The sequence below is a fragment of the Bacteroides cutis genome, assembly GCF_900241005.1.
Lineage (GTDB): Bacteria > Bacteroidota > Bacteroidia > Bacteroidales > Bacteroidaceae > Bacteroides > Bacteroides cutis.
Genome location: NZ_OEST01000006.1, coordinates 115,343 through 173,013, shown reverse-complemented (window position 1 = coordinate 173,013; position 57,671 = coordinate 115,343). Strand labels below are relative to the sequence as shown.

38 protein-coding genes, 1 tRNA gene and 2 pseudogenes (2 of these 41 running past the window's edge) are annotated in these 57,671 nt (G+C 40.3%); 4 read left to right on the top strand and 37 right to left on the bottom strand.

Annotated elements, in window-relative coordinates:
* From C1A09_RS13550 to C1A09_RS13435, 23 genes are all read right to left on the bottom strand, one after another.
* Positions 1–88 carry the beginning of an SUMF1/EgtB/PvdO family nonheme iron enzyme gene (locus C1A09_RS13550; protein WP_101545086.1) on the bottom strand. 3,899 nt of this gene lie to the left of the window's left edge, so the window shows 88 of its 3,987 coding nt (coding positions 1–88); it begins with the start codon at positions 86–88; its stop codon lies beyond the left edge, outside the window.
* 24 nt (positions 89–112) lie between these two features.
* Complete coding sequence (locus C1A09_RS13545; protein WP_101545150.1) at positions 113–1,009, bottom strand: beta-propeller domain-containing protein; 897 nt, start codon at positions 1,007–1,009, stop codon at positions 113–115.
* A 23-nt stretch (positions 1,010–1,032) separates the two neighbouring features.
* A complete protein-coding gene (gene lsrF, locus C1A09_RS13540; protein WP_101545084.1) occupies positions 1,033–1,908 on the bottom strand; it encodes a 3-hydroxy-5-phosphonooxypentane-2,4-dione thiolase in 876 nt (291 codons plus the stop codon).
* Between the two features lie 34 nt (positions 1,909–1,942).
* The gene (locus C1A09_RS13535; RefSeq protein ID WP_101545082.1) at positions 1,943–2,557 is read right to left on the bottom strand and encodes a DAK2 domain-containing protein; all 615 of its coding nucleotides are present in this window, start codon (positions 2,555–2,557) and stop codon (positions 1,943–1,945) included.
* A gap of 2 nt (positions 2,558–2,559) precedes the next feature.
* Entirely contained in the window at positions 2,560–3,567 is a 1,008-nt protein-coding gene (locus C1A09_RS13530) for a dihydroxyacetone kinase subunit DhaK (protein ID WP_101545081.1), read from the bottom strand.
* A gap of 11 nt (positions 3,568–3,578) precedes the next feature.
* Positions 3,579–3,893, bottom strand: a complete 315-nt coding sequence (locus C1A09_RS13525) for a VOC family protein (protein WP_101545079.1) — start codon at positions 3,891–3,893, stop codon at positions 3,579–3,581.
* Positions 3,894–3,911: 18 nt separating this feature from the next.
* Positions 3,912–4,592 (bottom strand): cupin domain-containing protein, encoded by a 681-nt coding sequence (locus tag C1A09_RS13520; RefSeq protein ID WP_101545077.1) that lies wholly within the window; start codon positions 4,590–4,592, stop codon positions 3,912–3,914.
* A gap of 25 nt (positions 4,593–4,617) precedes the next feature.
* Positions 4,618–5,772, bottom strand: coding sequence for a chorismate transformation FkbO/Hyg5 family protein (locus C1A09_RS13515; protein WP_245875036.1), 1,155 nt, complete (start codon positions 5,770–5,772; stop codon positions 4,618–4,620).
* Positions 5,773–5,801: 29 nt separating this feature from the next.
* Positions 5,802–7,511 (bottom strand): YVTN family beta-propeller repeat-containing protein, encoded by a 1,710-nt coding sequence (locus tag C1A09_RS13510; protein WP_233519909.1) that lies wholly within the window; start codon positions 7,509–7,511, stop codon positions 5,802–5,804.
* Positions 7,512–7,748: 237 nt separating this feature from the next.
* The gene (locus C1A09_RS13505) at positions 7,749–11,834 is read right to left on the bottom strand and encodes a hybrid sensor histidine kinase/response regulator transcription factor (RefSeq protein WP_101545073.1); all 4,086 of its coding nucleotides are present in this window, start codon (positions 11,832–11,834) and stop codon (positions 7,749–7,751) included.
* Positions 11,835–11,975: 141 nt separating this feature from the next.
* Complete coding sequence (locus C1A09_RS13500; RefSeq protein WP_101545071.1) at positions 11,976–14,009, bottom strand: glucosidase family protein; 2,034 nt, start codon at positions 14,007–14,009, stop codon at positions 11,976–11,978.
* 11 nt (positions 14,010–14,020) lie between these two features.
* The gene (locus C1A09_RS13495) at positions 14,021–16,186 is read right to left on the bottom strand and encodes an alpha-galactosidase (RefSeq protein ID WP_101545068.1); all 2,166 of its coding nucleotides are present in this window, start codon (positions 16,184–16,186) and stop codon (positions 14,021–14,023) included.
* A 136-nt stretch (positions 16,187–16,322) separates the two neighbouring features.
* Positions 16,323–18,467, bottom strand: coding sequence for a glycoside hydrolase family 31 protein (locus C1A09_RS13490; RefSeq protein ID WP_101545066.1), 2,145 nt, complete (start codon positions 18,465–18,467; stop codon positions 16,323–16,325).
* A gap of 391 nt (positions 18,468–18,858) precedes the next feature.
* Entirely contained in the window at positions 18,859–20,805 is a 1,947-nt protein-coding gene (locus C1A09_RS13480) for a glycoside hydrolase family 97 protein (protein WP_101545146.1), read from the bottom strand.
* 23 nt (positions 20,806–20,828) lie between these two features.
* Positions 20,829–22,718, bottom strand: coding sequence for a glycoside hydrolase family 97 protein (locus C1A09_RS13475; RefSeq protein WP_101545064.1), 1,890 nt, complete (start codon positions 22,716–22,718; stop codon positions 20,829–20,831).
* Between the two features lie 6 nt (positions 22,719–22,724).
* Positions 22,725–24,044 (bottom strand): glycoside hydrolase family 28 protein, encoded by a 1,320-nt coding sequence (locus tag C1A09_RS13470; protein WP_370448214.1) that lies wholly within the window; start codon positions 24,042–24,044, stop codon positions 22,725–22,727.
* Positions 24,045–24,128: 84 nt separating this feature from the next.
* Positions 24,129–26,309 carry a DUF362 domain-containing protein gene (locus C1A09_RS13465; protein WP_101545062.1) on the bottom strand — a complete coding sequence of 727 codons (2,181 nt, stop codon included), beginning with the start codon at positions 26,307–26,309 and terminating at the stop codon, positions 24,129–24,131.
* Between the two features lie 112 nt (positions 26,310–26,421).
* A complete protein-coding gene (locus C1A09_RS13460; RefSeq protein WP_101545061.1) occupies positions 26,422–27,996 on the bottom strand; it encodes a DUF362 domain-containing protein in 1,575 nt (524 codons plus the stop codon).
* Between the two features lie 7 nt (positions 27,997–28,003).
* On the bottom strand, positions 28,004–29,671 hold the full coding sequence (locus C1A09_RS13455) for a putative Ig domain-containing protein (protein WP_101545059.1): 1,668 nt from the start codon (positions 29,669–29,671) through the stop codon (positions 28,004–28,006).
* 11 nt (positions 29,672–29,682) lie between these two features.
* Positions 29,683–32,502: a glycosyl hydrolase family 28-related protein gene (locus C1A09_RS13450; protein WP_101545058.1), complete on the bottom strand. Its 2,820-nt coding sequence runs from the start codon at positions 32,500–32,502 to the stop codon at positions 29,683–29,685.
* A 23-nt stretch (positions 32,503–32,525) separates the two neighbouring features.
* Complete coding sequence (locus C1A09_RS13445; protein ID WP_101545055.1) at positions 32,526–33,923, bottom strand: polysaccharide lyase 6 family protein; 1,398 nt, start codon at positions 33,921–33,923, stop codon at positions 32,526–32,528.
* A 204-nt stretch (positions 33,924–34,127) separates the two neighbouring features.
* Positions 34,128–34,730, bottom strand: a complete 603-nt coding sequence (locus C1A09_RS13440) for an OmpH/Skp family outer membrane protein (RefSeq protein WP_101545053.1) — start codon at positions 34,728–34,730, stop codon at positions 34,128–34,130.
* A 30-nt stretch (positions 34,731–34,760) separates the two neighbouring features.
* On the bottom strand, positions 34,761–34,994 hold the full coding sequence (locus C1A09_RS13435; protein WP_101545144.1) for a hypothetical protein: 234 nt from the start codon (positions 34,992–34,994) through the stop codon (positions 34,761–34,763).
* 277 nt (positions 34,995–35,271) lie between these two features.
* Here C1A09_RS13435 and C1A09_RS13430 point away from each other — a divergent pair, with 277 nt between their 5' ends.
* Complete coding sequence (locus C1A09_RS13430) at positions 35,272–36,732, top strand: aminoacyl-histidine dipeptidase (RefSeq protein ID WP_101545142.1); 1,461 nt, start codon at positions 35,272–35,274, stop codon at positions 36,730–36,732.
* A 65-nt stretch (positions 36,733–36,797) separates the two neighbouring features.
* A complete protein-coding gene (locus C1A09_RS13425; RefSeq protein WP_101545051.1) occupies positions 36,798–37,802 on the top strand; it encodes an endonuclease/exonuclease/phosphatase family protein in 1,005 nt (334 codons plus the stop codon).
* Here C1A09_RS13425 and C1A09_RS13420 read toward each other — a convergent pair.
* From C1A09_RS13420 to C1A09_RS13385, 8 genes are all read right to left on the bottom strand, one after another.
* A complete protein-coding gene (locus C1A09_RS13420; RefSeq protein WP_101545049.1) occupies positions 37,799–38,968 on the bottom strand; it encodes a mechanosensitive ion channel family protein in 1,170 nt (389 codons plus the stop codon). The two genes, C1A09_RS13425 and C1A09_RS13420, sit on opposite strands and share 4 nt — an antisense overlap.
* 57 nt (positions 38,969–39,025) lie before the next feature.
* A complete protein-coding gene (locus C1A09_RS13415) occupies positions 39,026–39,700 on the bottom strand; it encodes a phosphatase PAP2 family protein (RefSeq protein WP_101545046.1) in 675 nt (224 codons plus the stop codon).
* A gap of 43 nt (positions 39,701–39,743) precedes the next feature.
* Complete coding sequence (locus C1A09_RS13410; RefSeq protein ID WP_101545043.1) at positions 39,744–41,645, bottom strand: LTA synthase family protein; 1,902 nt, start codon at positions 41,643–41,645, stop codon at positions 39,744–39,746.
* A gap of 115 nt (positions 41,646–41,760) precedes the next feature.
* The gene (gene fsa, locus C1A09_RS13405; protein ID WP_101545041.1) at positions 41,761–42,417 is read right to left on the bottom strand and encodes a fructose-6-phosphate aldolase; all 657 of its coding nucleotides are present in this window, start codon (positions 42,415–42,417) and stop codon (positions 41,761–41,763) included.
* A 78-nt stretch (positions 42,418–42,495) separates the two neighbouring features.
* Positions 42,496–43,950, bottom strand: a complete 1,455-nt coding sequence (locus tag C1A09_RS13400; RefSeq protein WP_101545140.1) for an ATP-binding cassette domain-containing protein — start codon at positions 43,948–43,950, stop codon at positions 42,496–42,498.
* Complete coding sequence (pulA, locus tag C1A09_RS13395) at positions 43,950–45,947, bottom strand: type I pullulanase (protein ID WP_101545039.1); 1,998 nt, start codon at positions 45,945–45,947, stop codon at positions 43,950–43,952. The genes C1A09_RS13400 and pulA overlap by 1 nt, the downstream gene beginning before the upstream one ends.
* A gap of 42 nt (positions 45,948–45,989) precedes the next feature.
* A complete protein-coding gene (gene ruvC, locus C1A09_RS13390) occupies positions 45,990–46,559 on the bottom strand; it encodes a crossover junction endodeoxyribonuclease RuvC (RefSeq protein WP_101545037.1) in 570 nt (189 codons plus the stop codon).
* Positions 46,556–46,858, bottom strand: coding sequence for a DUF4286 family protein (locus C1A09_RS13385; RefSeq protein ID WP_101545035.1), 303 nt, complete (start codon positions 46,856–46,858; stop codon positions 46,556–46,558). Before C1A09_RS13385 ends, ruvC begins: the two co-directional genes overlap by 4 nt.
* A 103-nt stretch (positions 46,859–46,961) precedes the next feature.
* Here C1A09_RS13385 and C1A09_RS13380 point away from each other — a divergent pair.
* Positions 46,962–47,035: transfer RNA gene (locus tag C1A09_RS13380), tRNA-Ala, on the top strand.
* Positions 47,036–47,270: 235 nt separating this feature from the next.
* Positions 47,271–47,489: pseudogene (locus tag C1A09_RS16585) on the top strand (hypothetical protein); the annotation flags it as partial.
* Positions 47,490–47,585: 96 nt separating this feature from the next.
* Here C1A09_RS16585 and C1A09_RS13365 read toward each other — a convergent pair.
* From C1A09_RS13365 to C1A09_RS13335, 6 genes and pseudogenes are all read right to left on the bottom strand, one after another.
* Positions 47,586–48,101: an outer membrane protein gene (locus C1A09_RS13365; RefSeq protein WP_101545030.1), complete on the bottom strand. Its 516-nt coding sequence runs from the start codon at positions 48,099–48,101 to the stop codon at positions 47,586–47,588.
* A 141-nt stretch (positions 48,102–48,242) separates the two neighbouring features.
* The gene (locus tag C1A09_RS13360) at positions 48,243–48,881 is read right to left on the bottom strand and encodes a porin family protein (RefSeq protein WP_101545028.1); all 639 of its coding nucleotides are present in this window, start codon (positions 48,879–48,881) and stop codon (positions 48,243–48,245) included.
* Between the two features lie 98 nt (positions 48,882–48,979).
* Positions 48,980–51,937 carry an AsmA family protein gene (locus tag C1A09_RS13355; RefSeq protein ID WP_101545025.1) on the bottom strand — a complete coding sequence of 986 codons (2,958 nt, stop codon included), beginning with the start codon at positions 51,935–51,937 and terminating at the stop codon, positions 48,980–48,982.
* 370 nt (positions 51,938–52,307) lie between these two features.
* Positions 52,308–52,942 (bottom strand): annotated as a pseudogene (locus C1A09_RS13350) (mechanosensitive ion channel family protein).
* Between the two features lie 757 nt (positions 52,943–53,699).
* Positions 53,700–55,037, bottom strand: a complete 1,338-nt coding sequence (locus C1A09_RS13340) for a RagB/SusD family nutrient uptake outer membrane protein (RefSeq protein ID WP_101545022.1) — start codon at positions 55,035–55,037, stop codon at positions 53,700–53,702.
* Positions 55,038–55,055: 18 nt separating this feature from the next.
* Positions 55,056–57,671, bottom strand: the 3' portion of a protein-coding gene (locus tag C1A09_RS13335; RefSeq protein ID WP_101545020.1) for a SusC/RagA family TonB-linked outer membrane protein. It continues 678 nt past the right edge of the window; only the last 2,616 of its 3,294 coding nucleotides appear in the window; its start codon lies beyond the right edge, outside the window — the gene reads right to left on this strand; it ends in the stop codon at positions 55,056–55,058.

Below are 57,671 nucleotides of genomic sequence, written 5' to 3'. Positions count from 1 at the left end.
CAGGCGCATTTACTTTTGCTTTCCGCTGTGCCATAGTCGGAAATACTAAAGCAATGCATACAGACATTACTATCAGTTTTTTACTCATACTACCTTTTTAAAGTTAATATCTCTATTTCAAATCCGGTAACCGAAAATTCTTCAGATAACAGGCTGCAGAAACCAAACCAATATTCTGCTTGTCATTCAAAGTCCATACGGCTTTACCTTCTCTATCTAGCTCAATTAATTGTGGTACGTCTACAACTGTTCCTCTCGTATGTCCGCACCAATTACAAATCAACAAATTTTTATTACTCAACTCCAAAATTTGGGCTACAAACCATAAAGCGGCCCCTTTTACTTCTTGAGAAGTTACTCGTTTTAGTTCCTTACCTGTATTGCGATCTATAACAATATAATAGTGAACATCTCCACAAGGTAACAACAAATTACCATCCGACAGTTCCAGTGAAGAAAAAGCTCCTCCATCTATCTTATGTTCAGCAATCAATTTACCTTTCCGGCTTATTTCTATAACCTTACGTTTAGCCATAACCGGTATCAAATAATTTTTATTTTTCAACTGAAATACCTGCCTAAATTGACTATGAGGCTTTTCTATACCCAAATCAAATGTAGTCTCATTCACCTTTCTCCCCTTTTTATCCAGCTCAATAAAACGTGCAGGATTTCCACAGATTCCCAATAAAAATCCACCATTACGCAATATAGTGGCTGACTGGAGTTCTGTCTTATCCGGTGCAGGAAAATCCCATACTACTTGATGATCCCATGTCACCACCTTTGCACCTTTCTTATAAGAATATAAAACGTTACCATCTTTAGTCAAAGCTACCGTATTACATTCTTCCCCTTTCTCTAATGAATGTTTCCATTCTACCTTTCCAGTCTGTTTATCTACAAGCAGGATAAATGGATTCCCGGAACCGGCAACCAGGATCTTATCCTGTGCTGCCGCCCGAAAACCACATAAAAAAATAGTTATAACAAATATATAAAACCTCATCATGTTTTATTTTGCAGTCGTTGTTACTTATTTTTCAATTCATTGAACAGTTCTAATGCCTGTGTTGGTTTCATATTGTCATGTACTACTGCACTAACTGCCTGTATCATTGCTGCAGGAGCTTCTGACTGGAATACATTACGTCCCATATCAACACCGGCCGCACCTTCATTAATAGCTTTATAGCATAGTTCAAGTGCTTCCAACTCAGGTAACTTCTTACCACCTGCAATCACTACAGGTACCGGACATGCAGCAACCACCTTTTCAAAGCCATCACAATAATAAGTCTTCACGATATTCGCGCCATTTTCGGCTGCAATACGAGAAGCCAAACCAAAATAACGAGCATCGCGTGCCATATCTTTACCAACAGCCGTTACTCCCATTACCGGTATACCATAACGAGTACCCTTATCCACCGCCTTATACAAGTTTGCCACCGTTGTAGCCTCATGTTCTGCATCTCCAATAGACAACATCACTGCCATTGCAGATACATTCATACGAATAGCATCTTCAACATCAATCAATACATTATCATTCAATGATGTCAGAATAGAAGTACCAGCATCAGAACGCAAACAAATAGGTTTATTGGTAGTAGGTGGTATTACAGAACGAAGAATACCACGAGTACACATCAAGCAATCAGCATATTCAATCAGCGGAACAATATTCAAATCAATACGTTCCAAACCGGAAGTAGGTCCCATGATAAAACCATGATCACAAGCAAGCATCACCGTCTTACCAGTTCTAGGGTTAAATATACGAGACAAACGGTCTTTCATTCCCCATGGAAGATTTTCCGCCCCTTTTACATGAAAGCTCTGATTGGCAGAAGCAACTCCTAAACCAAAATTACAGCCTTCTCTCAAATCATCTAAATCAGCCATATCTTAATTTCTTTCTATCTATCTTTAAGTTTACTTATAACGCTTTTGCAAACGCATCAAACATACAAGACCACGAAGAAGCACCCGAATCAGCATAACCAATAGAACGTTCGCCATAGTTACGGGCACGTCCAAAGTTTGCTTTCATGTTTTTAGTTGCTTCAGCTCCCTGTAAAGCTGCTGCTGCACCAGCTTCCAAAATTGTTTTAATATCACTTGAATCAATACTCTGCATTGCTTCTACAGCCGGGATCAAGGCATCCATCATAGTTTTATCACCACGTTGCGCCTTCGTCTGTTTTTTTACGCCGGCAAGCCCACCAGCAAACATTGCTTTCACAGCTATTGCATCCAGCTCCATACCTTCCACGTGATCGCTCATTCCCAGGAAAAAGCCTCCTAACAAGGTACTGGTAGAACCACTAATCTGCAACATCACGTTAAATCCCATATCGTTCAGCATCGTCTTGAATTCTGTCCCTTTTTCAGCAGTATCCACAATGGCAGTCATCGCTTGTACAATAGCTGTACCATGATCACCGTCACCCAACACCGCATCTAATTTGGAGAACTCATCAGCACGCTCCGTAATGCAAGCCAATGCATTACGGAGCATTTTTTTAAAATCTTCTACTGTCAGTTTATTCATGTTTACTTTCCAATAGTCGTCCAATATGGAGCATTCGACATTTTATTATTCAGATAATCAACATGATCGGCATCCAACAAACCAAGGATCATCTGGAAACCTGCTTGTTCCTGAACTGTCAGCAATTCACCGATACGGCTTGCTGCTACCTCAAGACCGGCATTCTCCAAAACCTGATGTGCCTTGCGATATACGATATTCATTTCCATGTGAGTAGTAGCACCTACACCATTGATTATCAACAATGCTTTGTCACCAGCTTTAGGCTGCAATTTCTTCATCAACAGACCAATCATTTCTTCTGCTGTTTCATTCGCTGAAACCAATTTTTTACGTCCGCCGCCACCTTCACCATGTTGCCCCATACCGATTTCTATCTCCCCGTCAGGAAGTTCTGAAATCATCATTCCATTTTGTGGATGTGTACAAGACTTCATAGCAACTGCTAAAGTTGCAACCTTTTTGTTGAAACGCTCGCCAATCTCAATAATCTCATCCAAAGATTTTCCTTCTTCTGCAGCAGCTCCCACAATCTTAATCAAAGGAACACAACCCGCCAATCCACGACGATCGTCATCGGGAGCATCAAGTCCGGCACTGATATCATCATGGGTAAGAATTGTCTTCACCTTGATACCTACACGTTCCGCCAACTGACATGCCATATTTGCACTCATCACGTCACCTGAGTGGTTCAATACCACTAACAAAATACCAGCCTCACGCTTGAATAACTGTAAAGCCTGAAAAACACGTTGGGCACCCGGAGCAGCAAAAATATCTCCCACTACCGAACAATCCAACATACCTTCTCCTACAAAACCACTTAATGCAGGTTCGTGTCCCGAACCACCCAAAGTAATAACAGCCACTTTATCTTCTGACTTGGCATGTGCACGTACAATGATATTTTCTCCTCCAATAGCTACTTGATCACTATATGCCATCACATAACCTTCCAATAATTCAGAAGTCAGATTATCCGGGTCATTTATAAATTTATGTATCATATTTTTTTTATTTAATTAAACTGCATCAATTCCAAAGCAATACCCTCTTCTTCAATGAATGCAATGGTCAAACTTTCATTAACAACTGTCTTGGGAAGTAAAACTTTCGCATTTTCCAACTCTTTATCTAGATCGTCAACTTCGTATGCAATATGAGCCAATTTCTGAATTTTTTCAGGCATCCAGCTATCTTTATCAAAACGAAGAAATTCTATCTTATTTGGACTTTGGGCAAAATCAGTCAGGTAAACCTTCATTCCTTCATTATAAACTTCACCCGGTACCGGTTGTTGAACAGGTATTCCAATATGATTTATCTTTCTCATGGTATTATGTTTTATAAATTACAATGCAGCTTTTGTATTTGTAAAGCGTAAGCCATCATTGTCATGGTAGCATGCCCATTCTTCAACAATAGCACCCTCAGGACCTGCCATCATGAAATGATAAGTTTCCAATTGCTTCAGACGGAGAACATCTCCCACTTTCTGAACAACAAAATTCTTACTCTTGATAGGACCATGACCTACAGGGATTTCAGGAGCATTCGGGGTTTCATCACCTATCTCAGAGAAATTATAAACCCAACCATGATTTACCATCCAAGATTCATGCTTCGCCGGGAATTTCGTTTTTACGTGCGCATGTTCCGGTATCATTTGTCCAGGTAACAAATAGATATTATGAGCAAAATATCCATATTCAGGATCATTAATCCAGAAAATACCACCCATACCTACATGTTCAAAATCACCCAAACCAAAATCTGTAAACCAGATATCTTTTTCCATCAATGGAGTGAAAGGATATCCATAGAAATCAAACATATCAAGAAAAGCTTTTTTAGCAGCTTCTTGATCAAACTTACCATCTTTGTAGAAGTCAGCATTCGTGTACTTCTTCTGATACGTAGCTTTTTCCTGTGTCATAACTTGTTCTGTTTTTTTAGTTTCTGCCGTACAAGCAACCATTCCCATACCGCAAACGGCAATTAATGCCAACGTTAATACTTTCTTTACTTTCATATTATTTTTATTTATATTGGTTTTTCTATTGAAGTATTCCCATTCCTTCTATTTCTATCAGCAACTCCGAACGGCATACATCTGTTAATGTATAGATAACAGGTAAATTAGGATATCTCATTTCCACTACTTTTCTGGCTTTTTCCAAATCCTCCCAATGTTTTACATATACACGAAAATTTATCAACTCACTATCCATAGTAACCGGAACACCAGTATGTTTCAAATTCTCTGCAGAAACCAGGTATTCGATATTTTCCAAAGTTGTCAATGTTTGTTCTTCTATACCAACCCCATCCAAGCTAAGTTCTCCACGGATGGCTGCTGTTCCTGATATATAGATAAAACCATGATCCTCTTTCCATACAGCTTTAGCACGTTCAAACTTAGGAGTTGTCTTCTGTTGCAATACCGTTTCTCCCAATAACACATTCTGAGAATAAGCATGTGCAGCTACCTGTAATGGATTATCCACTCCTACTACCAGTACTGTTTCATCCTCACAAAGAAGCACATCCATATCTATCATAATACCTCCCCATTGAGTACCTATCCCCGTTGCTGCTGGGTAACCTGTTTTCCATTCTACATTTTCATAGAACAAAGAACGCGCATCATTGAAATCTTGATAATGCTGATGCCCAGAAACATCATATTCCGTAATCTTCTCAATATAATTCCATTGACGAACAATAGCAGAAACCGGCATTTGTTCCTTTTGTAACACCCGGTTAATATGTGCAAAGACATCATCGGACTGCTCACGAATACTTTGATGCAGCACATCAGCTATCACTCCACCCAGAAACAAGCGTTTACAGCCTTCACGTTCTACTATTATATAAGGTATATCAGTATAATTCCGATAAGAAACCACATCCAGTCCAGTCAACACCACTTCATGCACTTCCATAGCGATACCTTCCGTATCGACAGGTTGGGCAACATAACTTACCAAAGGTCTTTCTGTAGGGAATACTCTTGCTACAGCCTCCTTCAAAAAAGCAAATTGGGAAACATACTCTTCATTGTCCGTAGATGCCCCAAAGAAGACCATACGTACAGGCAAATAAATTGCGACATACTGTTCCAACAACTTAGCTACCATTTCACCCAAAGGTGCTTTTTCCGTCTGAAAAAAACGATGTATTATCTCTATATTTTCTTCTTTAGCAATCATAGTTTTCTTTCTGTATACAGTACATATCATCAGAGTGAATTCACATATTCAGCAAGTTCATCAGCTTCTTTCGATGATATTTTCTTGTCTATACCATGTTTGTATACTTCAAAAACTTCTTTCATCGTAGCCGCTCTTCCATCAAATAAGTAAGGAGCAGTGCGCCACACTTCTCTTAAAGTAGGAGTATCCCAACCTTGCTCAAACTCAACATCCTCACCTATACGATGCATCTTCATATCCGTATAATAAGGTCCGGAATGACATTCGTCACATTTAAATTTTTCAAAGACCTTACGTCCCCGTTTTGCTTTCTCTGATAATTCCCCATTCACTAAATAAGGACTTGGGAGCGGCTTTAAGGACAAAAGATATTCATCTACGCAAGTGGCATATTCTTCAGGCAAATCTATAAACTGAATAAATTTATACCCAGTACGTACAGCTACATAAGAAGAAGCGCGTATTCCAGAAATCATAGCCGGAGGAGTAACATGAGAAAGTAGTAAACTCTTGCAATTCTTTGAATTACCGATACCATCATTCATCAAATCCCAATTCATAGCATCCATACGGGCATCACCGGGATGACAACCATTACAAGATTGCCAATTCTGAAAACAATATTCAGCATCATTAAAATACTTTTCTCCTTTATGTATACGGCTTTCCACTCTATTCTTCACCATAGCAATCGGTTGAACAGAAGCAGAATTCAAATTTACTACATTCAAAGTATCAGAAAAATAAGTAGGCACCACAGCATTCCCATCCTTAATCATAAAACATCTTGGACCGTTACCGACCAATGCAATTCTTTGACGCATACCATACAAAAAACGTAAATCATAAGCCAAAGCATCTTTCTGTGGATACTGCTCAAATTTTTGTACGAATGCCGGATAATCTATCACACTAATTTCATGTGTTCCCGAATGGCTGACTACAATTTTGTCATCCGTACATTTCACATCCCAGATACCGGCAGCACCACGTTCGGGTTCGTCCAGCAATACAGGACCTTCAAAATTCAGTGTCTCCAAATTCACAACACTCATAGCACTCGTATTCATCCATCCTTGCTGTAACTGCGAAGTAGGTACTTGAAAACGTCCCAAATTATGAGTAATCAACAAATAACGTCCGTCAGGCGAAATAGTCATTCCCCGCAGAGCATTACTTCCATTCGCCAATTGTATATCTTTTATCTTTTGAAAATTATCCTTATCGATTACCGATACACAAGCCGCTACAGTATCTACATCCGCACGCTGTGCCGGAAGAAAATTCGCGACAAACAAATGCTTACCTTTAGCATCTGAAACTATAGATTTAGGCTCACGCAGGACATGTACCGTTCTCAATATCTTCTTTTCATTTTTATCTATCTCAGAAACTGTTCCTGCAAACTGATTACAGACATACAAATTTCCTGTTTGCGCATCCAACAACGGTGCACATGCACCTGAGGCTGTCGCTATAAAACTTTTATCCAACGGATCAGAAGTTGAAAGGAAATAAACCCCATTTTTATTTTCACCCGCCACCGTTACGATAATCCGTTCACCATCTATAGCAACACCTGTAGGTATTTCATCCAAACTCCATTCCTGCAAACGTTCCTTATAATCAGACGAGTAAATCGTCACTTTCTTATTACCCTTTTGTGTAACAACCATTCCTGATTTATATGGAACTATACTTGTTATAAACAATGGATCACCTTCAGGCTGTTCCATTGTATGAGTAGTAAAAGCAAACGCAACTACCACTAAAACGATAGGCAAAACAATTTTTGTTAATTTACAGTTTCTATATTTCATAGTTATCAAATTAAGCTTTTTAATCACACGCAAAAATAACACAAAACAGTATACAGAGCTTATAATAACGTCTCATCGACTTGCAATAATGTACAAAAAACTTCTTCCTTATTCATTTAAGACAATGAATATAGTTTTTTGAGACAGGTCATTTTATTTTTTCGACTTGATATTAGTCTGCATAAATTCTGATGGCGACATACCATATAAAGCTTTGAAAGAATTAGAAAAATAAGAATGGCTACTAAATCCCAAAGCAGCAGCGATGTCCGAGATAGTCATATCCGTTTCTTTCAAATATTTCATCGCCACTTCCAATCGTTTATTACGTATCAGTTCGGTCGGTGACAATTCAGATATCGCCTTTATCTTACGATACAGGTTTGCACGACTGATACCTATTTCCTGACAAAGTATCTCAATGGATAGTTCAGGATCAGAAATATGTTTCTCTATCACCTCATACAATTTCTGTGAAAAACGTTCATCAGCAGAGACCATTGCGGTACCTACAACCTCAGGAGAGAAGTGTCGCCCATAAAGCTTCTTCAGTTGCTGGCGTGACTGCAACAAACTATGTATACGAATACGAAGTATATCCATACTGAAAGGTTTGATGATATAATCGTCAGCGCCTGCTTGAAAACCTTCTTTGATATGTACCACCATAGAACGTGCCGTCATTAGTATCACAGGAATATGTCCAATTCTTACATCTTCTTTCACCATTGCACAGAGTTCCAGACCGTTTCGCTTAGGCATCATTATATCGCTCAATATCAGGTCAGGAAAATCCTGAACTGCACGTTCATACCCCTTCAGACCATTAGAAGCCTCCAATATCTCATAATCAGCTTCCAAAGACTGATGCAAATAATCACGTACACCCTTATCATCTTCTACTATAAGGATAACAGGCTTTTTTTGGATATCTCCCGGTAATCGCGGTGCAGGTTTCACCTCTACCGGTTGTGCCAAGGCCGTATCACCAATCGTTTCCATCGGCATCACATCCTTTTCCTTTTCAGTAAAGGCATCTGCCGTAGCTGGCAATTCCACAATAAACACCGTACCATCCTCACCATTTGCACGATCTTCAATCTTAATACTTCCTTTATGAAGTTCTACAATAGAATACACCAGACTCAATCCGATACCCGTTCCGGAAATATTCACGCCGGAAGTTTCAGGTACCTGATAGAAAGGAGTAAATATCTTCTCACGCTCTTCCTTAGGAATTCCACATCCTGAATCTTCCACACGCAATATAATACGGCCACGTTCTTGATCATATTCCACTTCCATGTGGATATTTTTCCCTGCAGGTGTGTACTTAAAAGCATTAGAAAGTAGATTAAACACCACTTTTTCCAACAAAGTCTTATCATACCATGCTACAAACGAGTCAGGATTGCATTTTAAAGTAAAGTTTACTTCGTTAGTCTGAGCGATCTGTTTAAAAGCATAATAAATTTCACGAATAAACTCACACACATTTCCTTTACTCACTCGCAACTCCATTGACCCACTCTGGTTCTTCTGCAAATCCATCAATTGGTTGACAAGCAACAACAAACGTTGGGCATTCTTATAAATCACCATCAATTGGGAATGCAGACTCGCACCAATATCCACTCGTCTCACCAACTCTTCGAAAGGTGTAATAATCAGTGTCAATGGCGTACGTAATTCATGAGCAAGATTGGTAAACAAACGCATTTTTGCCTGATGAAATTCTTCCTGCTGTTGTTTTTCTCGTTGCTCAACACGAAGCTTTTCACGCCAGATACGACGCATATTATAATAATAAAATATTACAAATATTATTGCGATCACTAATAAGCCATACAGCATATACGCATACCATGTTGCCCACAAAGGTGGAGCAATAATGATTTTTAATGTACGCCCTTCTTCATTCCAAACACCATCATTATTAGATGCTTTCACATGGAATGTATAAGTTCCGGAGGGTAATTTGGTATAATAAGCAGTAGTACGTCCTTCTACTTCATTCCAACCTTTATCATATCCTTCCAATCGATACGCATATCTGTTCATGGAAGAATTAATAAAGTTCAACGCACGGTATCCTATCGCTATATTATTCTGATCATAACTCAAACGAACCTCTTTCGTATAATCTAATACACAGTTCAGAATGCCAGTTTCATCCCCTACGGACACCATACGGTTATTAACCTGGAAATCCTCCAGTACAACAGGTGGTACAAATGAATTTGCAGGCATTTCGGGTGTATAGAATGTAATAAATCCATCATTCCCCGTCAAGCAAACAGTACCATCAGGCAGAGCCACCCCACCATGCAAAGTAAATTCACGTATTTGAATACCATTAGAGAATGGATAATTCCTTATATTGCCATCTTCCAAAGAATAACCTGTTATACCTTTATCCGTGCTCATCCATAACGTATTATCTGCGCCTTCTACCAGATTACAGATAGTATTACTCATTAATCCATCCTCACCCGTTACGGTCTTTTCAATATTCCCATCGTCATCCATACGATACAATCCACCTCCATAGGTAGAAATCCACAATTCATTACTCCGTGTACGCAATATAGAAGAAATATAATTACTGTTCAACCGATGTCGAATATCAGTGTTTCCCATAGTGTAAGAAACCAGGGAACCAACCATCTTCTTATTTTTCTCATCCACTGTACCTATCTCCATACGTAAAAGTCCACGCCCCCGGGTTCCAATCAATAATACCCCCGGACGCTCTTCAAACAGGTATCTTACCGAATACACAGGTAACTCCTTTCCCGAAGGATCCACCCACTTCTCGATCAACTCACCCGAGGGAGTAAAACATACCAAAGAATACTTTCCACTGGAAGCACCTACCCACAAATTACCGGAAAAATCACGTATTATAGAATAAACTGACAAAGGTGAAGAAAAACGGTAGAATAGCTTAAAAGTGCGCGTTTTCAGATCAAAACGATAGATCTCGCCTTTAGTAGTACCACACCAAATACAGTCTTTCTCTGCAAAGACCGATTTTATCACATTGGCATTATAAACGGAGTATGCCGAAGAATCAATCAGATAAAAATGAGTTTCCCCGGTAGAAATATCATAATTCAACAAACCATAACCTTCTGTTGCTACCCACAGATTATTATCCCGGTCGTAACAAGCCGTACCATAAATTCCTGTTTGTATATTATTCCAATCCCCAGGTGCATGACGTACAAAACGTGATGAAAAAGTACTCAATCGGGATACGCCTCCGGCATAAGTACCAATCCAGAGCGTACCCATACGGTCGAGACAGAAAGAATAGATAGAATAGTGTCCCAGCGGCTTAGTCCAGTCGCCATATCCACCGACCTTAGTAATCTTATTATCAAACTGATTAAAAGAATATATACCGTCATAGGTTCCCATCAGCAATTCCCCATTCCATTCAGCCATACAGCGAACATAATTATTTTTCAATCCACTGTTCTTACTCGTATAGCATACGGCGGTATACGTATGAGGGTCTATCCGTGTAACTCCACCGGGATTCGTACCCGCCCATACACGATGATAGGCATCCTCGTACAAAGATGTAACCCGACGCCCAACAAGAGAGCCGTCTTTTTCACAGAAATGCTTTATAAATTGCATCTTACTGCTACAAAGAAAAACTCCGTTTTGCCCAGTCCCTATCCAAAACTTCCCCGTACTGTCCTCCATCATAGCCGTCACGGATGGATTGCCTTTTGTAAAAGAGACTTTTTCAAAACGGTCTTTTTCCGGAATATAACGGCAAAGTCCCGAATAACTGCCCACCCATACTTGCTGATGGCGGTCTACATAAACAGTAAGTATACTTTCTGAAGAAAGCCCGTCTTTTGTATAATAGTTACGTATACTATCTGTCTCCAAAGATAAGCGGCTGACTCCATGGCTTGTTCCTATCCACAAATATCGTTCACCTTGTTCTGCCAAACTTGAAATCTCATTATCTGCCAGACTTAAAGAATCGCCCGAGTGATGAGTATATACAGTATATGTACTGCCATTATAACGGTTCAGGCCATTACGTGTACCCAACCAAAGATATCCGCGAGTATCCTGACACATCGCCATTACGGATAATTGCGATATACCTTCATTCATCCCCGCACTATAAAAAAAAGAATATTTAAAATGGTCTGCCTGTACGGAAAAAGCAACCCAGAAAATTATAAGGACGAATAGAAATTTACGTTTCATTACGGTATTAGATTATTTACCGTACAAATATAAAGAATGTATGTGACAAGCCATAATAGCTTGCCACATTTTATAATAGATAAACTAAAAAGAGACGGATAAAATAGGAATTGAGACAGACAAAAAAGTCTCAAATCTTATTTATACCCGTACTTTAAGAGTCGTTCCTTCCTCTATATTCTTCTTTACAATAATCTTTCCAGCCTTTACAACTTCTACATGCAGTTTCTTTCCGGCACGGGAAACACGGATATCAAAGTCCGAATTGAAAGCACGTATTCTATTCAAATTCATGTATTCCCATTCCTGCGGCAAACGAGGTGTCATTTCAAAGCTATTGAGTCCTACAGGACGGATACCGAAAAGTCCTTCTGTGTAAATTCTACAATACAACCCACTTTCAGCAGACAAATGGCGTTGATCTCCTTCGGGCCATGCTTCAATGGCATAAGGCACATGGTCTCCTAAAAGACGGCGATGAGAGTACTTTTTCAGAAAGTCCATACCCTTCTCCACTTCACCCGCGGCAATGGTACCACGAAGAGCATAGAGGGTAGAACGATCCCAGAAAGTCTCTGTACCTGCCTGCGTCAACAAACCGTCATTCGTCCACAAACGCGGTGAAAACAAAGCGTCTATCGTACCTTGCGCACGAGTATAAATGCCCATTACAAGCGGCATACAAATCCAGGAACGTAAAATATCATTCCCCTTATAATAGCGATAGCTATGAAATCCTTCTATTTCGTAACCAAAGTGAGCTTCAATGGCACGTTCCAATGCCTTGGCTTGCGCCGTATAGGCAGAAAGCTGTTTAGCCGGAACACCCAATTCGCGTCCCAGCAAGGCGGCAGAACGCAAAGCATCATAATATAAGGTAGAAGTACAGAGATTGGCATCACCGGCAGGAAAACGATTTTCCAGCTCATCGGAATTGGAAGCAACCACCCCGTCAGGAGTAAGTTTACGTTTACAATACTCCAGACACCATTCTATAAGCGGCCAAAGTTCACGCGCTTCTTCCTTATCCCCACGAGCCAGGGCATAGCGGGCAGCCCCGTAGGCTATCATCGCTCCATCTCCACGATCTTTAGCCCCATGCCAGAAGCTGACACCTTCGGATATTATAGAACTTGGAATAGGCTTATATTCCGAATTCATATAACGGGCGAAATGTCTGAAAGCATTCAAAGCCGATTGGTTACCAACTTCATATCCAAGAAAAGGGAAGAAAGGATTAATATATTCTGCCTGGTCATTTGCCCATACAGCAGCATAATAAGCCTCTCCACCAGGACCATGCATCAAACCGCCTTTGGTACGGTAAATACTCTCGGCTCCGCGCAATTTGGCAAAGGCAAACATACGGTTCAATACAGGATCGGGGGTATCAAGAACAAGATTTCCCCACCATTGATTGATCAAAACCTGACGCCCGTTACGCTCATCTTCAATATTGAAACCGGAAACAGCGGTATTATCCGTACCATCCGAAACCTTATGACCGGAGAATACGGCGAAGAACTCCAGTTTCTCTCCCGGCTTCAACACGAAAGTTCCTGTTTTGGAAAGAGACGCTTGGATACGATAAGCTCCATACACACCAGCTTCCTCCGGAGTAGTATAAGTTACATGCCAATCGGGTACACGCAAGGTTATCGTGTTACCACTGTTATTCTTGAAAGTATATTCTTCACAATAGCGGGCATCCTTGGGTGAGGGATAGAGCAAACGCGTTACGTGAACCGCCTTCTTCAGTTCCTTACGACGATAAATATATCCGTAGTCACTTTCTACGCGCATCAAACCGTTAAAAGTAATATCACTGACCTTTTCATTCAAAAGTGTCTGATCGTCTACAGTCACCATAGCAGGTATATTGACATCAAAACGTTGTTTCAAATTATTCTGTGTCTTGTTCGGCTTCATACGCAACATAGGAAATACCAAACTGCGATTCACATGAAAACGCTGCTGGGCATCCACCCCATAACGGAGCACGACAGAAAGCATCTGTCCACTCATTTCGACATGATCTTCGTGAGGGAGTTTACTCCCTGAAATATCCCAACGGATAGAACCGTCATCCTGGATGGTCCAACGATCTCCGGTTTGGGCACAAACTACTACTGATGCAGTAAGAAGTAACGCAAATAATAGAAGTATTCGCTTCATACATTATTATATTATTGTATTTTCAATAAAATTACAGCACTCTCAAACTGGGTGTTCAGAGGATTAGACAATCCGGTATTCATAAGTTCAGCACCCGTGAAGGTCCTACCACTGGCAGAAAAACGGGAAACGGCTCCTTTGGGAAGTCCGACTTCTTCTACCAGATACCTCTTATCAGCATCCAGTCCTCCAAGTACCACCCGAGGCACATTACCATCTTTGGTTTGATAAAGATAGACCACCGCATTCTGTTTATCGGCAGAAACATAGCTCAACGATGCCAACGGATGCTCATAAGGGGATACCAGACGGTACAACTCTCCTTGCATCACCAGCGGACGGATACTTTCCTTATATAACTTAACCGCATCCGCAATTTGTGCACGTTCTTCGGCCGTAGCTTTATCCAATGCAAGGTCGATACCGAAAGCGCCACTCAATGCCACATCTATCGCTAACTTGAGATGACGCTTACCCATGCGGGTAACATGAGCGGAGATTGTACTTGCCGGGAAGAAATGAGAAAATCCCCACTGTATCTTGATACGTCCCAGAGGATCAGTATTGTCACTGGGCCAGAAACTATGGAAATAAGGCAAAGCTCCATAGTCCACACGACCCGATCCACCGGCACAAAGCATCGCCATCACATTTGGGAATTCTTTGGAAAAACGGTTCATCAGGCGATAGAGCGCCCAATTATAATCAATCCAAAGATGACTCTGCTCCGCAGGTTGCAGATAACCAGACCCGGGTTGAGTGACATAACGGTTACAATCCCATTTAACATATGTAATATCAGGATTTGGGCGCAAGGTCTTATCAATGATTTCCCACTCATAAGCCTGTACTTCAGGACGGGTCAAGTCAAGTATTTCCTGATGGCGTCCCAATATAGGTTCACGTTTGGGTTGGGTAATTATCCAATCAGGATGTTTCCGATAGAGTTCACTTTGCGGATTCACCATCTCCGGTTCCAGCCAGATACCAAAACCGACTTTGCGTTTCAGAGCTTCTTTAGCGATATAAGAGAGGCCACGGGGAAGTTTCTTGGTAGAGGGTTCCCAATCTCCCAAGCCATGCTTATCATCATCGCGGGAATAAGGACCATTTCCGAACCAACCATCGTCCAGCAAGAAAAGCTCCGCACCTACCTGACGAGCACCATTAAAAAGTTCTTTCAAACGTTCTTCATTAAAATCACAATGGGTAGCCTCCCAGTTATTCAACAACACCGGACGTTCTTTATGTGCATCACGAATAGCGTACTTCATTGCCCAACGGTGATAACGACGACTTGCCTCTCCTTTTCCTTTCTTACTGTATGCAAAAAGAATGGCAGGAGTAGTGAACGTTCCACCACGCTCTAAATAATATTGGGAACCTAATGGATTCATACCGGTAAGCAATCTGAGATTTTTGTTCCAGTCCATATCAAATGCAAATTGGAAACTACCACTCCAACGTAAAGAAGCAGCCAATACTTCTCCTTTATTCTCATCTGCCGGAGTATTCAATGAGAGCATAAAAGAAGGTATACGCATCTGATGGGCACGTACTCCCAATTTAGAGTCCAGAATTTTGACTCCCTCTGACAAACGTTCCTCAGAAAGAGTAGCCTCACGCTTATAATTACCCATAAACTGAGTAAGCCAATACTCTTTTGCCTTCACTACCGGAGCTGCAGAAGCAAAACGATAAAGTACTACTTTTCCCTTCTCATTATGGCTCACTGTATTCCACAGTTCCATCATGCTGTTATCCCCATAACATTTAATGTAAAGATCCACGGAAAACGGATAAACAGGATCTTTCAGAGAAATAATGGTTTGAGAGACACCTTCACCCAAATCTTCTATGCGATGTCCCGTATAATGAAGTTCAGTAGAAGTATTACCATCGGCATGGGTGGCCTGTAAAGCCGGTTCGGTCAACACACCATTACCATATGGAGGATAAAATTCCCGTTCGCGTGAAGGCATTTTAGCAGGAACTTCTATTTTAGCGTCTACATCACCAAATCCCAATTGATACAGACGATTATCCGCACCAACCATGAAGGTCAGCTTCAGTTCACCAGAAGTTACGGAGAATATTTTCTTTACATTTGGATTGTCTGCCGCACGCATCAGGCAAGTGCAGCACAGGAATATAAGTAAAGTTGTAATTTTGTGCATTTCTTATTGCTTTTTGAATGTGTCTTTTAGGCACAAGTTACACGGACTTCGCGGATTTTTTATCTTTTGCATAATCACAGCGTAGCTAATTAATCCGCGAAATCTACATAATCCGTACCTAAAAATAAATACATTATTATTCAGTCATAAATTTCCAAGTAACAGTAGCTATATTATCCGGTTTTCCTTTCTCTGCTTTAGAAATAGTACCTTTCAAACGTCCTTTCTTATCACGCGTCACTTTGATATCGCGCCAAGAATATGCTCCCTTTTCATAGTCAAAAGTTTCACCGTCATCATCATACAAACGATAGGAACCATCCGCCTTACCATAATGGCGAATTTCAAGATTGACCTTCTGTCCTGCCTTAGGTGCATGGAGTGTAGCTTCCATAAAAGGAATAACCGCGCCATCCTTCACGTACACAGGTATACGATCCAAGCCGGGTGCAACCTTTATTCTCTCACCATTGCCCACATATTTACCAGTATAAAAATCATACCAATCACCTTGCGGCAATACGACACTACGTTCCTTCTGTCCTGCAAACATAGGAGCAACCAATAGGTATTCACCTGCCATATATTGGTCTTTTATCTCTTTAGAGATAGCTTCCAGATAAGGATTATCTTCCAAATTGGAATTCTTTATTTCTGTGCTGACAGCTTGTTCAGGATTGAATCCTGGTTCAAGATTCATGGCACGGAAAGGAGGAATACCGTCAAAATGATAACGGGCAAATTCCGTATACCAATATGGCATCATCTGCATACGCAAAGTGGCATATTCTTTAATTTGTCCGGCCACTTCGGGGAAAGACCAGGGTTTGGTTCCACTTGCCCAAGCATTGATCATCGCCATCGGCGAGAAAACAACAGACTGAAAACGACGTAACCATTCCTCTGCTGTTTTGGAGCCACGCACTTCAGGAGTCCACAAAACGCCACTAAAACCTGAATTAATCAAAGCAGTAATGAAGTCCTGATGACTATAATAATCATTATAAATAACATAAGGGAATGAGCTGCTACCACCGTTGGAAGCACGTACTAACCCGAAAGTACGTTGATTACGTTGTTTATAAAGGTCTGCTGTAGTACGTTGTACCCACAAACCGTATGTCTGGCGCATCTGCTCGGCAGACTTACCACTGGGGAAAGTCGCCACATCAGGCCATACGTAACGGTCATAACCGTCTACTTCGTCAATCTTATAACCACTGACCCCAATACTTATATGTTCTTTCTCCAATTTATCTTTCCACAATTGGCGAGCCTTTTCACCTGCCAAATCAGGGACTATGCCACACCATACAGTATGCGAACCGCTGACAGGATACATTGCCTTATACACATCCGATTCTGGTGACAGATAAGGATTAGTCCACAGATTAATGCGAACACCCTTATCCATCATTTCCTTTACAAAACCGGCAGGATCGGGAAAACGTCCACCATCCCATTCGAGCGTACAAGGATAAGCTTTACTTTGCCAACCCGGTTCCAATCCGATAAAATCGAGTGGATAACCCTGACGTTCAAATTCGTCGGCTTCTTTCTTCACATCTTCTGCTGTATAGAGCTTCTTGGTACGTTGAGTGAAGCCCAATCCCCAACGCGGTGGCAAAGTACCGCCACCACACAGCAGATTATAACGACGTACCACATCCATCGGTGTAGGCCCGGCAAAGATGTAAATTTCGGCGCCGGGAGCAGGAACAAGAATAGAAACCGCATCCGAGTACGGGCTGGAAGTCCACGATTTGTCCGTATTACGATCTTTGGCAACCGGTGCATTAGGACTATCCTTGCGAGCACCATAACCTGCATAAACTGTAAGATAACGGGCTGAATTGATAAAGACACCATAACCCAAACTGGAAATATAAAATGGTACAGGTGCATGTGTACGGCCATTATCCTTACCACCATAGTGATCTACGTGCAAATTCAGTATCTTACCACGTTGATGTACAGTCTGGAAGTTCAAGCCAAAGCCATATAGTTGTTCTTTTCTCTGCAATGGGATACGAAGACTGGTCTTGCCATCCTGTACCTCGCCTACAATCTCATTGGCAAGCGATGGTAAGGTTACCTCGGGCAAACGTGCAAAGCCTTCTTTCAACGGGGTAACCCCCGCCACACCCAGCAACGAATATTCTTCGGGAGTACCAACCACACCTTTCCAAACTCCGGGTTCAATCTGTTTCCAGGCTATTTGTGCATTTACCGGAAGCAGCATCAATACCGCAAGTGCTCCTAAAATCAATTTCTTTTTCATGTTTTTTATTATCTGTTAAATATTAGATTAATTTCCTAATCAGCAATAGTTCAACAAAGAAACCAAATTATAGCTTATCTGTATTGCAATATTGTTCCAAAAATTTTCAAATATATCCAAAACACCGCAATATACTATAATTCATCTTATTAGAAAAGAGGTCTATGTCCATATCTGAAACAAGCCCTGTCTCTTGAAGAAGATATTTAAAACCGGAAACAAACTTCATCTCAGCAGCCAAGATGCACATCTCAACTGCTAAGATACACATCCCGGCTGCTAAGATATACATCCCGGCAGCCGAGATATAACTTTTCCTTGAAATAAACATGTTTTATCTCCTATCGGAGTATGCCTTATCAAAGGAATAAAACAGTGTCATCAATAACAACTACCGGATAACACCGGCAAAACCTCCGTTGGGAAGAAGCTTTACTTTCACCATTCCATTTGTATTTTCTACTGTCCTATAATCGAACGTATCCTTATCCGCTCCATCTGTAATCATCTTAAATGATTTATCTTTGCAAGCTGCGGGAAGCGTAAACTCCAGTTCGCGGTCCTCATTCTTGCCATTAATTCCACCAATATACCAATCATTACCCGAACGGCGGGCTATAATCACATAATCCGACGGATAACCGGCCAACAAACAACTTTCATCCCAAGCAGCAGGCACATCTTTCAAAAATTGCTTAGGTTGTTCCGGCAATGCAAGATAGGCTTCCGCCCTATCGGCAAAGCACTGGAACCCCGACTCAAATACGACTGCCAAGGCCAACTGATGCGCTACGGTAGTCTTACGGATGGCAGGTACTCCCTGACGTATCTTATTGGAGAAAGTCACCGGAGTATAGTCCATGGAACCTACTACATTACGGGTGAAAGGGACCGTCGCATTATGTTCGGCCGCACGGTCACAACGGGGTTGTTGTCCAAGCGTTTCTCCTCCACGAATAGCTTCCGTAGTCATCAAGTTCGGATAGGTACGCTCATAGCCACGTGGCAATGTAGCACCATGCAGGTCAACCAACAGATGATTATCGGCCGCGTCTTTCAAAATAGCGGGATACAACTGGATAACACGTTGCTTGTCGGAATCGAAAAAGTCGACTTTGATACCTTTAACACCAATATCACTAATACGTTTCATTTCAGCACGACGCAACTCCGGATCACACATAATACGGCGAGCCGCTATCGTGTCATTCTCATGTCCGGCGCCGGAATGATACCACAACCATACGCCTACTCCTTTGGGTTGCGCATATTTCACAACATCTTCCATAGTGCCGCCATTACCCATACGTTGCCAACTGGCATCTATCAACATATATTCCCAACCCATTTCCGCACTAAGATCCACATACTTCAACTGTTCCTTGAAGTCGCGTACGGAAGCACCATTATACCACCAACTCCAGCAAGCACGTCCGGCCTTTATCCAAGACTCGTCTTCCACCACGGAAGAAGGGTTCAGATGAGATACCATCTGGTTCTGGAAAATCGTATTCAAATTATTCCCTACGATAATGGCACGCCATGGAGTATACCAAGGCATCTGTGAAACAGGTTCTACGGCATCCGGCACAATAGGTTCATCCAATTCGGGGAAACGAATTTTATAGGCACCTTGAGTACCTGAATTATCGATATGGGTAGCCGGATATGTACCATCCAATTGGGCTTCCGTTATCATCATCCACAAACCGTTGGTCTGAAACAACATGGGAAAAGCCCAGCCTCTGCCATGCTTACAGTCTGAACGGATATCTATCCCATTTTCACAATACTGTTCATAACTGGGTTTCTTACGACTGTTCCAGTCGTATGGATGTATCCACGCCTTGCCGTTTACCGGTACGGCAAACTCTGTATGTTCAGCTTGAATGGTATGAGTTTTATTATCCGCATCAGGAAATCCGTAGCGAAAAGCGACTCCATTATCATAAACACGAACAATCAAATCGAAGTCAAGACCTTTCTCCGTACGGAATGTGAATATTTGTTCACGACAATCGTTCACCGTATTCATCTTTTTACCGGATTTCAACTGATAGGTTTCGGTAATATCTTTCACCGGAGTAACAGATACAAATTTAGCGTCTTTACCACACTCCTGAGTGTCCATCACCAAACCCAAAAGAGAATTTTCGATAGCTACCGTATCATTGTAATAGACCGAATAAGATAAATCTTTCACTCCATCCGTTTCTTTGTTTTCCAATACAAAACGGACATTATTATCCTTTGAAGTTAATTCCCATGAGTCAGGGGGTGTACAGGCGGTCATCAAAGCCGCTCCCAGCAGAATTGCTGCATTCCATAGTTTATTCATGATATTTGTTTTTAAGTGTTGTTTCATTTCGGAGTAAACATAACTACATATCCACCGCCTAAACGCATGTGACCGGTAAGCGAGTCTGCATTACGACAAAATACACGTTGTACGGCAACTGCCGCCGCGTTCGACGGATTGTCATTGAGTACAGTCCCTTCATACCATCCATCACCCAAGAAAGATAACGGGAACTGTATCATACGTTCCTGCTGACCATTCAGCACAGCCAGAAACCAGATCTTTCCACTCCTACGGGCAAAAGCAGCTACCTCACCAATCTTACTGGACGGCAGAACGATCGTTTCATCCCAAGTAGCCGGTATTTCCTTCAATACTTTGACAGCAGGGCTATCCAGCATCTTCTGAGGATGAGAGCCAAAGAATGTCACCGAAGAATTAAAGACCAAAGAGGTGGCAATCTGATGGGTCCAAGAAGTTTCCAAACGACGTTCTCCAAAAACAACTGGAGTATAATCACCCGCACCTACCACCAAACGTGTAAAAGGAAGAGTCGTATTATGGGTAGACCACTCATACTGTTTCTTACCATATTCCAGTCCACGGATACCTTCACGGCTCATCTCATTAGGCCACGTACGTACTTCTCCCGCCGGTTTATTACTGCCATGTATATTGAGCATCAGTTTATATTCTGCTGCTTCTTTCAGGCAAGCCTGATACAAATCAATAAATTCTTTCGATTCGTGGGAAAAGGCATCCAGCTTCAAGCCGACAATACCCAAACGATGACATCTCTCAAACAATGCTTTGCGCTTCTCCGGATCACGAACGTCACGTCCATGACGCCATAACCAAACTTTTACGCCACATTTGGCCGAATAATCAACCAGATCTTTCAATTGTTCATCCGTCCAACGATACCAAAAAGCATCGACCGTATTGTATTCATAACCCAATTCTCCCGCTAACTTGGAGAATTCCTTCATACCCTCCACGGTACGGGCGCCACCATCAAGCCAACACCATACAGAACGCCCAGGTTTCACCCATTCGGTATTTACACCTTTAGGAAAAAGTTTCTTGTCGGGAGCAGGTGCCAGATTAGTAATCAAATCGGTATTAACCAATCCATTCAAATCATCAACGATGACAACAGCCCGCCAAGGTGTTGTAATGGTACCTATTATTGTAGCTGGCAAAGAGAGACGCCGGGCATCTTCAAAGCTATAATCGTGCGCAAAAGCATAACTTGAAGGTTGGGCATGCCCCAATCGGGTTTCAAAACCATTGTTTCCATTCGCTTGAAAGGACATACCGGCATAATTCATCAAAGCAGATTCTGTAAGACAAAGATAACCGGAGTTTCCGGGAAGTTGTACGGTTACAGGAGGAGCAGCCCACTCTCCTTTCGTTATCTCAGAAATTTCTTTCTTTTGGTGCAAACCTTCATAATGGCAATACATGTCATGATACCAAACCTGACTGCCGGCAGGAAGAGTAAACACCGTATGTTCATCCGGTGTTCTTGCTTGCTTATTTTTTCCGGGAAGTATCAGGCGAAAAGCTATTCCGTCATTATACGCTCTGGCTTCTAAAATAAAATCTGTTTTCAGTTGTTCGTTCTTCAGTTTAAGCAACAAACCATTACTTTTATCTACAGCCATAGAATGAGAACCACGTATAGGATAGGTATCATCCGTCTTATAACTATCGGAAGATAATAATCGGGGAGAATTACAGATTTCAGCTCCATCTACCGTCATACGAATAGGAGCTTCCATCAAAACAGTTTTTCCCGATTTACGTACGTCATAAGTCAGATCATTATCTTTCAATCCAATTCGTAATACAATGGAACCATCCGGACTGGCGACTGACGATAACGTCTGGGCATTCATACTTATAAAAGTACAGTATGCCATGAACAATGTACATATAATCTTTCTCATGACTATTTATTTGTAGATTTGCATATCTCCATCCTCACAGATTATTTCCGGACGAGCATCCGAATTCTTCAATTCGAATGTAACATTCTTCAATTTCAAACCTTTTACGTGACGTGCCCATACCCCATAAGCCGGGATTTTAGGACCGAATGTTTTCACTTCGGGATATTTATCAACAGCCTCGGGAACCTCAGACAATGCATCTTCACTGGTACCTGTTCCCAACAGACGGATATGAATATTCTCCAATGTCAAGTTGGTGATATAGTGTCCGGGAATACCGGTAATCAAAATACCGGAAGGTGGATCCAACTGTGCTTTGTCGGCAGCAATAGCTTTCACATTACGAATAGTAACGTTCTCAAAAACTCCAATGGGCTGCTGCGTATCCTGAGTCTTACGGAAAACGCTCAAACGGGCACCTAGACGGAACAACATAGGAGTGCGGACTTCATCCATCGTTATATCTGATATTTCTACATTACGCAAACATGCACCATCGACAGAAAAGAGTTTGATACCTCCATTTTTAGTGTCATAGATATGGCAATTACTGATTTTGATATTCTCAAATCCCGCCATTGATTCCGTTCCCATCTTAATGCCTGCCTGATTACTCTTCAGCTTCATGTTAGTAACAATAATATCGTCACATCCCATCTTACTGGAGGTCGTTTTGAAACAGAGTGCATCGTCACCACTAATGATATCACAATTGCTGATACGTACATGCTGGCAACCGTCAATATTGATACCGTCGTTATGTGCCACTCCAAAACTACGGATAGTCACATTATTTATATTGACATTCCGGCACTGAAAATAATGGGATGTCCAAGCTCCGGCGTATTTTAAAGTCACATCTTCTACCTTCACATTCTCGCAACGTACCCAACGAAGCAGGAAAGGACGCAATCCCCAACGTTTACCTTCGGGACGTGTATCGGTTTTGATATGACGTTCTTTCAATGCAGAACCTTGCCCGTCAATGGTACCTTCTCCTTCCAACGTAACGTTCTTTGCATCTACCGCAACCATTAATGCCCAACCGACATCTATACCCAACCCCTCTGTAAAAGGATCCAGGTTATCATACGCTTTATAATCTGTAGTACCTAAAATCAGTGCATCTTTCTCCAAATGTAAAGTAACATTATCTTTCAAGACAATCGTAGCTGAAAGATAAGTTCCTGCAGGAACTACCACGGTTCCCCCTCCAGCCCGATAACAGGCATCAATAGCTTTCTGAATGGCAGGAGAATCCATCTTCTTGCCATTTCCCCGAGCGCCATATTTCTTCACATTGAAAGTTTCGCCCGCTTGCATAGCCAACGGAACAATCAGTAATAAAAGCAATAATCCCCAATAATTTCTTTTTCTCATAATATTAGTATTAATTTATGTTTGTCTTCATCTTATCTCTTTTGCAATAGAAATCGAATATATCTTATTACTACGGCGCCCGGGATGTTGCAAACTCAATTCGTTTACTCCTCTTTCCAACATAACAGGAAATACGAACTGTCCACGCTTATTTCCAATTGTTGCCAGATAACCTATATTTTCACTAACCAACTTTCCATTATTATATAAATAAGAAGGTACAGGATTTCCACCGGTATAAGAAACCATCAGATAATATTTACCCTGATGGGGAACCTCAGCCTTCCAAGCTATGGTACCGTTAGAACTTCCTTTTTCACCTTTAAATTCTACAGAGCCGTCTTCATTCAGTGTTGCCGATCCACTTAAAACCATTTCCTTAGGTTGACAAGTAATAAGTGGTTTCAAACAGCGTTGTACCAATCTTTGTGAAGCAGCAACTTTATGATTATTCAAAGCTTCCAGGCAATAACCAGTAGTTTTTCTCAAATCAAGCGGCAACACTCCTTCGAGGTTATCTAATCTTTTACCATTCAATCTTACCTCATCAGCATTGGAGATCTTATAATATAAGTTTGTTCCATCAGCATAAAAATATTCAATGGCCGGGCGCTGTTCATTCATGGGTACCCTATACAGTTCTATGCCTTTACCCGTTCCTAAATTACGACTATACAATCTCTGGTCAGGATTGTTCCAGTGTTCATGTACCCCAAGACTCCCTTGTGCCTTACCCATATAAGCAATACCGGAAGGCGGATTGCCTATATTGGCAGCTTCATGCAAAAAATTATCAGCATTTGCTGGAAGAGGGAGTTCGGAATAAATAAAGTCAAGAACTACCGATTCAATGGCTACTTGGTCGTTAGATGCCAGAAAGCTGGATGTCCAACCATTATTGAAAGGAGCACGCTTGAAACGTATAGCTTTACCATTATGTTTGGGATTGACATACATTGCGTCTACGATATATACTAATGTATTCCCTCCAATACGTTCATGAGCCATCAAATCGACTATGCAATTATAAGTACCCATCCCTCGGAAAGAGGACCAATCACGAATGGAAAGATGAAGAGGCGGTACATTTCCTACCGAACCAAATTGGTTCTTACCAGTAGAAGTGATACCTGTCTGTCCAGCGCTGTCGCGCCATTTATCCGTCGGTTCAGAATGGCGTTTCATCAAAGCCATATTAATCATATAATCCGCTTCATAGGCAGCACGTGCCAAACTCATGGCGCCTGTATCTGTTATTTCGCTGGAATAATGAATAACATCTTTAACAAAACCACCCCAGTTCTGATAATTTACATCAGGATAAATCGGCTGTACATAATCGTATATAGCAGAAATACCCCGTCGCTGTGCATCATAAATCGTAATACAATTCTGCGGGACCTTCATGATATCTACCAATTGATGCAATAAGGCATATACCGATTGCGGAGTAGCATCTATTATATTAGAACCACCATTATCATTCAGATTGACTTTAACAGCTATTTTTTCTCCCTTTTTATAAAGAGCCGCTCCTTTACCTTTTTTATAATTAAAAGTACGAAACAGCTCTTCCCATGCCTTATCGATGGTATTTTGACGAGTTAATGAAATTATTACTCCTTCCATCATATCATTGACACGCGTCTGGCTATTATTATTTGCATCCGAATAAAGCCCCCGCTCACCATCCCAAGCAGCCGCTTTAGGATCGTATGCCCAAGCCACACGCCCCGGATGGATACCTTTTGCAACCCCCATCGGCGTGTTAGGAGAATCAATAGGAGTAAAATGTCCCATGTCCGTACCATTATCTATCTGTTTCCTAATAACCTGTCCCATCAGAGAGTTGTCTACTGACATCACATATAAAGTTCCTGATAATAGGACGCCTATCGATAGTACCGACAATCCTAAATAAAAACGGCGGGAATACCATAAACTACGGAAGCGCTTCCATGTTTCCACTCCCACAAGTGTACTACTGATAAATGCCACAAAAGAAAAAGCTATGGGAGCTGCTATTTGTTGGCAAGGATATTCAATGCGACTGGGCTTGGGTACCACACGAATCAAGAACCATACCAAAGCCACTATCCCCAACAGAGGAAAGCATATCTTCAATGCAACATTCTTTTTATTAATGCCAACGATACGCCCACTTTTGGGACATGTTTTAAAGAACCACTGTTTTATTTTATTCTTCATACCATTAGATTAAACATTAATAACCTGAGACAAAAATAAGGATATAAAAATGAGACGATTTTAAGAATTCATTCAAATCCTTGAAAAATCGTCTCATAGTACAAATAGGAAATCATTTATGTGAATAAACCAACTCTATTCCTATATCTTTTCCCATATTTCTACTGTATTTTTTTTCAATGGGATTATTCCAGTGTTCCAATACTCCCAAACTTCCAACTCCGGTACCATCTTGTTCCGGATCATAAAAAGTATTGGATAATGGAGAATTGGCCATTGCAGCCTCTACCAAATACATATCACAATAATCTACATCTGCCATACGCGGGAACTCTGAACTTAGAAAATCGATACCAACAGCGTCAATAGCAACAGGATCTTGGGATGCAAAAAGCGAACAAGGCCAATCATTATTAAATGGAACCATTTTCCACTTTCCGGAAGGTGCCCCATTCACCTTTTCCGAGCCATATAATCCATCAATCAAGAAAAGCATTGTTTTTTGTCCCAAATCCTTGTGAGCTATAAAATCTGTAAAAGTCATATAACGGGGCTTTCCTCCACGATCCTGGTTAAAATTATTATGTTGGTTCTTTCGGAAATTCCGGTCTATATCCGTCACTCCATACCAATTCTTGGCACAGAGCGTCACCCCTTGTCCGCCATGCCCTTTCAATAAGGACATATTTATTAAATAATCGGCTTCTATTACACAATCAGCCAACCCACGTGCTAAACGTCCATTATCTTCCGAATAAGGAATAGCATCTGCCGTATAAGTTGATTTCGTACGGCCTGCTCCACCCTCATTATCCAAATAGATGATATCAGGAAATTCGGAATGGCACTTATTGAATAATGCATTGGTTATAAAACGACTTGCATCAAATACCGTAATTTGTTCTTGCGGAATTCCCCCCTCATTTACAAGACTTCGCAATAAAGCGAGTGTGAGATGAGGAGAAGCATTCAATTGTTCACAATCTTCATGGGAAAAAGTATTGTTCTGGTTGATTTTAATAGCAATCTTTTCACCTTTCTTATAACCTTTCTTCCCTCTTTTATGTTGCTGATTGAAAGAAACAAACAAAGCATTCCATGCCGCCTTTTCTTTTTTCTCACCCGTCAGCATAAATAACGATTGATTGATCAACCAATCAGCATCTTCCTGATTATTCCAGCGATCTTCATACCAGAAACCGGTTCCTTTCTCCCAGGTAGCAGCTCCCGGAGCATGAGCCCAAGTCACACGTCCCGGATATATGCCCCGTGGAGTTCCTACCGGATTATTCTTACCCCATGCCATACGCGGTTCTGTAACCGGTAAAATGGCTTGTGCCAATAAATCTGTACTATTCTCTACCAATGTCATGGTACCAAACAGACAAAGGCACATAAAAGAAAATATACCTACAACTACTTTACGTTGACGAATAGCATTATATAGTTTACGCCCACTCCACCATGTAACAGTAAAAGAGAGCAAATAGGTAACAAACGCCGACATCATTGGAGCAGCAGTTTGCATACAAGGATAATAAGCACGTGACGGTTTGGGAATTACACGAATAAGAAACCACAAAGTTGATGAGAGTCCTAATCCCCAAAAGAGAAACATCCGCATATGTCTTGAAGAAAACTCACCTCTTTCCGTCTTTTCTTTGAAGTATAAATAAATCCGTTTCATAATCTTCTCATTTACCGCTGGTAGCTTGTTCTCTACTGTTTCCGGGATATAATTTCACTAACCGCACACCATGAGATGCAATATCCGTAACAAATTCCGTATCGGATTTTGCCACGTCTTTCTGTCGCCACAAATCACGTACAGTTTGTTCTCCACGAATACCGACAGACTTCCAGGTAAGTGTAGCTTTAGCAACAGAATTACCACGATTAAAAAAGCCTATAGCCATAGAACCATCTTCCAAAGGTTTGGCATAAATTACAACAGAACCTTTCTCACTAATTAACGTACCCTGTTTACCAAGAGGGTCTTGGTTTACTTCAATGACCTCATCATTCGTCAGAAGACTCAGTGTGAAATCATCTAACTGCGCCATATCACAACCTATCAATAAAGGAGAAGACAACAATGCCCACAAGCTGATATGAGTATATTGTTCATCGGGAGTAAGACGAGTATAATGGAGTTTTGGTCCCCAACCAACCATACCTACTACCAACATATCCGGATCGGGCCAATGTCCGGGACCCGTATAAGCAGCCCATTTAGTCTGATTAAATCCCAAACTGCTCATTCTTTCCCAAGTATCACGGATATCACCGGTAGTACGCCAACAGTTTGCCATCTTCTCCCATTGCACGGCATCTCCCCAAGGAGCACTATTTGAAAGACTGAACACAACATCACGGTTATGAGAGCGTAAAGCGTCATGCATCTCTTTCACGTGATACACATCATTCGGATTCCAATCATATTTCAAATAGTCCATTTCCCAATCCATCCATTGTTGAACATCGTTCTTTACAAAAGAAAACTTTCCATGATGATAGTTTACCCCATGTTTGGTTTGTTTGGTAGGATCCACATAACGGTAATGCTCGTTGGCATACTTTTCCACCCAGTCGTAAGTTCCGTCAGAATTGTCGCTGTAAGAACCTAAATGCCCTGCATAGGTACCCACCCACGGACCGGAATAAATACCAATCTTCAAACCCATAGAATGGATTTCATCGGAAAGAGCTTTCATGTCGGGAAATTTACTATTAGTCATTACACCCTGATGCTTTCCACCGCGAAGTCCCTGCCAACCGTCATCAATATTGATATACTGCCAACCATGGTTTATCAGACCTTTTTCGACCATCGCTTTAGCTGAACTAAGTACCTTCTCCTGACTAACAGCGTTACCCCAGCAATTCCAACTGTTCCAACCCATAGGAGGAGTAAGCGCTATCTTATCTCCCACGACTATTTTGAAATCACGCCTTGCTTCACCCAAAGAATTACGGGCTATAAAGGTCACTATATATTCACCAGCCTTCTTCACACTTCCGGTAATTTGTCCAGTCACCATATCTACCTTCAACCCTTTAGGAAGATTTTCTACCGCAAAAGTCATTGGGCGGATACCAGTAGCCGGAATAGTATAGAGGAATTTAGAGCCCGGACGAACACCGAAAATCTTTGCTCCATTGATACGGGGAGTATCAGGAGCTTTAGGAGTCAGAATATATTTCCTTAGGGTATCTAACGGAGAAGTTGTTTCCGTAAACTTAGGAGGAGCCAAAGAGAGATCATCCTGACATGCATTATTCTCAGTAAACTGTACTTGCGCTGAGAGCGATACTATTCCACAAAAGAGTAGTACTCCCACGTTAATCATTAACTTATTCATAATATTTAATTTTATTCGACAACTACGTTATGGCTACGAATAGCTTTCACGTTCTCCTTGTCTGTAACATTTTTTTCTACTTGCAGATTTTTTATTTCAGCGCCTATCACATCATCCAGAACTATTGCATAACGACCATCTTTATTTTCTGCGTTTATCTTACAATTATCCAACACAAATCCTTTGACATGGCGTGCCCAGAAACCAAAAGCCGGTTGTATCTTCAAATCACCGACATTATAACGCCCTACTCCGATTTCAGGAGGGCAAGCCTCAGCATCTTCCGATGGATGTCCACCTTTCACCAACAGATTTACATCATGAAATTGTACATTCTCAATATATCCCGTATGTAATCCATTGGGTAAACGGAAAGTCAAGCCACCTTCTATATTTTCTGAGTCCGGTAATTTAAAACCCGCAATAATAGGAGTTGCTTTATTTTGCGAACCATTGTATGCCTTCCAACGATCACCGCGAAATGAACTTCCTCCATAAACTTCCTCAATATCTACCCCTTTTACAATAATGTTCTCTACTTCACCGATATTGGAATTGGTAACTAACAATTCTTTACGTATAGTTCCATTTTCTTTAAACACAAACGGGGCAACATTTGCTCCCAATACTCTGCCACGGTTGGATATAGAAATAAAGAAAGGAGCACGAGTACGACGCATCACGGAACGAGAATGTATCGGTCCTGTCTTACCACTATTAAGATACACGTTCTTAATATGTCCACCATCATTGGTAGAGATAGAAAATCCTGCTTTATTGGCACCCAACACATAAATATTATCAATATATAAGTCCTGAATGTCATCTGCCGTTTCAGACCCGATCTGGAACAGGTTACAATTTGTATCTCCTACTATATTACGAACCTTGTAATCGTGCGCAGGACGAGTAAAGCCTAAAGAACAGTCAGACCCCGGTTTTATGATATCATCCGAACTGACGCGAGAATAAATATTAATAGCCGTTACATCATTACATGCCATAAAATCATAGATATCCCGGGCATTTTTTGAACTGTGTTTGGCGAAATAGGTATCGTGCACATGAATACCATCCGTACCAGTTGCCAAAAGAACGAAATGACCGGCCTGATCGATATGCAGCATATTACTAACGTCAAAATTCTTTTGCCCGTCTTTTTCTATATAATAGGGTTCGTCTCTCTGAGGATCGTACCACATATCTTTATTGATATTCCACCCACCAATTTCTATATTCGTACAAAGTTTCAAAGAAAACATCTTATCAGCACGTTTTTCCGGAGAATTATTCATAACCTTGTCTGTGGTTACAAGATTACCATTACCGGTAATACGCCCTGTACCTACAATTTTAACATTATCTATACGTTCACCGGAGAACATGGCATTACGAAAAAAGGTATGACCGACATCCTGTTTAGTCAAATAATTTTCAGGATCGGCATAAGGACGAGGATCAGTAGGCGAAAGACCGGAACGATAGGCACGATCGCTAAACCAAGTCACTTCAGGTGCATCAGCACCGGGAAACGCCTGAATAACTGCATCCGTACTAAGGCTTAACCATACATTACTCTGTAAATGTACGGTACGTACATTATAGGTACCGGCTGGAAAATATAAAATACCACCACCTATACCGTTCAACTTCTCAATTGCTTTATTCAACGCATCCGTATCATCGGCTATGGCATCACCCTTTACTCCTAAGGTTTTGACATCCCATAATCCGGAATAATACCAGGCTATATTCGAATCACCCTGATTATCTCCACCCTCCACACTAAGTTTAAAAGCATACAATTGATTAGGTTTTAAACGATAGGCAGCGCCAAAATCATCATCAGGCAATATTTCTGTTTTAACAGACACCCAAGTTTTCCCCATATCCTCGGATTGTAAGAGTCTGACGGACTTAGCATCTTTAGGAGCAGTCCAATGAAAAGAAGTGAATGACAAGTCCCAATTCTTTTTATATGTAAAGGCTCTCAAAGTATTCCGTGTAAAATCGGTCACCGTAGTAACCCCTTTCAATGTTACAGTAGTAACCGGACTACGTAAGATTTCAGGCTTTGACGTCTTGTACTCTGCTCCAAAAGTATATGTTCCCTTTGAGGGTAAAACAACTCCATTGATACAAAGACGAATATCAGGACCATTAGATGGGCGAAAATCCAGTTCTTTGAAAATCAACAAAGTACCTTTATTCTCTATCTTTTGTAATTCGACTTCTCCTACTCTATTATAAGAATAATTAGTTCCTGTACGTCCTATAGATTGTTTGGAAAGATCACGTAAAAGTACCTCACCACGCCCTATTACATTTACTTTTGTGTTATCAAGAGTGACATCAATACCTTCCGGTACAGAGATTATAACTGTAGTCATAGGGCTACGTTGACCTGCATAAAAATCCAAAGTCAACTTACCTGCAGTTTTTATGGTGAACTCGTCACGATCTATTTTCAAAACAGAAGGCAACGCCCCTTTACGTACTCCTATCGGTAAACGCTTTCCTGAATAGGAAAGTAAACAATCACCGTTTTCAGGCATTCCCAATGTCTTTTCCTTCCCATCAACAGCCAATAGATTAAAAGTACCGACACCTGCATCAACCAATTTTTTTTTCAACTCCATCACAGTAGGAAGAGTTGAAACCAAACCTTCATTTTCCGGTGTATCTACTGTATACCGATAGGTTGTCCCTTCAAATAATAGTAAAGAATCCGATGTCAACTGCCAAGGATATATTTCCTCCGCACGCCCATTTATATTTGTTACTCCTAAAAGTAAACATGCACACAAAGTTTTTGATATCGAAGTTTTCATGTAAGATTGTGTTTGTTATCTATTCAACGATGTAAATCTATATAGTTTATAAACTCCTTTGACGGTTGATACCAATAAGGACCAGCAGCAAAAATACAAGTATCTACTCTTTTTTTCTCAATCATATCTGCATCAACAGGTTTATCAATCATTTTAAACCCTGTACGTATACGTTCGTAAGGTACTGCATCTAATGTACTTTTATTTGCAAACGCCCAAAGGTTATCTATAAACAAAAATCCCGGTAACAATTCATCTGCATTGATTATTTTCAACTGTGGCACCTCTCCGGAATATACGTTATTCGCAAAACGAACATTTCTCGGTAGTTTATCTCCCCGTCCTGAGCCTAGTTCTAATGAACAATTCAGAAAAGTGTTGTAAGCTATATCCACATTCTCTACCCGATGATAAGATGTCAACGGCTCTTTCTTCACATCAGTCTCTGGTGTAGGCCGTTCATAAACCCCTACGCGTACAAGTAAACCGAAAGCAGATACATCTTTTATATAATTATCGTAAACCGTATGTCCTTGGTTAATAATGCGAATACCAGCTGTTCCACGTAAATTATGACCGATAAAAGTATTCGACTCGATTACATTATAATGTCCATGACGGCAAACCAAACCTCCCTGTGACTCATAAAAAAGATTTCTCCGTAACACATTATGGCAAGATTTCACTGAAATAATTTCATTCTCTCCACTGCATCTGAAAAAAACATTATCTTCTACAATGGTACGTGACTCTAACTGAGATGACCAAGAATGTCCAATGCGAATAATTTCCGCACCATTGGCTCCATAGGGCTTACGTTCTCCAAAAAAATTATGATCTATCACATGGTTATTCAGATGATTGTCCGTATCCAACCAAACTTGAAGTACCAATCCTCCTATTTTTTTATTGGCAAAGTAACAATGGTCTATACGATTATTCGTTCCTCTTAAACCGACCCAGTATTCACCTTCCTTCTCTGATTTTGCTTTTTTTTGAGGATCATTGCAATCATCAATCACACAATGAGTCATTCGACAATAGTTAGCATAAATACCTTTCTCCTTTTGAAAATTAATCATATCATGTCCTAACGCCCATGCCTGATAAAAGAACAAACCTTCTAATTGTAGGTATTCTCCATAAATCTTCAAATTCAATTTACCTGAAATGATTGCTTTACCCGGGTTTTGCGCTTTCCATACGATAGGTTTATCAAAGGTTCCTTTTCCTGTAAAATCTATTTCTTCCAAATCCGTATAGGTTCCATCCTGCAAAACAACCACATCACCGGGTTGTAATTTTCCACTACCCATCAGCTGCTTCATTACAGGAATATCTCCGGGTAAGAATGTATACTCTTTAGCAAAAGAGATCTGTAAAACAAATAAAAATAAAAAAGTACATAGTTTTCTTGTCATGTTTTTCTTGATTTAGAGTTTGAAAATTCATAGAGCAAATATAGGAGATTAAAAATCAAATAAAAATAGATGTTCACTTCCGAATAGTTCTTTGAGAAGAAAGTACAAAAGAATGAAACGTTTTTATAAAGTAAGAGTATAAAAAAACTCCCTGACAAGCATTAGGCCCATCAAGGAGTATATCGTAGAAAAAGAAGTTATATTTTATTTCTTAGCAGGAGAAGAATATCGTGCATTCAACCCTTCGAGAATTTCTTGAGTAATATTATAAATGCTGTCAGCATACAACAAATTATCAAAACCGGTATTACTGATAATCATACTGTAACCTTTTGTTTTATTATATTGTTTTAAGAAAGCATTAATAGAATCACGCAACTGCAAGCTGTTCTTTTCATTTTCACTCATTAATTCAGACTGCAACTTGTTACTCAAATTCTGGAGATCTTGCTCCAACTTGGCGATACGATTATATTCCTGTTGAGCTCTTTCCGGAGTAAGATATGCATTATTTTGATACTTAGTCTGAAATTCACGTTTCTGTTTATCCAACTCTGTTGCTTTCTGGTTCAAAGTCAAACGAACATTTTCACTTTTCTTTACCATAGCCTCGTTTAAGTCGACACAATAGTTATATTTTGCCAGAAGCGTATCTATTTCTACATAAGCGATTTTCATTCCGGATAAGTCAGCAGCTTGTGCAGCAGTATTTGTTGTCTGATTATCTGCTTTTCCGGCACATTGAGAAAATAAAACGATTAGTGCAAGAGCTGCCAAACCGTTTACGAGGTAGTTTAATCTCTTCATAATAATTTGTAAATATAGTTTTTAGTTTATTTAGTTCATACTATCGTTTAAGGCTTTTTCCAGTTCGTCAATAGAAAAACGTGACTTTTTCTGCGCTTCTCGATCTTGCGACTGCACACACCCGATTCCTCTATCTCGCATTGCTTTATTACCACTAACATGACCGTTAGGGAATTTACCGTCTTTCACGAAAAAAACTTTTACTCCCAGTAAAACAACACAAATAGCAACTATTAACAAAGTTATCAATACTGTATCGAGCATTTTCATTAATTTTGTTACACAAAAACAAAAAGCTTTGGTTTTGTGGGTGCAAATATAGGGCTTTGGTTGGACTAAGCCTTCTTTTTTACTCTAAAAAAAAAGAAAGGGAAATAAAAGAACCAACTTTTTAACCGTATTTAGCAATAAAGAGTTAAATAAGACCTATTCTGCAACCAATCTGTAGATAGTTTTATTCTATAGAGACGAAATAAATACAGTTCAAGTACAATATAAAAGAGATAACAGGAAGAATTATATTTCAATGAAAAAGAAAAATATGGAAAAAAAAGATTTAAAACCGGCAGGTGTATTCCACTATTTTGAGGAAATTTGCCAAGTACCACGCCCTTCCAAGAAGGAAGAGAAGATTATTGCTTATCTAAAAGCATTCGGAGAACAACATAAGTTGGAAACAAAAGTCGATGAAACCGGAAATGTATTAATAAAAAAACCTGCTACTCCAGGTATGGAAAATCGGAAAACCGTCGTACTTCAGTCGCATATCGATATGGTATGTGAAAAAAATAATGATGTGGAACATGATTTCCTTACTGACCCTATAGAAACGGAAATTGACGGTGAATGGTTGAAGGCTAAAGGAACGACATTAGGTGCCGATAATGGTATCGGTGTCGCCACCGAGTTAGCGATCCTTGCTGACAACAGTATAAAACATGGTCCTATCGAATGTCTGTTTACCGTTGATGAGGAAACCGGACTTACCGGTGCCTTTGCTTTGAAGGAAGGTTTTATGAATGGTGACATTCTACTTAACCTCGACTCAGAAGATGAAGGAGAACTTTTCATTGGTTGTGCAGGCGGTATCGACTCTGTTGCAGAATTTTCATATAAAGAGGTAGATGTACCTGCCGGCTACTTCTTCTGCAAAGTACAAGTCAAAGGTTTGAAGGGTGGACATTCCGGTGGGGATATTCACCTAGGACGTGGTAACGCTAATAAACTATTAAACCGTTTCCTCAGTCAGACTTTTAAAAAATATGATATGTATCTTTGCGAAATTGACGGCGGTAACCTCCGCAATGCTCTCGCTCGTGAAGCCCATGCTATAATTGCTATTCCCGAAGCTGACAAGCATTCTATACGTACAGATCTAAATATTTTAGCTTCTGAAATTGAAGCAGAATATGCTGTAGTAGAACCAGATTTACAATTTATATTGGAATCGGAAACTCCCCGTCCCAAAGCTATTGACAAAGATACTACCCAATGCTTATTGCAAAGTATCTATGCATCACCTCATGGTGTATATGCCATGAGTCAAGATATCCCGGGCCTGGTAGAAACATCCACTAATCTGGCATCTGTCAAGATGAAACCGGGTAACATCATCCGTATCGAAACCAGTCAACGAAGTTCTATCGAATCTTCTAAACAAGATATCGCTAACATGGTACGTACTGTATTCGAAATGGGCAATGCGCAAGTATCATTCGGGGATGGATATCCCGGATGGAAACCCAACCCCCATTCTGAAATTCTAGAAATTGCTACGGCATCTTATAAACGTCTGTTTGGTATAGATGCAAAAGTAAAAGCTATCCATGCAGGATTGGAATGCGGCTTATTCCTGGATAAATATCCTACATTAGACATGATTTCCTTCGGTCCTACTCTGCAAGGCGTACATTCACCTGACGAACGTATGCTTATTCCTACTGTAGACAAGTTCTGGAAACATTTGTTGGATATTCTAAAGAACATTCCTGTTAAAAAATAAATGGAAAAGTGCTAAAATACCCCTACCTTTTTTTACTGTTCTTTTTCCTCTGCCCGTACTTTCAAATGTACGGGCAAGAGAAAAAAGATACTATTATTTTTCGTGCCATGAGCTATAATGTAGAAAACTTGTTTGATTGCCGCCATGATACACTGAAAAATGATTATGAATTCCTACCCAATGCCACAAGACATTGGAATTATCCTAAATACAAGAAAAAGCTGGATAACATTGCCCGCGTAATTATTGCCGTCGGAGGTTGGACACCACCGGCTCTCGTCGCTCTCTGCGAAGTAGAAAATGACAGTGTATTGCGTGACCTTACCCGCTACTCTGCTCTCCGAGAAGCAGATTATCGTTACGTAATGACACAATCACTTGATGAACGGGGTATTGATGTAGCATTACTCTATCAACGAGGATTGTTTAAACTACTTTCCTATCAATGCCTTTCTATTCCAAAGCCCGATAAAAGCAGTCGCCCTACACGAGACATCCTTCACGTCAGCGGATTATTACTGAATCAAGACACCTTAGATATATTTGTTGCTCATTTTCCGTCTAGATCCGGAGGCATCAAAGAATCCGAGCCTTATCGTTTGCAGGCTGCTCAAAAACTGAAAAACACAGTAGATAGCCTCATGCAAATACGATTTCAACCTCAAATATTAATTATGGGAGATTTCAATGATTATCCTCATAACAAATCGGTTAAAGAAATATTAAAGGCTACAATACCTCCTTCACATCCGAATGAATTCCTTAATAAACGATATCTCTACCATCTACTGGTACGAAAAACGAACATATTAAAACATTTCGGCAGCTATAAATATCAGGGAGAATGGGGGCTATTAGATCATATCATTGTTTCGGGAAACTTGTTATGTCTTTCTTCTTCTTTCTACACAGATGAAACGCAAGCAGATGTTTTCAACTGTCCTTTTCTTCTGACTGAAGATAAAAAATTCGGAGACAAGCAACCTTTTCGCACCTATTACGGAATGAAGTATCAAGACGGATATAGTGACCATCTACCCGTCTATGCCGATTTTAGGCTGATTTACTAATCAGAGTACTGATATAGTTTCAAATCAAACCTTTGTACCATCACCAACAGATGATCGAATATATCGGATTGAATACGTTCATAATCTTTCCAAACTTTATTACGCAAAAAGAAATAAACCTGGATAGGGACTCCGTAAGTAGTAGGTTCAAGTTGACTGAGAATTAAATCCATATTCTGATTTACTACCGGAAGGCTACACAGATAACGTTCAATATAGATACGATATAGCTGTGAATTAGTAGGAATTTCTCCTTCTATCGGCTGGTAATCCGCCATCAATGGAATTTCCTTACGAATATTATCCAGCATTTCAGGCGTACAAAATTTCAAAGTAGTCATATCCAGATAAATATTCTTTTTTACGCGACGTCCACCGCTTTCCTGCATCCCTCTCCAGTTCTGAAAAGAATTATTTACCAAAGAATAAGGCGGTACGGTAGAAATAGTTTTATCCCAATTTTGAATTTTCACCGTATTCAAAGTTATTTCCGTTACAATACCATTGGCCACATTATTAGGTAAGGCTATCCAGTCACCAATACGAACCATATCATTAGCTGAAAGTTGTACACCAGCTACAAAACCCAAAATACTATCCTTGAAAACTAACATCAATACTGCTGCCGAAGCTCCCAATCCAGCAAATAACGTCATTGGTGATTTATTCATCAACACAGCAACAATAACAATACTACCTATAAAGAACAATAGCACCTGAAGTACCTGTACAAATCCCTTCACGGGACGATTTTTCGGTGTATCTCTCGAGTTATATACATCAAGCATCACCAATAGCATTCCATTGATTGTAAGAAGTATAGCTGTAATAATGTACACCACACATACTTTCTGAGAAAAATCCAACATTCCTTTACCTCGTACAAAGGCTAAAGGTAATAAATAATAAACCAATATTCCAGGTAAAATATGTATCAAATGATGTATCACCTTTCGTTTCATCAGTAGCGTATTCCACTTATGGGGTGAACGTTTAGTGTAGTGTTTCATACCACCTACAAATATTGCCTGGCATAAATAATCTAAACCTACTGATAGAGCTATCATCAGCAACGCAATAATCGTTTCATCAAAACGATCAGCAAACTTCGGACCGATTCCCCAGCCAATCAGGATTTCATTCATCCATTCTCCTAAATTCATCATACATTTCCGCTTTATCGTCAAGGTGTATAACAAACGAAGGAGAAAGATGTTTACTGCTTATAAAATTGTCCGCACCAATGCATAGATCAATATCCCCATAATTGTCGTTCCACCTACTATGGTGGGAACATAAAGACAGTTATAGTCTTTCTGATGTTTATATTTGCATAACAGACAAAAAAGCCGGTAACAAAGAGTAGCTCCTATAAAACCTACAATAGCACCTACCAATAAATCACCGGGATAATGTACCCCCAAATAAGAACGCGAATAACAAGTCACTATAGCCCATAACATGATAAACCAGTTAAGTGCACGGTTACGGAAAAGATAGAAAATAAAGAAAGCAAGACCAAAAGTATTAGCTGCATGACAAGAAGGAAAACCATAACGCCCTCCCCGATAATCATTTACAATCTGTACTAATTCTGAAAGAGGATTTTCCGGATTAGTGGGGCGAAGACGACATACTAAAGGGCGAATAACCGTAGCACATACCTGATCGGCAAAAATAATGGTTAAAGCTACCGCAATGACACACCACAACGCCATCTGCCAATTAAAATTACGCACAATAACATAGAATATAGATACATACATCGGTACCCAAATCCATTTTCCACTAAAAACAAACATAAAATAGTCGGCCCACTCAGCTCGCCATCCATTAACTGCAAGTAACAGGTCAGTGTCTATTTCCACCAATCTTGACAAAACATCAATTAATATCATTCCTCTATCACTTTAACTCCTTATTACCTTTATCACTTTCCAATCATCTTTTAGCAATATCATCATACAACTTTTGCAAATATGCCTGTCCCAACTTCAAATTCTTGCTTCTCTCAATTCCTTCATCTACTACAACAGAATTGGATTCATTATTAAATATCAACTGATTATCTGACGTTACCACACCAAAAGCATCGGGAACGGTAAAGAATGCAAAATGAGGAGATGCCGGATTAAGCATATCTTTGCTGAAAATAAATTCATCATGAGGCAATGAGAGCTGTGCCAATAAAGTAGCAGCAATATCATGTTGCGAACCATAGACATCGATGCGTCTGGGCTCACGTATGACACCACCAACCAACAATAACGGGATTTGATAACGATCTATTTCAAGATTACTGATGTACTCAGGATAAGCTCCCAAATGATCGGGAACAAAAAGAATAACAGTATTTTTCCACTGCGGTAATTCATGGAATTGCTTCACAAAATCGCCAATACAACTATCCGTATAAGCAAACGCATTCAAACGATTATTCTCCAGACGCTGATAAGGCACCTCAAATGGTTCATGACTACTTGAAGTCTGCAATACCCGAAACCAAGGTGTATTATTCCCTACCGATTTACCCTCTGCCGCCTCAGCTCTCAAATCATCCAATAAACGACGGAACACAAGATGATCGTGCGCCCCCCATTTACTCAAACGTTCCGACATGGGGAAATCCTGATCGGACACAATCTCATCAAAACCAGAAGACATCAGATAAGAACGCATATTCGTAAAATCAGCATCACCACCATAATAGTATTTCGCACTATACCCTGCTTCTTTCAAACTACCAGCTATTGCAGGAATGGACTGCGTTTTACGAGGATACTTCATGATACTGGTAGTAGGCTGTGCCGGATAGCCACTCAATATAGCAACCAATCCCCGGTCTGTACGGAAGCTGTTGGCATAGAAATTAGTAAAAAGTACTCCTTCTTGTGCCAAACTATCCAGATGGACTGCAACATTACTTTCGCCACCTAAAGTCTTCATCAGCTTGGAAGAAAAACTTTCCATGATTACAAAAATCACATTAGGACGACTTTCCGTAAACAGTGAACACAAAGAATCGGCAGACTGTTGCAAAGTACCAACCGCTATCGTATCCCTTCCCAATACAGCCGGATCAAGCATTTTCACAAATATATTGTTAGCCTCTCCGGCACTCATAAAGCGATATTGTTTACCAAAATCTTTTTGTTTGGAAAGTGATTCCATGAGACTAAAAGCCGGATTAATGGCAGCATGATTCAGGCGTTGGTCTGTAGTAAAATAAACTTTACCTACATTCATAGTAGATACCGTAAATCCTCCACGGATAGGAATAAATAACAATCCTGTCAGAAGTAATAAAACACCCGATATTCTCAAACGACGATAAGGCAACTTCATCCGATAGAAATAACGTTTTTGCAACAACAGGCCATAAAGAATAGCATATAATACACCTGCATACACAACCATTGCCATAATTCCCCCCAGCACTATCCAGGCATTAACACTTGCCACCGCATCCTTGGGAGATGAAAAGAAATAAAATAAAGGAGTAGCATCCAAACGGAATCCCCAATACTCATAAAGCAGTAAATCTACCGTAAATATAAGAGAAATCAGAATTGAGATAACAAGAAAATAGACGCTCCATATACGACGGAGAACATCAGACAAAGTCCATACAGAGACTATGAAAAGCAAACCTGGAATAGCTGTCAGATAACCGGCAAGGGATAAATCCAATGGTAATCCATGCCACATCACTTTAAACCAATCCGTCCACGAAATATCTCCGTAGAGTGAGTGATAGAAGAACATGAAAACCGGTTTCTGCAATATAAAAATACAGACAAACAATAAATATGTCTTGAAGAATCCTATAAGCCTTTCTTTCATCAATGCTTTATTTTTGAAACTATTATATTTTGCAAAAATAAATATTTTATTCTATTATTCGCCAATAATAGTCAAGAATTACAGTGAAGGATAGGCTTATAGGCTTTTTCAGAAGTTATCCGTTTACACGATTGTAATCTTCCAAAAATTTCTTTAAGCCAGCATCTGTCAATGGATGGTTCAATAATCCCTTGATAGCCGAAAGCGGACAAGTTGCCACGTCGGCTCCCGCTTCTATACACTGGATGATGTGTGCCGTATGACGGATGGAAGCAGCGAGTACTTGAGTAGAATAATCATAATAACGATACATCTCCACAATCTTACCCACTAAAGCAATACCATCTTCACAAATATCATCAAGACGACCAACAAACGGAGACACGTAAGTAGCCCCGGCTTTGGCAGCCAGCAATGCCTGCCCAACAGAGAAAACCAATGTACAATTCGTACGTATACCTTTCCCCGAGAAATATTTAATAGCTTTGATACCATCAGCAATGCAAGGCACTTTTACTACGATATGCTGATTAAGCGCCGCAAGTTCTTCGCCCTCCTTAATCATGCCTTTATAATCGGTAGCAATAACTTCGGCACTCACATCACCCTTTACAATGTTACAGATATCCACGTAATGTTTACATTGGTTCTCTACTCCTCTGATCCCCTCTTTTGCCATGAGTGAAGGATTGGTAGTAACGCCATCAAGAACGCCCAAATCATAGGCTTCTCGAATCTGTTCCAGATTAGCTGTGTCAATAAAGAATTTCATGATATAAATGATTTAAAATAGTTAATGTACAAATATAACGATTTACATCATTGTTTATTCTTTATCAAGCAAATAAATTTATTGATTACGTTTTAAGTACAAATGATTAGTTATTGTACCGGGCAATTCATTTTCATAGTGGGTTACCATAATCATCGTTTTATCCCGACGGTAACAAAAAGCTTCAATGATCTTTTTTACCCGACGGCGATTGTAAGTGTCCAGTCCGTGAAGAGGTTCGTCCAAAATTAACAATTCCGGGTCTTTGACAAAAGCACGTGCCAACAATGCTAAACGTTGTTCTCCACTGGACAGCTGCAGAAAAGGCTTATCTCTCAAAGCAGAGATACCAAATATATCCATCCACCACTCACACACAGCCATTTGTTCTTCACGAGGACGCTTGTACAAGCCGATACTGTCATGCAAACCGGAAGCCACAATTTCAATAGCAGGGAGATTTTTCAAATAAGCACGATGCATTTCAGGACTGACGTATCCGATGTGCTTCTTAATTTCCCAGATACTTTCACCTGTCCCGCGTTTCCTTCCGAACAGGCTGATATCACAAGCATATGACTGCGGATTATCAGCACACACCAAACTCAATAAAGTCGACTTACCCGCACCGTTCTCACCACTCAATGCCCACTTTTCTCCACGTAGTATCGTCCAATCCAATTCTTTCAATATGGTACGATCGTCATAGCGGATACTCACCTTATTTAATTTTATCACCTCTTCCGAAGTATAACTAGTATTTCCGTATGGCAAATCAAGAATACGTTGTTGCAGATTTTCCATAGGCGCAACAAAATCCTGCATATGAAATGCCTGCATATACATCTCACGTTCCATTTTTTCCCCTACTATCATATTATCCACCGGTACAACATGAGTTATAAAAGAAGGTATGTCATCCATCATGGAAAGTATAAGGATAATCTGTAAAGAATCCATGTGTGCAAGTCCATTCAATAAATTAAAAAGAAGTTCGCGCGTGGAAGCATCCAGTCCGATAAACGGATTGTCCATGATAAGAATACGGGGAGCAGTAAGCAAAGTCTTTGCTAACTGGAACTTACGCAACTCACCGCTACTAAGAAGAATTATTTTCTTATCGAGCATCGGTTCAATGCGGAAAAGTTCAAAAAGCTGTTGTGTCAAAACATCATTCTTTACTTCTCCCAGCAAATCGCGCACTTCGGGCATATCTTCCTGATCATGGGTATTCCAACGCTGCTGATAGTAATAGTTGGCATCTACCGAACCGTATGTATCGCGGAAAGCGATATATTTAATATTATCGTATACCGTCTTTGTAGTAGAAGGAGAAAAATCATATGCCAATTCACCTTCCCGCAAGGGATATTTCCCAGTAAGCATATCTACCAGCAAACTTTTTCCTGATCCGTTAGGACCAACGATAGCAATATGTTCTCCGGCAAGAAAATCAAGACTGACAGGTTGCGCCAAACGAACAAGCGGATTACGTGCTACGCCCCCCGCTATATGTATAGTATATTGTTGCATCATTTATAAAAGATAAGTGCCGATTGCGCCGGAACTGAAATTACGGGACCATACATTGTTCCCAAACCTTGCTCGCTGATAAATCCATCCCTGTATACTATCGTATATTTTCCCTCGGGTATGGTTACTTCAGCAACCTCTTTACGGGAATTCAATACAACATAGATATCTTCCCAAGCATCGCCACCAGCGTGTCCTTTCAAACGGTAAGCCACTACATTACTACCCCCAACAGGAATAAATTCCAAATACTTACGTACCGCATCAGCATCGCCCATACGAAAAGCAGGATGATTTTTTCGCATTTGAATTAATCCTTTATAATAAGCAAACACGTCCGCATTTACAGTCTTGCGGTTCCAATCGATAGCATTAATAGAATCGGGACTTTGATAACTATTGTGTACCCCTTTCTTATCGCGCATCACCTCTTCACCTGCCTGGATAAAAGGAATACCTTGCGAAGTAAATACAGCCGTCTGTGCTAGTTTATCCAGTTTAACAAGTTCTTCGGGAGTTATTCCGGGCACACTGGACTTTAATCTATCTACCAAGCACATATCATCGTGGCAAGATACATAGCTGATCATTTGCGTAGGTTGTATCGCCCAAGGCGCTTTACTATAATTAACAGAATCATTATTGACTTGCGGATGTTGTATCGCCCCCACGATACCAAACTTAATACTTTCTTCTCCACCGGGAAATCCAGCAAGGAAAGCTCCCTGATGATCATTATCAAACGGACCACGTAAGGCATCCCGCATTTCATCGGAGAATGCCGCAATCCCCGGCATTTTATGAGTATTCGCTTTCATTGCCAATGAGTCCTCCGGAAGCTGGGGAGTTGATGCCGCCCATCCTTCACCATAGATAATGATACTTGGATCTATAGCAGAAACCGCTTTACGAATTTCATTCATGGTTTCGATATCGTGAATACCCATCAGATCGAAACGGAAACCATCAATATGATACTCGTTTATCCAATGCAACACAGACTCTATCATATACTTCCGCATCATGGGGCGTTCACTTGCCGTTTCATTACCGCAAGCCGAAGCATCGGAAAAGCCGCCATCCGGTTTATGACGATAAAAATAGCCAGGTACAGTACGTTCAAAATTACTTTCCAAAGTATTGAAAGTATGGTTATACACCACATCCAGTACGATACGGATACCCGCCTTATGCAAGGCTTGTACCATTTGCTTGAACTCACGAATACGTACTTCCGGCTTATAAGGATCAGTAGAATAAGATCCATCGGGAACATTATAGTTCTGCGGATCATATCCCCAATTATATTTATTTTCATCCAACTTTGTTTCGTCTACCGAAGCATAATCGTACGAAGGAAGAATATGTACATGCGTCACACCCAGTTGTTTCAAATGATCGATTCCCGTAGCCAACTTATCTGCATTCACTGTACCTATTTCCGTCAATGCCAAGAATTTACCTTTATTCCGGATACCCGAAGAAGGATCAATAGAGAAATCACGGTGATGCATTTCGTAAATCACAGCATCTGCTGGAGAAACCAATACTGGGCGCTTATCTTCAACCCAACCTTCAGGATCTGTTTCTTTCATATCCACAATAGCTGCACGTTTACCATTCACTCCAACCGCTTTCGCATTGATACCAGGAGTATCACCTAACCATTTATCTTTTATTTTCACATTAAAAGTATAGAACTTACCTTTCAAATCTTTCTCTATTCTGGTTTTCCAAGTACCTTCCTCCGAAGCTTTCATTGAAACTGTCTCGTACGCATGTCCACCCTCTCCCGCATCAAACAACATCAAGCGAACCTCATCTGCCGTAGGTGCCCACAGGGTAAATTGTGTGATGGCAGGCGTATATTCCATTTCTGACAAACTACCCGAACGGACTGGATAAAGTTCGTACGAAGCATATTCATTTTTAGTAGGGGTACAACTAATAACGGTTGTCGCGGCTACTCCGATAATAGCAAGTTCATTTAATTTCATGGCTTTTATTTTAAGTACTAGATAACAAATGTAATCAAACGATTATTTCTTTACTTTATCAGGATTTTTGGCTATAAAATCTTTCCATCCGTGATATCCTTTTTCTATCGTTGGCCGTCCCATCTGCAAAAAGTGACAATAGGCGGCAGCAAGTCCATCAGTAGCATCCATAAAAACAGGCATTTCCTCTTTAGAAAAATGCAAAATACGTTGCAGCATATCCGCCACTTGCTCTTTGGATGCCTGGCCGTTTCCAGTTATCGCCATCTTTATTTTCAATGGCGCATATTCCGTAATAGGAATATCCCGGCTCAAAGCGGCAGCCATAGCCACACCTTGCGCACGTCCTAACTTCAACATGGATTGTACGTTTTTTCCAAAAAATGGAGCTTCAATGGCAAGTTCGTCCGGCAAATAACTTTCGATGATACCCAATACACGCTCATGAATATGGCGAAGTTTCAGATAATGGTCATCAAACTTACGGAGGTCGATGATGCCCATGGCAATCATTTCAGGTTTTACCCCCACTACACGTAATATTCCGTACCCCATAATGGTAGTACCGGGATCAATACCTAAAATAATCTTTTCCTTGACCGGTTGTATCACACTATCACCTCCATCAATGTAGGAAATCCCACTACTTTATCTTGAAAAGTTTTCAGCAATTCTTCATTCAGTTTCACTCCTTGTTCTTGGTGCCAACGATGTAACTTGGCAGAATTTTCTACTTCAAACTGAACAGAATAACTCTCTCCGTCATCCCTATGGCTCAATACACGAAGAATACGCGGAGCAAATAAAGTTCCGTTTTTTTCCACTTCCGGAAGATAATATTCCTGCATCCAAATCAGAAAGTTTTTTTCCTGTCCTTCCTCCACATGATAAGTAGTATTATATATCAGCATAACTCATTTTTTCATTTTGTTTCGCAAACATAGCAATTATTTCAGAATAATGCATTATATTTGCGCCATCAAAAATGCGGGCTCTTCTGCAAACGTTAGCAACGGGGCGTTAGCTCATCTGGCTAGAGCGCGACACTGGCAGTGTCGAGGTGATGAGTTCGAGTCTCATACGCTCCACAAATAAGGCATACAGTATAGCTGTATGCCTTTTTTTATGCCTATATGCCAAGTAACACCCTATTATGGCACATTCTGAAACATCAAACAATGCTTCTATTAAAAAAACTGAAACAATGGTTTCAAACAATGAAATCAAACAATGTTTTGCCCAAGAGATCCCCCTACTATAACCTAGTAAAACCTAAAGGGGCAAAACCAACAATGGTTTACTTCATAGTAAGAATCAAAAACGAACCGTATCCTTAGGGAGATCGGCATAAATCCGGGAAGTGTGTATTATACTCCTTTCTATGACAGGGTTCATCACCATAGTGACTGCTGGTATGAATATTATAATTCATACTGTGAGCGTCATGACAAATTTCACCATAAGAAACATAAATATAAAAAAACGAAGAAGCACCACAAGAAGCACTATCGATACGATGACGACGATGATGACGATGATTAACTTGAAATCCAAAGATTGAAACATAAAAGAGGGGACAAGCATTAAATTACGTTTATCCCCTCTTACATTCATATGATTTCTATTCTGAGATTTTCTTTAAAATCTATATGCGGCTCCAATATTAATGACACCCTGGTCAAAATCACTAACCAATTGATACTTGAATTCAAGATTCATGGCCCAACTATGGCTCAATGCAAATTCAGCCCCAACTCCCAAGTTTACACCAAACCGACATTCGTTATGGTTCCCATTGTCATCGACATGAACGTGGTCTCCATCCCAATCAACATCATACATATCAAACATCCAATTGGATAAAGTCAATCCGAACAGCGGATAAAGCTTGACATTACCGGCTACCGGAAACAGATAATGGAAATTAACGTTCACATCCAACATGCTTACATTGTCATTTTCAAAAAAATAGTTGAGAGAGGGTTCAATACGTATAGGATTGGTTATGTTATACTGATACTTAATTCCTAATCCAAGACTTTCAATCTCTGTTCCATAACCGAGACCGAAACCTATAGCCTGTTTCCCTTTCTGCGCATAAACACCGACTGACAACGAAAAAAGAGTTATTAATAAAATGAATATTTTTTTCATACCAGATTGTCTATTTTGTAACAAATAAATTATGGATTATCCACAATAAAATACTTAATTCTAAGATAGAAATATAAGAATAGCAAGAAAGCTTTAGTCTTACCAACTACTCAATTAAGAGGTCTTCAAAAAAAGAACAACTTAAAATTTATATCCCAAAGTGATGCCAATGTTCGCATTGTGCGGAGCATCTCCATCCATGATCTTGCAAAAGCCAAGCTGTGTATCAAGCCCTACAAGAATCTGTCCGAATTCTACGCCGAGGCCGATGTTCCAGCCGGCATCGAATCTATTATAATCCAATCCGTCATCTCCGAAAGTATCTATCTTTTCAGAACCGTTTACTTCAACACCGCCAACGGAAGCATTTCCGTCAAATTTTGCTTTTCCGCCTACGCCACAGGCCAAATAGGGACCGGTTGCAATAACAAGATTAGTATTGTCTGCAATGTTGAATCTGAATTGTACATTGATTGGAAGCTCAAGATACAGTTGGTTAATTTTTACGTCTGCATCGGCATCTGCAATATTTCCTTTATAATCATCTGAATACTTGGCTCCTTTCTGTGAGAAAAATAATGAAGGTTGCAGAGCCACCATTTCATTGAATTGATATTCCATTCCCACGCCAAGACGAACTCCCGGTTTGAATTTGGAGTTATCTGAATTTTCACCGATGTAACTGCTAAGGTTAAGACCTGCCTTTACATTAAAAGACACTTGCGCATACCCCAAGATACAGATGAACGCAAAAATAATTGTTAAGATACTTTTTTTCATAATGGTTGTAATAAAAAAATGTTTGTAAATAATGAATTTATTATCATGATGTTTTTGTTTATGAAACATTCAATATATTGCTTTTCTTGTTGTTTCGTTTATCTTTTCATTATATTTTTGAAGTCATTTGCGATCTGTTGTCCCATATTTACTATTGTGCTGTCCACCTTATGTGTTTCTGCTGGTGTAATTGCATCTTTATATCTGGCTTTCCCAAATTTGAATTTCATATCATCTAAAGTCCCCGATATGTTCAAGCCTAGTTTGAATGGTACAGGTGATCTCAATATGGAAATATGGTAGTTAAAGTTCATGTCCAAACCTTGTGTACCTCCTACCGCTGCCCGGTAACGATCCATTGAAATTTCAAAAGGATAGATAGTCACACTACCGTCTTTAATACTGATATTTACTGAAATACTGTCAATCAAATTCTTCTTTTTATTCTTAAAAAAGAACTTCTTTGAGATTTCCGCGAAAGTCTCACCGTCCATCAGTACAAGGCTATCTCCTTTTACATGAATGGCCGAGCGCAAGGTCGGTATCTTGATGTTGAGGTTGGAATCCAATACCGCAGCTGCCGCCACATTGAAATCCACAGTTCCCTCAAATGAACGTAACATGGGTACGATTGTATCCAAAGAGGGTGCAAGGTCAACCAACTTTCCAATGTTGATATTATGCAGACGGAAATCAAAACCAGCAAATCCTTGTTCCGGACGTTTTGCCTGATAAACAAGCGTAGTGTTCATTTTCGATCCCAGCCCTTTCATACTAAGTTCTTTCAAGTGTACAGATTGGTTACGTATGTCTACAGCTCCACAGACATCATTGAATATCACTTTTTCATAAAGTACCCGCCGGAAATTTGTTTGTAGTTCAAAGTCTAATTTCTGAGGTATCACAAATAGTTTAAGGTTTGTGGCAGCAGTATCAGTACTTGCTGTAAGTGTATCCGAGGGGAAGGATATTGAGCGTATCAATTGGTTGCAGTCTAAGTTATTGGAAGAAACGTCCAGTTTGGCACGTAACACTTTGTGGTACTTCATAACTCCATACAAATCATAGATTGCCCCATTTGCCGTAATGTCGGATCTGCCTATACGTATGGTAGCATTACGTAAGGTTATTGTATGGTTGCCCACTGTTACGGAGTTTTTTTGTATATGTATAGGAAGTGCACATTCCGGCATGCGGGCAACCATGTGATCAAAACCTATAATGCCCTTAGGCATCCACAATGAATCACGTATTTTTTCTGCAGTAATTCCTATTCCCGCTTTATTCATTCCTACTTTGCTCTCTCCCATGCGGCAATACAAAGTGTCTGTCTCCATGGTAAGTCCTATTCGGGGCTTGCCAGGATTATATTCTCCCGGTTTTAAATTCAGAGTAGCGGAAGACTTTCCGCAAAATAAATAAAGGGAGTCTCCTAAGCTCACTTTCAGTTTGTGCATTTCCATTTTACATTCCACCTGGGCCATCCGGGTCGTGTCTTTGGAAGGAGTGGTCTTGACGGTAGCAACAAGACTTTTCATGTCAGAGCTCAATTGGGGAGAGCGAAAAGTCATGTCCTTAATTATGGCGCGTACCCCTAACCATTCATTGCCGATAAAATTCAATGATGCGTCACTTATGAACTCAAAATTCTTCTGAGTATCACGTATTACAAGTTTGTCCGTCTCAAGTTGCCCTTCGGCCTTAATACATCCCCAATCCTGGTTCTTTATGGAAGACATACGGCAGCGCACCCCCAAATCGGCTTTCATTTTCCCTTCCATGCTGATACTTTCCTGTAACGGAAAAGCCTGCTTCAGTGCATTCAGGTCTATAGTCGATTTAGTATGTAAGGTAATATCGGGATTTGTCAACAGATTATCTACTTTCATATCAGCCAATATACTGGTATTTGCCCCTTCAAAATGGAATATCTTTAAATTCAGATAGGAAGGTTTATTACGCATCAGATCTATTTGACTAAAAAAATCAACGTCTAACTTGTCTATGCCATAAGGCATCCCGGCATACTGGGCAGAAGTATCTTTAATTTTGATATCCAATGTGGCCAATGGCAATTTTTGTTTTCCATAGGTTCCTTTTAATTTTCCTTTGAAAGTAACTTCTCCTTTGGCAGATACCTTTGTTCTTTTCAAAATACTTTCCGGAATCATGTGTAATACTGTTTCCAATGAAGGAGTGTGCAACCCGTATTGCAAGTCTAAATCAAGAGCTTGTACTATTGCATCATGCCGTATCGTTCCCTTTACCCCTAATTCTATACCATTTACATTAATCAGGGCATCACGCAGAAAAAGGGTACGATGAGCGGTGTCCAATTCAATGTCTGTTCTCAAATGGGTACTGATATGGTTAGCTATCAACTGCCCATTCTGCCAGAAAAGGATATTCTTGTTTTTGAAGTCCAAGGTCAATATAGAATCCCCTTTTTTCATGTTTGCTTTCAGGTTCAAGTCCATCCCCCATATATTAGCAAAGATATGTGTGTTCCGGTCATCCACAGTTACTGTGGCATGTTTTATGGCGGCCTGCCCGATATTAAGTTCATTCACATACCTGACCGTATCCGTTGACGATGAAACTGTATTTTTCGTATTTTTGGAAAGGATGTTCCAGTTGGCAGTTCCAGTCTCGTCCTTATATGCATAAATCTTGGCACTGTCCAGGGCAAGATGATGGATGTTTACCTTTTTCCGTTGCAGATAATCCATTACATCTATTACCAATATGGCTTCTTTAAAAGACAACAATGTGTCAGTTCTCTGCCACATGGTATCACGAATGGCTTTTGAAATCAATGTTCCGTTTGTCAGTTGCAATCCGAACCGGGGAAAGGTAGAGAAGAAAGTAAGTTCTACACCTTCTATATCCAGTTTTGCATTTAAATTTTGATTGGCAGTTTCCAATACCACCGGAGTTAACTTCTCAGGAGTAAACACAAAATTCAAGGCAATCGTGATTATTATAAAAATGGCAATAATCAATCCTCCTGATATAATACCGGATATTTTTAAAATTTTCCTGGCTTGATTTTCCATACATATCTCGATAAAAAGACACTTGCAAATCTATATAATAAATTAGTAACCGATAATATCTAAAAACAAACAAAAGGAGTTTATGAACTTTTTTGGAGAATTAATGAATAGTATTACATACTTTTCAGAGTGAATAAATGCAGATTGAATCTTAATATTTTATCCCATTCCAACTCGTTAGAAATATAAAGTCTTTAATACGGAATAAAACTCTAATTGGAAAAACCTCTGTTCCGCATACGATAAATTTGATAGATGGGAAATTAGTACCACTATTTTTATGAAAGAATAATACGTATAAAAATAGTGAGCCAGTGTGATTGATAAAATATTTGGAATAAAGGATGAAAAACCTATATAGATGATAAGATCAATCTTTTGCCTGATGTAGGGTAAGTTGTGGGAACGGGCATCCTATGCCTTCTTCATTGAATGTAGTATAGACAATTTCATTGATGTCATACAAAACACTCCAGCATTGCCACTGAGACTCCCGTTAGGTACATAAATCATACGGTTGTCAAGCGTGGAAAGTCATGGTGTGAAATATCTGTATTTCCTTTATTGTACCGCTTACTCTCGGTCCGTCTATATAGTCACCCACCTTAAACACGGTTTGAAGACAAGTATAATCAGTCCGCCGGCTAAATTGGAAAGGTTACCAGAAAGTGCCATACCTACAGCTACACCGGCAGATGCGAGCAATGCCGCGAAACTAGTGGTCTCTACTCCGAGCTTACCGATTATAGCAAAAGCGAGAATCATATCCAGCAAAATCTTTATCAGACTCTTTAAGAATGTCTGTACACTGGTTTCAATCTTCCGCTTTTCAAATATTTTGGAGACTAATGCGCTTATCCTTCTAATAATAAAACGTCCGGTTACATAAATTAAAATAGCGATTAATATGTCCTTACCGGCATCCATGCCAAAATCTACTAACTTTTCCAATGACTTTTCGAGTCTTCCTCCGGCAACTGATGTGTTCAATAAAAATAAATTCATTTACAGCCCTCTATTTTTACAATTCCTATTTCGGTTAATAGCTCCATAGTTATCCACGGCAATATTATATTCCTAATAGCAGGTATATCTGCTCCACGAAATTGCCTATGTTCGTTTTTGACACTTTGCACTTTCCGCATCCTGAGAATCGCGTATTTCCACCCATTGGTAGACGCAAACGAGAATATGCAAACAAAAATTCGTATCTTACTCATAAATAGCGAAGTACATAAATACATACAACCTAAATAGACAGAAAATACCGGCTGTCCATGTAAAAATACTCTTTTCACAGGAGAAAAAGAGTATTTTTCAGGGCAAATATTCATCTTTCCAGTGAGGGAAGTTAACATCTCTCACGAAGGAAGTTAATATTCCTCACGTGAGAAGTTAATATCCCTCGCATGGGAAGTTAATATTCTGTATTCGAGAAACGTGAAACCAGTGGATATTCGGTATAATCACAGTATATTTATACCTTAATTGTACTTTTTCGGACTTTTCGGGAAGCGGACGTGTCAACATAACAGGCTATTCGAAGACAGAAAGTACCTGTTGAATATCATTTGGGCATCAATTGGACAGATTGATATATCAAACCGATCCCTACTAAATATCTATTGTCCCAAAATATCAACAGGAAATCATAAAACCTACCCCTATAAGACCCTGTACCCTCTGTGGTAAAAATACCTAACATTCGTTCAACCCAAAGCCGTACAGCCATGAATCATTTCTTATACCGAATCCACATAAGTCAGTTTAATAACCCCGGATTGGCTTCGATAGCATCCTTAGGAATGGAAATCGTATACCGCGGGTCGTTTTCTTCGAGAACATAAGTTTTACCTTCAAAGGTTTTCTCCATCCGAGGACGGGTAGTACGCCGCAGGTCGAACCAGCGGTGTCCCTCAAATGCCAATTCACGAGCACGCTCATTCAGAATTTCACCTATCAAAGCACCCTTGTCCATTTTATTGACTATAACCTCCTTGGCCAGATAGGTTTCCGGTGAATAACGTTTCCGCATCAGTTCCAATAAGCGTTTACGTGCCTCGGGTAGTTTGTCTGACTGAGCGGCAGCCTCGGCAGCCGTCAGATATATCTCGCCAGTACGGAAAGTACATAAAAAGTTATTACTTCCACCTTTCTGATTCTTCCGGTAACCATTCGCATCCGCCTTAGCGAAGTATTTGTCCAAACGAAGATCTCCTTCTGAATAGAGATTAAGCAAAGAAGGTGCGGCCAAAGATGCCTTACTTACAGAATTACTCAAAGGCATTTCCAATGCGGTGATATTCTCTACCGACTTATAATAATTGGGTAAGTTGGCGGTAGCATCATTCAACTCTTCCAAATCAGATTTTCCGGCAAGTACAGTTTCAGCGGCATCCCACGCAGCCTGCCACTCACCTTTATAAAGAGAGACACGCGACTGGAACGCCTCTACCGACAATGTATTGAAGCGATAGGAATAAGCCAACTCCCACTCCGGTTCCGAAATCAGTTTACGGGCTTCGTCGATATCCGACTGAATGGAAGAATAAACCTCCTTCACTGTATTCCGACTAAGTACCTTTTCTAAATCTGTATCCAGTTTCAACGGTATGGATTTTGTTTCCAATGCTCCCGGCTTGGTATAAGGTTGTCCATAAAGGTTCACCAAAAGAAAATGCATGTAGGCACGCAACATGAAAGCTTCACCCACCAGCTGGTTTACTTCAAGTTCACCGCCTTCTTTTATTTCCTTCCTGTTCTCTATGATGTGGTTGGCTATAAAAAGTACGTTATAATATCTCACCCACTCAAACTGTGCCGTATAAGCATTAGGAGAGAGATCATTCCAACGTTCTATATCCATGTATGTATTCAGGTCATAACTATCGCTGCTTACTTGCATTTCATCCGAACGGAAACTCGCAATACCTCGATCACTCAGTGTACTCACATCTTTATAAGAACGGGTGAGTAAAGCCCTGTATTCAGCCAACGAATTGGGAATGACACTACCGGTAGGCTGTATGTCCAGATAGTTGTCGCAAGCTGTAAACAGAAGCATACAGCCTATTATCATCAGATTTATTATTTTCTTCATTGTCCTTCGGTTTTAGAATTAAAAATTCAAATTCAAACTAAAAGTAACAGACTTAGGTACCGGAGTGGCAAAAGGATTGTACATGGATTCCGGATCCATATAATTATTATACCCCGACCCGAATACAAACAGGTTACGTCCCTCAACCGATACCGTAGCAGAATTCATACCCAAGCGTTTCGTCAGACTTTCAGGAACACGATAACCCAAACGAAGATTTTGCAAACGTACATAATTGAGTTTCTTCACCCAGATATCCAAATCTCTCCAGATGGGCTTGGCATCATACCAGTAGTATTCTTCAGGATTGGAAGCACTCGTCATAAATGCTGGAAATGCAGCATCCCGGTTTTGGGGAGTCCAACGACTCAGCACATCCCGGTTGTAGTTCTTACCATAGTCCGGTTGGATAATGTCATACGTAGGTTGAGTACGTACATATCCGCCCATAGTGAGAGAGAAGTTAGCACTCAGTTCCCAGTTCTTATAGGTAAAGGTATTGATGAACCCGCCCGTATAAGGTGCATCCGAGCTACCGATATAGGAATAGAAAGTCCGCTCTTCAGCAGGAGTGACATCCGATGAAGCAATTCCTATTCCCCACTCGTCTACCAGACGATAAAGTTCTTTCAACGTAACCTTTTCGCCTTTCGGATTATAGAACATCATATTTCCAGTCTCTTTGTCTACCCCGGCCGTTTTCAGCGCAAAGATAGCACCCACAGGGTATCCTTCACGTCCCGGAGTGGTTTGTTGTTCAGGGATATTTTCGTGCAATACTCTATTACCGTTATAAGCAAAATTGAAGATAGTATACCACGAAAAATTCTTGGTGGTTATATTCCTTGTAGACAAGCTCACCTCCACACCCTTGTTTTCCATACTCGCCCAGTTCACGTTCATGGAAGTAAAACCGGTTTCAAGGGGAAGCATACGTAAAGCAATCAAATCGGTACCTCTGCGATAGTAATAATCTACCCCCAGGTTGATGGCCTGATTTAATACTGAGAAGTCAAAACCGACATTCACGGACTGAGTCTTTTCCCAACGCAATTTTTTATTAGGAGCAGAATTGATATCAATCATATCTTCCGAGATACCGGGCAAGATACTTTCTACCCTATATTTACCCAATAAAAAAGGCGAAGTGTTCTTGTCGATATTTCCCTGTAAACCGTATGAAGCACGGAACACCAGGTTATCAATCCACTTTGCTTCTTGCATGAACGGTTCTTGAGACAGGCGCCACAAAGCGCTGACCGAATATAAAGGCAGATAGCGATATTTTTTATCTACCCCGAAGAGATCGGAACCATCGAAACGGATACTTCCACCAACAGTATAACGATTCAGCAATGAATAAGATGCCGTAGAGTAGAATGATACGTAGGCATTTTCCTTATAAGTAGTCTCATGGAGCGGAAAAGAACTGGCATAACTCTCATCAGGAAATACCACCGGTTTCGTAGTCAGCGTTCTACGGTCGAAACCATATCCAGCAGAGAACAAAGTTTCATACCAGGTTTTACGCAACTCGGTACCCACCATCACTTCCAGCTCATGAATATCATTAAAGCTGTCACGATACTCTCCCATAGTTTTCCAGGTAATCTGGGAGTTGCTGTTCTCGTACTTTTTCTGTACTCCACCCTGAGGCAGGAAATACTTTGTTTCACCGTTTTGATCATAATTACTCTTTTTATAAAGAGAACGCATAGCGTAACTGTCCCAGTCTGCAATTTCCTCTTTGGAAGCCTTGTCCAGCTGATAACCGAACTGGGATGTTATCTTCAGCTTATCATTAAAACGCAACTCAGCATCGAATATGGAAGAGAAAGAGTTCACAACGCTCTCAAGAGATGTATTTCGCCGCTCTTCAAATATATTGAATTTCAAATCGGTATCCGTATTATTCTGGATATCATAGTCATAGTTATAATTTCCATCCTTATCGTAAAGTTCGAAATAAGGGTTGGCCTTACGTGAGTAGTAAACCGGATTAGACATACCAAACTTATCTGTTGGATAATCGGTATTCTTTCGACGGTTGGCAAACAGAGAAACTCCCAGTTTCAGCATACGGTTCACCTTATAGGATGTTTTACCCACAACATTGAAACGATCCATACTGACACCTTCCATATTTCCATTTTCTTTATAATATCCCAAAGAAGTATAGTACGTCACTTTTTCTGTACCTCCGGAAAGGCTCAAATTGTATTCCTGGTTAAAAGCATCCCGGAAAAGAATATCACTCCAGTTCGTATTAATACCCTTCAAACGATTGATATCCGCCTGTGCATCTACACTCAACGCATCCCATCCGCCAGATTGGAAAGCAGACACTTCATTGTATTTAGAAAGGATATTATATACACCTCCCTTTTTGTTCTCGGGTGAGTAGTTATTGCGAATCATATCCAATTCCAATCCCACTTTTTCCGATGCATTCATTAAATTCAGCCTATCCAAACTCAATGTAGGTGTATAGGTAAATCTGGAAGAGAAATTAACGACCGGTTTACCTACCTTACCCTTTTTCGTAGTAATCACAATAACGCCATTGGCAGCACGTGCACCGTAAATAGCGGTAGCAGCGGCATCTTTCAAGATGGTTATATTCTCAATATCGGC

Coding starts and splice junctions, on each gene's coding strand:
- C1A09_RS13545 (WP_101545150.1), bottom strand. CDS start 1,009: ATGAGGTTTTATATATTTGTTATAACTATTTTTTTATGTGGTTTTCGG.
- lsrF (WP_101545084.1), bottom strand. CDS start 1,908: ATGGCTGATTTAGATGATTTGAGAGAAGGCTGTAATTTTGGTTTAGGA.
- C1A09_RS13535 (WP_101545082.1), bottom strand. CDS start 2,557: ATGAATAAACTGACAGTAGAAGATTTTAAAAAAATGCTCCGTAATGCA.
- C1A09_RS13530 (WP_101545081.1), bottom strand. CDS start 3,567: ATGATACATAAATTTATAAATGACCCGGATAATCTGACTTCTGAATTA.
- C1A09_RS13525 (WP_101545079.1), bottom strand. CDS start 3,893: ATGAGAAAGATAAATCATATTGGAATACCTGTTCAACAACCGGTACCG.
- C1A09_RS13520 (WP_101545077.1), bottom strand. CDS start 4,592: ATGAAAGTAAAGAAAGTATTAACGTTGGCATTAATTGCCGTTTGCGGT.
- C1A09_RS13515 (WP_245875036.1), bottom strand. CDS start 5,772: ATGATTGCTAAAGAAGAAAATATAGAGATAATACATCGTTTTTTTCAG.
- C1A09_RS13510 (WP_233519909.1), bottom strand. CDS start 7,511: ATGGAACAGCCTGAAGGTGATCCATTGTTTATAACAAGTATAGTTCCA.
- C1A09_RS13505 (WP_101545073.1), bottom strand. CDS start 11,834: ATGAAACGTAAATTTCTATTCGTCCTTATAATTTTCTGGGTTGCTTTT.
- C1A09_RS13500 (WP_101545071.1), bottom strand. CDS start 14,009: ATGAAGCGAATACTTCTATTATTTGCGTTACTTCTTACTGCATCAGTA.
- C1A09_RS13495 (WP_101545068.1), bottom strand. CDS start 16,186: ATGCACAAAATTACAACTTTACTTATATTCCTGTGCTGCACTTGCCTG.
- C1A09_RS13490 (WP_101545066.1), bottom strand. CDS start 18,467: ATGAAAAAGAAATTGATTTTAGGAGCACTTGCGGTATTGATGCTGCTT.
- C1A09_RS13480 (WP_101545146.1), bottom strand. CDS start 20,805: ATGAATAAACTATGGAATGCAGCAATTCTGCTGGGAGCGGCTTTGATG.
- C1A09_RS13475 (WP_101545064.1), bottom strand. CDS start 22,718: ATGAGAAAGATTATATGTACATTGTTCATGGCATACTGTACTTTTATA.
- C1A09_RS13470 (WP_370448214.1), bottom strand. CDS start 24,044: ATGCAAGCGGGCGAAACTTTCAATGTGAAGAAATATGGCGCTCGGGGA.
- C1A09_RS13465 (WP_101545062.1), bottom strand. CDS start 26,309: ATGAAGAATAAAATAAAACAGTGGTTCTTTAAAACATGTCCCAAAAGT.
- C1A09_RS13460 (WP_101545061.1), bottom strand. CDS start 27,996: ATGAAACGGATTTATTTATACTTCAAAGAAAAGACGGAAAGAGGTGAG.
- C1A09_RS13455 (WP_101545059.1), bottom strand. CDS start 29,671: ATGAATAAGTTAATGATTAACGTGGGAGTACTACTCTTTTGTGGAATA.
- C1A09_RS13450 (WP_101545058.1), bottom strand. CDS start 32,502: ATGAAAACTTCGATATCAAAAACTTTGTGTGCATGTTTACTTTTAGGA.
- C1A09_RS13445 (WP_101545055.1), bottom strand. CDS start 33,923: ATGACAAGAAAACTATGTACTTTTTTATTTTTATTTGTTTTACAGATC.
- C1A09_RS13440 (WP_101545053.1), bottom strand. CDS start 34,730: ATGAAGAGATTAAACTACCTCGTAAACGGTTTGGCAGCTCTTGCACTA.
- C1A09_RS13435 (WP_101545144.1), bottom strand. CDS start 34,994: ATGCTCGATACAGTATTGATAACTTTGTTAATAGTTGCTATTTGTGTT.
- C1A09_RS13430 (WP_101545142.1), top strand. CDS start 35,272: ATGGAAAAAAAAGATTTAAAACCGGCAGGTGTATTCCACTATTTTGAG.
- C1A09_RS13425 (WP_101545051.1), top strand. CDS start 36,798: ATGTACGGGCAAGAGAAAAAAGATACTATTATTTTTCGTGCCATGAGC.
- C1A09_RS13420 (WP_101545049.1), bottom strand. CDS start 38,968: ATGATGAATTTAGGAGAATGGATGAATGAAATCCTGATTGGCTGGGGA.
- C1A09_RS13415 (WP_101545046.1), bottom strand. CDS start 39,700: ATGATATTAATTGATGTTTTGTCAAGATTGGTGGAAATAGACACTGAC.
- C1A09_RS13410 (WP_101545043.1), bottom strand. CDS start 41,645: ATGAAAGAAAGGCTTATAGGATTCTTCAAGACATATTTATTGTTTGTC.
- fsa (WP_101545041.1), bottom strand. CDS start 42,417: ATGAAATTCTTTATTGACACAGCTAATCTGGAACAGATTCGAGAAGCC.
- C1A09_RS13400 (WP_101545140.1), bottom strand. CDS start 43,950: ATGCAACAATATACTATACATATAGCGGGGGGCGTAGCACGTAATCCG.
- pulA (WP_101545039.1), bottom strand. CDS start 45,947: ATGAAATTAAATGAACTTGCTATTATCGGAGTAGCCGCGACAACCGTT.
- C1A09_RS13385 (WP_101545035.1), bottom strand. CDS start 46,858: ATGCTGATATATAATACTACTTATCATGTGGAGGAAGGACAGGAAAAA.
- C1A09_RS13365 (WP_101545030.1), bottom strand. CDS start 48,101: ATGAAAAAAATATTCATTTTATTAATAACTCTTTTTTCGTTGTCAGTC.
- C1A09_RS13360 (WP_101545028.1), bottom strand. CDS start 48,881: ATGAAAAAAAGTATCTTAACAATTATTTTTGCGTTCATCTGTATCTTG.
- C1A09_RS13355 (WP_101545025.1), bottom strand. CDS start 51,937: ATGGAAAATCAAGCCAGGAAAATTTTAAAAATATCCGGTATTATATCA.
- C1A09_RS13340 (WP_101545022.1), bottom strand. CDS start 55,037: ATGAAGAAAATAATAAATCTGATGATAATAGGCTGTATGCTTCTGTTT.